The sequence below is a fragment of the Acinetobacter sp. SWAC5 genome, assembly GCF_003419885.1.
Lineage (GTDB): Bacteria > Pseudomonadota > Gammaproteobacteria > Pseudomonadales > Moraxellaceae > Acinetobacter > Acinetobacter cumulans.
This window is the reverse complement of record NZ_QUWR01000008.1, coordinates 115343-157285: the sequence shown is the minus strand read 5'-3', so window position 1 is coordinate 157285 and position 41943 is coordinate 115343. Positions and strand designations below refer to the sequence as shown.

Annotated in this window: 35 protein-coding genes, 4 tRNA genes and 1 riboswitch (1 of these 40 running past the window's edge); of the genes, 17 read left to right on the top strand and 22 right to left on the bottom strand. The window is 41.4% G+C overall.

Annotated features, from left to right (window positions below; all coding sequences use genetic code 11):
• The first annotated feature begins 540 nt into the window (after positions 1-540).
• Genes DYI81_RS07995 through DYI81_RS07985 form a run of 3 tightly spaced genes read left to right on the top strand, consistent with a single transcriptional unit; the run spans position 541 to position 2704 of the window.
• Complete coding sequence (locus tag DYI81_RS07995; RefSeq protein ID WP_227865856.1) at positions 541-996, top strand: YfiR family protein; 456 nt, start codon at positions 541-543, stop codon at positions 994-996.
• Entirely contained in the window at positions 993-2222 is a 1230-nt protein-coding gene (locus DYI81_RS07990) for a sensor domain-containing diguanylate cyclase (RefSeq protein WP_117007231.1), read from the top strand. The genes DYI81_RS07995 and DYI81_RS07990 overlap by 4 nt, the downstream gene beginning before the upstream one ends.
• 2 nt (positions 2223-2224) lie before the next feature.
• Positions 2225-2704 (top strand): OmpA family protein, encoded by a 480-nt coding sequence (locus tag DYI81_RS07985; protein ID WP_106986243.1) that lies wholly within the window; start codon positions 2225-2227, stop codon positions 2702-2704.
• A 120-nt stretch (positions 2705-2824) separates the two neighbouring features.
• Here DYI81_RS07985 and DYI81_RS07980 read toward each other — a convergent pair.
• The 8 genes from DYI81_RS07980 to secA all read right to left on the bottom strand — a co-directional run bounded on the left by DYI81_RS07980 (position 2825) and on the right by secA (position 9194).
• Positions 2825-2901, bottom strand: a tRNA-Pro gene (locus DYI81_RS07980).
• A 17-nt stretch (positions 2902-2918) separates the two neighbouring features.
• A tRNA-His gene (locus DYI81_RS07975) sits at positions 2919-2994 on the bottom strand.
• A 39-nt stretch (positions 2995-3033) separates the two neighbouring features.
• Positions 3034-3110 (bottom strand) — tRNA-Arg (locus tag DYI81_RS07970).
• A 34-nt stretch (positions 3111-3144) separates the two neighbouring features.
• Positions 3145-3221: transfer RNA gene (locus DYI81_RS07965), tRNA-Pro, on the bottom strand.
• Positions 3222-3388: 167 nt separating this feature from the next.
• Positions 3389-4456 (bottom strand): quinolinate synthase NadA, encoded by a 1068-nt coding sequence (nadA, locus tag DYI81_RS07960; protein WP_106986273.1) that lies wholly within the window; start codon positions 4454-4456, stop codon positions 3389-3391.
• A 146-nt stretch (positions 4457-4602) separates the two neighbouring features.
• A complete protein-coding gene (gene argJ / locus DYI81_RS07955) occupies positions 4603-5823 on the bottom strand; it encodes a bifunctional glutamate N-acetyltransferase/amino-acid acetyltransferase ArgJ (RefSeq protein WP_106986244.1) in 1221 nt (406 codons plus the stop codon).
• Between the two features lie 151 nt (positions 5824-5974).
• A complete protein-coding gene (locus DYI81_RS07950) occupies positions 5975-6331 on the bottom strand; it encodes a hypothetical protein (protein ID WP_106986245.1) in 357 nt (118 codons plus the stop codon).
• Between the two features lie 139 nt (positions 6332-6470).
• Positions 6471-9194 carry a preprotein translocase subunit SecA gene (gene secA / locus DYI81_RS07945; RefSeq protein WP_117007230.1) on the bottom strand — a complete coding sequence of 908 codons (2724 nt, stop codon included), beginning with the start codon at positions 9192-9194 and terminating at the stop codon, positions 6471-6473.
• 337 nt (positions 9195-9531) lie between these two features.
• On the opposite strand from secA, the gene DYI81_RS07940 reads away from it, so the two are divergent.
• From DYI81_RS07940 to DYI81_RS07930, 3 genes are all read left to right on the top strand, one after another.
• Positions 9532-10167 carry a peroxiredoxin gene (locus DYI81_RS07940; RefSeq protein ID WP_106986247.1) on the top strand — a complete coding sequence of 212 codons (636 nt, stop codon included), beginning with the start codon at positions 9532-9534 and terminating at the stop codon, positions 10165-10167.
• A gap of 203 nt (positions 10168-10370) precedes the next feature.
• Positions 10371-11189, top strand: coding sequence for an MBL fold metallo-hydrolase (locus tag DYI81_RS07935; protein WP_106986248.1), 819 nt, complete (start codon positions 10371-10373; stop codon positions 11187-11189).
• A complete protein-coding gene (locus tag DYI81_RS07930) occupies positions 11186-11770 on the top strand; it encodes a dual specificity protein phosphatase family protein (RefSeq protein WP_106986249.1) in 585 nt (194 codons plus the stop codon). The genes DYI81_RS07935 and DYI81_RS07930 overlap by 4 nt, the downstream gene beginning before the upstream one ends.
• Positions 11771-11832: 62 nt before the next feature.
• Here the strand turns inward: DYI81_RS07930 and DYI81_RS07925 are convergent, their stop codons facing one another.
• The 4 genes from DYI81_RS07925 to trpA are packed head-to-tail and all read right to left on the bottom strand — an operon-like array spanning position 11833 to position 15813.
• Complete coding sequence (locus DYI81_RS07925; protein WP_117007229.1) at positions 11833-12837, bottom strand: SPOR domain-containing protein; 1005 nt, start codon at positions 12835-12837, stop codon at positions 11833-11835.
• On the bottom strand, positions 12834-14120 hold the full coding sequence (folC, locus tag DYI81_RS07920) for a bifunctional tetrahydrofolate synthase/dihydrofolate synthase (protein ID WP_106986251.1): 1287 nt from the start codon (positions 14118-14120) through the stop codon (positions 12834-12836). The genes DYI81_RS07925 and folC overlap by 4 nt, the downstream gene beginning before the upstream one ends.
• Positions 14117-15013, bottom strand: a complete 897-nt coding sequence (accD, locus tag DYI81_RS07915) for an acetyl-CoA carboxylase, carboxyltransferase subunit beta (protein ID WP_106986252.1) — start codon at positions 15011-15013, stop codon at positions 14117-14119. Before accD ends, folC begins: the two co-directional genes overlap by 4 nt.
• A complete protein-coding gene (gene trpA / locus DYI81_RS07910; protein ID WP_106986253.1) occupies positions 15010-15813 on the bottom strand; it encodes a tryptophan synthase subunit alpha in 804 nt (267 codons plus the stop codon). Before trpA ends, accD begins: the two co-directional genes overlap by 4 nt.
• A 359-nt stretch (positions 15814-16172) precedes the next feature.
• Between trpA and DYI81_RS07905 the strand changes: the two genes are divergently transcribed.
• Positions 16173-17519 carry a Na+/H+ antiporter NhaC family protein gene (locus DYI81_RS07905; protein WP_106986254.1) on the top strand — a complete coding sequence of 449 codons (1347 nt, stop codon included), beginning with the start codon at positions 16173-16175 and terminating at the stop codon, positions 17517-17519.
• Between the two features lie 41 nt (positions 17520-17560).
• On the opposite strand, the gene DYI81_RS07900 is transcribed toward DYI81_RS07905, so the two are convergent.
• The gene (locus DYI81_RS07900; RefSeq protein WP_117007228.1) at positions 17561-18601 is read right to left on the bottom strand and encodes an AraC family transcriptional regulator; all 1041 of its coding nucleotides are present in this window, start codon (positions 18599-18601) and stop codon (positions 17561-17563) included.
• A 147-nt stretch (positions 18602-18748) separates the two neighbouring features.
• On the opposite strand from DYI81_RS07900, the gene DYI81_RS07895 reads away from it, so the two are divergent.
• A complete protein-coding gene (locus DYI81_RS07895) occupies positions 18749-19618 on the top strand; it encodes a metal-dependent hydrolase (protein ID WP_117007227.1) in 870 nt (289 codons plus the stop codon).
• 89 nt (positions 19619-19707) lie between these two features.
• Here DYI81_RS07895 and DYI81_RS07890 read toward each other — a convergent pair whose 3' ends face one another.
• From DYI81_RS07890 to DYI81_RS07865, 6 genes are all read right to left on the bottom strand, one after another.
• Positions 19708-20700 carry a DUF2804 domain-containing protein gene (locus DYI81_RS07890; protein ID WP_117007226.1) on the bottom strand — a complete coding sequence of 331 codons (993 nt, stop codon included), beginning with the start codon at positions 20698-20700 and terminating at the stop codon, positions 19708-19710.
• A 166-nt stretch (positions 20701-20866) separates the two neighbouring features.
• On the bottom strand, positions 20867-21379 hold the full coding sequence (locus DYI81_RS07885) for a DUF1543 domain-containing protein (protein ID WP_117007234.1): 513 nt from the start codon (positions 21377-21379) through the stop codon (positions 20867-20869).
• Positions 21380-21396: 17 nt separating this feature from the next.
• Positions 21397-22122, bottom strand: a complete 726-nt coding sequence (locus tag DYI81_RS07880; protein ID WP_117007225.1) for a type II CAAX endopeptidase family protein — start codon at positions 22120-22122, stop codon at positions 21397-21399.
• Between the two features lie 216 nt (positions 22123-22338).
• Positions 22339-23565 (bottom strand): tryptophan synthase subunit beta, encoded by a 1227-nt coding sequence (gene trpB / locus DYI81_RS07875; RefSeq protein ID WP_117007224.1) that lies wholly within the window; start codon positions 23563-23565, stop codon positions 22339-22341.
• Positions 23549-24190, bottom strand: a complete 642-nt coding sequence (locus DYI81_RS07870) for a phosphoribosylanthranilate isomerase (protein WP_117007223.1) — start codon at positions 24188-24190, stop codon at positions 23549-23551. The genes trpB and DYI81_RS07870 overlap by 17 nt, the downstream gene beginning before the upstream one ends.
• 165 nt (positions 24191-24355) lie before the next feature.
• Positions 24356-26176 carry a TonB-dependent receptor gene (locus DYI81_RS07865; RefSeq protein ID WP_117007222.1) on the bottom strand — a complete coding sequence of 607 codons (1821 nt, stop codon included), beginning with the start codon at positions 26174-26176 and terminating at the stop codon, positions 24356-24358.
• Between the two features lie 128 nt (positions 26177-26304).
• Positions 26305-26461, bottom strand: a riboswitch (cobalamin riboswitch).
• A gap of 235 nt (positions 26462-26696) precedes the next feature.
• On the opposite strand from DYI81_RS07865, the gene DYI81_RS07860 reads away from it, so the two are divergent.
• From DYI81_RS07860 to DYI81_RS07830, 7 genes are all read left to right on the top strand, one after another.
• A complete protein-coding gene (locus DYI81_RS07860; protein ID WP_117007221.1) occupies positions 26697-28544 on the top strand; it encodes a TonB-dependent receptor in 1848 nt (615 codons plus the stop codon).
• 45 nt (positions 28545-28589) lie between these two features.
• The gene (locus DYI81_RS07855; protein ID WP_117007220.1) at positions 28590-29168 is read left to right on the top strand and encodes a cob(I)yrinic acid a,c-diamide adenosyltransferase; all 579 of its coding nucleotides are present in this window, start codon (positions 28590-28592) and stop codon (positions 29166-29168) included.
• 367 nt (positions 29169-29535) lie between these two features.
• Complete coding sequence (locus tag DYI81_RS07850; RefSeq protein ID WP_117007219.1) at positions 29536-30255, top strand: glycerophosphodiester phosphodiesterase; 720 nt, start codon at positions 29536-29538, stop codon at positions 30253-30255.
• 342 nt (positions 30256-30597) lie between these two features.
• The gene (locus DYI81_RS07845) at positions 30598-31764 is read left to right on the top strand and encodes an acyl-CoA desaturase (protein WP_106986263.1); all 1167 of its coding nucleotides are present in this window, start codon (positions 30598-30600) and stop codon (positions 31762-31764) included.
• A gap of 137 nt (positions 31765-31901) precedes the next feature.
• On the top strand, positions 31902-33347 hold the full coding sequence (locus DYI81_RS07840) for a protein adenylyltransferase SelO family protein (protein WP_117007218.1): 1446 nt from the start codon (positions 31902-31904) through the stop codon (positions 33345-33347).
• Between the two features lie 87 nt (positions 33348-33434).
• Complete coding sequence (locus tag DYI81_RS07835; RefSeq protein WP_117007217.1) at positions 33435-33803, top strand: MmcQ/YjbR family DNA-binding protein; 369 nt, start codon at positions 33435-33437, stop codon at positions 33801-33803.
• A 95-nt stretch (positions 33804-33898) separates the two neighbouring features.
• On the top strand, positions 33899-35818 hold the full coding sequence (locus DYI81_RS07830) for an acyltransferase family protein (protein WP_117007216.1): 1920 nt from the start codon (positions 33899-33901) through the stop codon (positions 35816-35818).
• A 183-nt stretch (positions 35819-36001) separates the two neighbouring features.
• Here DYI81_RS07830 and DYI81_RS07825 read toward each other — a convergent pair whose 3' ends face one another.
• The 3 genes from DYI81_RS07825 to baeS form a co-directional block, all read right to left on the bottom strand.
• Entirely contained in the window at positions 36002-37357 is a 1356-nt protein-coding gene (locus DYI81_RS07825) for an amino acid permease (RefSeq protein ID WP_117007215.1), read from the bottom strand.
• 133 nt (positions 37358-37490) lie between these two features.
• Positions 37491-38177 carry a response regulator gene (locus DYI81_RS07820; RefSeq protein ID WP_106986268.1) on the bottom strand — a complete coding sequence of 229 codons (687 nt, stop codon included), beginning with the start codon at positions 38175-38177 and terminating at the stop codon, positions 37491-37493.
• Between the two features lie 17 nt (positions 38178-38194).
• Positions 38195-39868: a sensor histidine kinase efflux regulator BaeS gene (gene baeS / locus DYI81_RS07815; protein ID WP_117007214.1), complete on the bottom strand. Its 1674-nt coding sequence runs from the start codon at positions 39866-39868 to the stop codon at positions 38195-38197.
• Positions 39869-40003: 135 nt separating this feature from the next.
• On the opposite strand from baeS, the gene DYI81_RS07810 reads away from it, so the two are divergent.
• Entirely contained in the window at positions 40004-40636 is a 633-nt protein-coding gene (locus tag DYI81_RS07810) for a hypothetical protein (RefSeq protein ID WP_117007213.1), read from the top strand.
• 441 nt (positions 40637-41077) lie between these two features.
• On the top strand, positions 41078-41943 hold the 5' end (the start) of the coding sequence (locus DYI81_RS07805; RefSeq protein WP_106986271.1) for an acyl-CoA dehydrogenase C-terminal domain-containing protein. The gene runs 937 nt beyond the window's last position; only the first 866 of its 1803 coding nucleotides appear in the window; the start codon lies at positions 41078-41080; its stop codon lies off the right edge, out of view.

The window sequence follows — 41943 nt, the reverse complement described above, 5'->3', positions numbered from 1 at the left end:
CAATTACTGACAAATATTTGCTCAAATAAACTTCGAGAAATTTCTACCAATTATCAATGAAAATATATTCGATTGATCAACCAGTAAAAATCCACACAAGTTGTTCTTCATAATCTCTTAATGATCTTCTTGTTGGTTCGTCACCAGCAAGCTAGGTCGGCTATATTACACTAAATTTATTTAGTGTCAACAAGTAATTCAAATTATTTTAAACTTATCAAATAAAACCAAACTCAATCAATTCAATCAAGTCTTTGTTTTATCAGAAGTTTTAATCTTCATCACCGCCGATGGATGTGCATTCTACAGCATTTCACATACGTTGCAACCCTATTTTTTATTTTTTTCCATTTATTTTTAAAAAATCCTACCAGGTGTCTTCTTTTTAAACACATTTAGCATTTTCTGTATTATTATTAGACGTATTACACAGTTTTTTATTTGTTTAAGAATAAATCGCCATTTATATAAACTCTCAAAAATATACACAATATGGTTTTTAGCAGAAATAAAACAGGATTTTTGATCTGCGGTCTTTTATTGAGTAGCTCACTATATGCCGCACCTGTATCAGATATCTACCACACATCTTTAGCCATTTTAAGCTACGCCAAGTGGCCTACAAACACGCCTGAAATTTGTGTGGTCAACAATAACCCCTTTGCGCAACAGCTGAAAAACAACCTACCAGCCGATAGCCCATATAAAGTGAGCAATAAACACAGCTCAGAATTACGCTCATCCAATTGCACAGTATTATTTTTTAGCAATCTCAGTGACAAAGAAGAGCAAAATATTTTAAATACAGCAGTAAACTACCCAGCCCTCTCGATTAGTAGTAATAATTTAAACTGTGAAACGGGTAGTGCTTTTTGTCTTTATAAGAAAAATCAAAGCTATGCATTTAAAGTTAATATGGAAAGCTTAACGCAATCCAAAATTCATATTGACCCGCGGGTATTAATGCTCGCAAAACCAGCGGAGTCAAACCCATGAAACAACTGTATAATCCAATTACATTACATCAGCTGTTTACACGCTCTCAGCTGACTATTTTTATTTTAACTTTTGGTATTTGCTCAGCTATTTTACTGGCAATTTCTACTTACACCATGAATGCCTATGCCAAAAATAGTTTAAGCATTTTATCAAATGCCATTAATGAGCGCGTCCAACCCGCTGTGGTCTTTCAAGACCAAAGTACAATGGGGCAAATTTTACAAGAGTACACTCAGCAATACCCGATTCGTTCTATTGATATATTTTCTACGCAAAAAAAAATTTTAGCGCATACAGAGCAGCAACCGATTAGCGCTTGGTCAAGCCAAAACTTACTTGACCTGCTGTTTTATCGCGACCCCATTACCCTCCCTATTCGACACAACAACAAAACTTATGGCCAATTATTGGTGTACGGAAACTCTGCAGACTTGGTGAGTTTCTTTCACAAAATACTGCTCGGGCTATTTCTTGGTTTTTTAATTTTATTGGCTGCTGTTTTTTGGTCTGTCAGCTCTGTCTATCAATACCTTATGCATTCCATTCGTGACATTGTGGAATCATCGCAAACCATTAGTCTTAAAAAGAATTATACCATGCGTGTTTCAAATTCTGACATTCAAGAACTGCAAGCCCTCAGCACGGCATTTAATGGTTTACTCTGTGAAATAGAGCAATCCAATCAAAGTTTAATGTCTGAAAATAATAAACTATTACACCAATCTCGACACGATCCACTCACACAACTTCCAAATCGGCATTTTTTTTATGAAACACTCTTTCAATATTATGAAGATAATAGTGTGCGCAATGCAGCCGTACTGTTTATAGATTTAAATGACTTTAAACAGGTGAATGATCAATTTGGCCATTTAGCAGGCGATGCTGTGCTTCGCGCTTCATCATATTGTGTACGTAAAGTTTTGCCAGAAAATGCTTTTTTCTCTCGACTTGGTGGCGATGAATTTGCTGTCATTATCCCAGACATTATAGACAGTGACGAAATACAACAACTTTGCCAAAAAATACATGCTTGCTACACAGCAACCTATATGTTCGAGCAACAGCATATATTTTTAGATGCCAGTATTGGCGTTGCGCTCACCCAACTCTCTAAATCACCAGAAGATTTAATCAGCGACGCAGATCAAGCCATGTACGATGCAAAAAATTTTGCTGAGAAATGGCATATCTCCCTTCAATCCAAAAGTAAACAGGCCTAAATATGTACAAAAAAATTTTCAGCGCCCTACTCATAATTATTTTTAGCACAACCCTTACTGCCTGCATGAATTTAGGTCACCTAAATTACAAACAAGCCCGCATGTTAAAAAAAGAAGGTTTTGTATTAAATGATGAAGGCTGGACTCTTGCGCTTCCTGAACGCCTCTTATTTAATTTTGATGATTACCGTATTCAGAATCATCAAAAAGAAAAACTGACCGAGCTCTCACATCAATTACAAAAATATGATTTAGAAAAGCTCAAATTCACTGGTCATACGGATAATGTTGGTCAGGCCAACTATAATTATCAACTCTCTCAAAAAAGAGCCCAAAGTGTTGCGGATGTATTTTTTGCAGAGGGCTTTAAACCACAAAATGTGCAAATTATTGGTCGTGGCTCAGATCAACCGATTGCAAGCAATGACAGTGAAGAAAATCGTGCCAAAAACCGTCGCGTAAATGTCATTATCATTCCATAAACCTGAAACAAAAAAAGCCTCAAAATATTGAGGCTTTTTATTTCACTAAAATTCACTAAATTTTAGGCATAAAAAAACCGCTTAACGCGGTATCTTTATTTCGACCACTTATTTTAAAAGTGGTCGGAGCAGTAGGATTCGAACCTACGACCCCCTGGTCCCAAACCAGGTGCACTACCAGGCTGTGCTATGCTCCGATTTCAACTACTAGAGTTGGGGTGAATGACGGGATTCGAACCCGCGACAACTGGAATCACAATCCAGGGCTCTACCAACTGAGCTACATCCACCATTACAACATTTGGTTCTTAATACATCAAGCGACCAAATGGCGCGCCTGACAGGATTCGAACCTGTGACCATCCGCTTAGAAGGCGGATGCTCTATCCAACTGAGCTACAAGCGCTTAACTGATGTAAACATCATTTGCCTTGAGGAATTGGTCGGAGCAGTAGGATTCGAACCTACGACCCCCTGGTCCCAAACCAGGTGCACTACCAGGCTGTGCTATGCTCCGATTCATCTCAGCTTTCGAACCGTTCAACTTATCTTTCGATGTATCGTTCGGTACGGTGTGCATTCTAGGCTTGACGCCCGAAGACGTCAACACCTATCTTCAAAAAAATACCAAAAAATGCTTCAAGCGTTTATTTATCAAGCATAATTGATATTTTTTAAGCATTTTTAGCGTTTTAGTGATGCACTAAAGTTCAACATTCGATCAAGGGGTAATTTCGCTCGTTCAGCCAAAGCAGCATCGACGAATATTTCTTGATCATTTTTTTCTAAAACTTGCAAAATACCATCTAATTCGTTCATTGCCATCCATGGACAATGTGCACAAGAGCGACAAGTCGCCCCCTCTCCAGCCGTTGGTGCTTCAATTAAGGTCTTATTTGGCACTGCTTGTTGCATTTTGTAGAAGATACCGCGATCTGTTGCCACAATTAATTGTTCATTTGGCAATGTTTGCGCCGCTTTAATCAATTGTGAAGTACTTCCTACAGCATCAGCAATATCTACAACTGATTCTGGCGACTCTGGATGTACCAAAACTGCGGCATTTGGGTAGAGTGCTTTCATGTTTGCTATGCCACGCGAGCGGAACTCTTCATGCACAATACATGCGCCATCCCACAGCAACATTTCTGCGCCTGTTTTCTTTTGAATATAGCGCCCTAAATGCTGATCTGGTGCCCAAATGATTTTCTCACCCAAACTGTCGAGATGTTCAATAATTTCTACGGCACAGCTTGAAGTTACCACCCAGTCAGCACGCGCTTTAACAGCAGCCGAGGTGTTGGCATACACCACCACCGTATGATCGGGGTGTGCATCGCAGAATTGGCTAAACTCATCTACAGGGCAACCCAAATCGAGGGAGCAAGTGGCTTCCAGTGTTGGCATGAGCACGGTTTTTTCTGGCGAAAGAATTTTTGCAGTTTCCCCCATAAATTTAACACCAGCCACAACCAAGGTAGATGCCTCATGATCACGTCCAAAACGCGCCATTTCTAATGAGTCAGAAACACAACCACCCGTAAGCTCTGCAAGCTCTTGTACTTCAGGATCGCAATAATAATGTGCCACCAGTACAGCATCACGCTTTTTAAGCGCCTCTTTAATCTGCTCGAACTTTGCTAATTTGGCTTGCTCTGACAGTACGTGTTCTTTTGGCTCACCCAAACGGTCTAAATGCGCTTGCACAATCGATTTTGCTTCGTTGGCAATTAAATTTGTCGCATCATTCATCATAAGGTCTACTCTATCCATAATGCTCATTTAACAATGAGCTCACCTATATGGCTGTTCAAATGGCTGTATGTGCTTTTTGACCAGTCATTAAAAACTTAGCTTTATAAAAAAGCCTCCAATGGAGGCTTTTTAAAATCACTATTTTAAGAACGATAATCTGCGTTGATCTTCACATAGTCATACGACAGATCACAGGTATATACCGTGTCCTTCGCATCACCACGGCCTAAATCAACACGGATGGTAATTTCTGTTTTTTGCATTTCAGTGGCACCAGCTTCTTCTGTGTAATCTGCAGCTGCACCGCCATCTTTACAAATCTGAACATCGCCCAACCAAACTTGAATATTTTCAACATTTAAGTTTGGTACGCCTGCATAACCAATGGCTGCCAAAATACGCCCCCAGTTTGGATCTGAGGCAAAGATTGCTGTTTTCACTAATGGTGAATGCGCAATGCTATAAGCTACATCACAGCATTCTTGTGTATTGGCACCACCTTCGACAGCAACCGTAATAAATTTAGTTGCACCTTCACCATCACGAATAATGAGCTGTGCAAGACGTTTCATAACGCGTGTAAGCACATCTGCAACCGCTGTATAACGTGGATCAGTTGTAGCGCTAATTTCTTGACCACCCGCCTGCCCTGTTGCTACAAAAATACATGAGTCATTGGTCGAGGTATCACCATCTACCGTAATACGGTTAAAGGATACATTGACAGCTTCTGATAATAATTGTTGTACCAATTTACGGCTGATCGGTGCATCTGTTGCTACATAGCCTAGCATTGTCGCCATATTGGGACGAATCATGCCAGCACCTTTAGAAATACCTGTCATGGTATAGGTGATGCCATCCAATACGAACTGCTCAGAAGCACCTTTAGGCGTGGTATCTGTGGTCATAATGCCTGTAGCCGCATCTAACCATGCATCTTCTTCCAAGCTATCTAACGCAGGCTGTAAACCTTCGACCAAACGTTCAATTGGCAGTTGCTCACCAATGACACCCGTAGAAAAAGGCAGAACCTCTGCTGCTGAAACACCCGCCAATGACGCAAGTTTTGCACACGTTGCTTCTGCATTGGCCATACCTGTTGGGCCTGTGCCAGCATTAGCATTACCTGTATTAATTACCAAGTAGCGTGGATTTCCCACCTTTAAGTGAGCTTTAGAGATATGTACTGGCGCCGCACAGAATGCATTTTGTGTAAATACACCCGCCACATTTGAACCTTCGGCAAATTCAAAAATAACCAGGTCACGTCGGTTCTGATAGCGGACATACGCTTCAGCTGAACCAATTTTTACACCTTTCACCACATGCATCTGTGGCATAGATACGTCACCAACTGCCATTTTTAAACGCCTAATTCAATTTATGAAAAAAGACAGCTTAGAACAAAATTGAGTAAAAATCGAGTAGATGCCTAGTTTTAGGCTATTTTTATTCTGTAGTGATAGACAATAAAAAACCAGCCGATTGGCTGGTTCTTAAAATGATCGAAAATCAATTACGTGCAAGCTGTGCTGCTTCATTTAATAATGATTTTTTTGCATTTTGCTGACTTGCTGAAGACAGTGCAGGATTCTCTGCCACAATACGATCCGCATTTGCTGCATTGGCTGCTGTTACAGCTGCTGTTTGCATTACGATCGGACGATTTGGATTATCGAATGTATAACGAATACCTGTACGTGGGCTAGTTACTGTCACTTTACCATCTGTACCCACTTGTACTTCTGCCGTTGTCGCGCCAAGTGCTTGTTGAACTTTTGCAGGCGTTGTCGTTTGAACTGAATCTGCATACGCAAATGCTGGAACTGCCAAAATAGCAATCATGAGAGGCTGTAATAATTTTTTCATTGTCTGTTCCACAATTTCTTAAGGGACTGTGCAACTAAATACCATCTAATGGCTTAGGCTGCAAACACTATTCATCAACTCTAAATCTATACTACAAAAATAATCAGAACCCGTAGGTTCTGATTATTTTATGTATCACTTAAATTTTACCGTGACACTGTTTGTATTTTAGACCTGAGCCACATGGACAAGGTGAATTGCGGCTTTCTGGTGCTACAACCTCATCACCAACAGGTGTGAATTGCGCATCTACGACATCAGTGCTTACACCGTCATCCAACAAGCTATCAAACTCAGCATGAGATAGATTCAATTGCATTGCTTCAGCTTGTGCTTGCTTTTGAGCCTCCATTTCTGCAAGTTCTTCTGCAGTTGGAACATGTACGCGAGATAGATCTGTCACAACATCAGATTTAATTACCGCTAGCATGTTTACAAATAAGTTAAAGGCTTCTTTTTTGTATTCTTGCTCAGGGTTCTTTTGTGCATAACCACGTAAATGAATACCTTGACGTAGGTAGTCCATGGCAGCCAAATGCTCTTTCCAGTGAAGGTCTAAAGCATTCAACACAAAATGACGCTCCAACATCGCTGCTGATTCTTCACCCATTTGCGCACGACGTGTTTTATAACGTGACAAAACTTCGTCGGTAATACGTCGCGCTAAGCCTTCTTCGTCTAAGCGACGATCATCTTCAAGCCATTGGGTAATTGGCAAATCGATACCAAGGTCTTCACGCAATGCGCTTTCAAGGCCTTGAATGTCCCACTGATCGTGAATTGATTCAGGTGGTACATAAATTTCAATCACACCTTTCATCACATCAGAAATCATCCCTTCGATGTTTTCTTCTAATGATGCTTCAGTTAAAACTTCATCACGTTGAGTGTAAATAATTTTACGTTGTTCGTTATTTACATCATCGTATTTCAATAAGTTTTTACGAATGTCAAAGTTACGTGCTTCTACTTTGCGCTGTGCATTTTCAATCGAACGTGACACCATTTTATGTTCAATGGCTTCATCTTCTTTCAAGCCCATTGCACGCATCATCCCCACTACACGATCACCTGCGAAAATACGCATAAGGTCATCTTCAAGGGATAGATAGAAACGCGACACACCTGGATCACCTTGACGGCCAGCACGACCACGAAGCTGGTTATCAATACGGCGTGATTCATGACGTTCTGAACCAATAATGTGTAAACCACCAGATGCTAAAACAGCATCATGGTTTGCTTCCCACTCGCTTTTTAAGCGTTTTTCATCTTCAGCAGTTGGCGCTTCAATTTTTGCAAGTAAAGCTTTCCAGTTACCACCCAACAGAATGTCTGTACCACGACCTGCCATGTTGGTTGCAATCGTTACTGCACGTGGTGAGCCTGCTTGCGCAATAATATCTGCTTCACGCTCATGCTGTTTTGCATTGAGTACTTCGTGGGCAATACCTGCTTCACGTAGTTTGTCAGATAAAATTTCAGAGGCTTCAATAGTCGCTGTACCAATCAAAATTGGCGCTACGCCTGCTTCATGAATTCGTTGAATTTCTTGAATAATCGCGCTGTATTTACCGTTACGATTTAAATAAATTAAATCGTTTTCATCTTTACGCACCATAGGACGATGCGTTGGAATAAGCACTACGTCTAGGCCATAAATTTCTTTCATTTCGGCAGCTTCGGTATCTGCAGTACCGGTCATACCTGAAAGTTTTTTATACAGACGGAAATAGTTTTGGAAAGTTGTGGTTGCCAAGGTTTGGTTTTCTGGTTGGATTTCCAAGCCTTCTTTGGCTTCAACGGCTTGGTGCAAACCTTCTGACCAACGGCGACCAGGCATTGTACGACCTGTGTTTTCATCCACGATGATAATTTCACCATCATGAATAATATATTGCACATTTCGTTGATATAAATAATGCGCACGGATAGCCGCCGATACATGATGAACCAAGTTCAAATTCGCAGATGAATATAGACTTTCACCTTCGGCCAATAAGCCCATTTGAATTAATTCTTGCTCAACTGTTTCATAACCAACTTCTGTCATTTCGACAGTACGTTGCTTTTCATCAATCCAGAAGTGACCACCATCTGCGACCTTTTCTTCTTTTTGCGCATGCAACTTCGGTGGAATGCTGTTGATCGCGGCATACAGCTGCGAAGAATCTTCACTTTGACCAGAGATAATTAATGGCGTACGCGCCTCATCGATTAAGATCGAATCGACCTCATCGATAATGGCATAAGTTAAGCCACGTTGTTTTTTCTCTGGGAATGAGAACACCATATTGTCACGAAGATAGTCGAAACCAAATTCGTTGTTTGTACCGTAAGTAATATCTGCACGATATGCCAAACCCTTTTCAGTAGGGTCTTGCATTGAGTAAATAATGCCAATACTTAAGCCTAAAAACTCAAATAATGGACGGTTTAACTCAGCATCACGTTGTGCTAAATAATCGTTCACTGTAATCACGTGAACGCCTTCACCACTTAAAGCATTCAGATAACAAGCAAGCGTACCCATGAGTGTTTTACCCTCACCCGTACGCATTTCAGCAATTTTACCCTCATGAAGGGTAATACCACCGATTATCTGTACATCATAGTGACGCATGCCCATTACACGCTTTGCCGCTTCACGACAAACTGCAAATGCTTCTGGCATTAATTTATCTAGGCTTTCACCATTTTTATAACGTTGTTTGAATTCTTCAGTTTTTGCAGATAAGTCCGCATCGCTAAGGGCTGATATCGTCGGCTCGAGCGCGTTAACTTTTTCTACGATCTTGCGCATGCGTTTGAGTTCACGCTCATTTTTGGTACCGAAGATTCCTCCGATCAGACTTGCCAACATGAATAGACTCTCTAAATCTTGCTTGTCAAATGAATAAGTTTTCTTAGTCGTTATTATGGTGCTAGAAATTTGAAGTACAAGGGCTTTGCACAAAAACCTCATAAAATTTCTATGAACCTAATGTGGCCCAATAAAGCTTAGATTTGCTAATGTAACAAATTTTAAACAGGCTAAAAAGTACGTGCATACAGAGATTTATTCAAATCGGCCAAATACAGCATGCATTCTTTATCTTTTAATTTCATAAAGAAATAAAAAAACACTATTTTTCATTATAAAAAAAATCGCTCATAGTCGTTCCCAGACACCAATATAAATAATCATTCGAGGCACGACCATGAGTTTACGTTTAGGCGATATCGCTCCTGACTTCACACAAGATTCAAGCGAAGGTCAGATTAATTTTTATAATTTTCTTGGGTATAGCTGGGGGATTCTTTTTTCACACCCAGCAGATTACACACCCGTATGTACAACTGAGTTAGGTTTTACGGCAAAGTTAAAAGATGAATTTAGCAAACGTGGTGTAAAAGCTATTGCCTTATCGGTGGATGATGTTGAATCACACAAAGGCTGGATTAATGATATTAATGAAACTCAAAATACCTCGGTGAATTTTCCGATTATTGCCGATCAAGACCGCAAGGTCTCAACGCTATATGATTTCATTCATCCAAATGCCAGCGAAACCTTAACGGTACGCTCATTGGTGATTATCGATCCAAATAAAAAAGTCCGCTTAATTATTACTTATCCTGCATCTACAGGCCGTAATTTCCATGAGATTTTACGTGTTGTCGACTCATTACAATTGACTGACAATCATAAAGTAGCAACACCTGCAAACTGGCAACATGGTGAAGATGTGGTGATTGTACCGTCATTAAAAGATGAAGCAGAAATCAAGCAACGTTTCCCTAAAGGCTATAAAGCAGTAACACCTTATTTACGTTTAACTCCACAACCAGAGTAAATGTACCCCCCCACAATTTATATTCCCAACTATAGCTTTACATTTTTACGAGCCATGTAGCGCTAGAATCAACAGCCTATCTTCGGATGGGCTTTTTTTATATTTAGAGATTGATTAAGTTTGCACAACAACTACGCCCAAGTGGCAAGCTTATGTGTAAAATCAGCATCAATAAATCAGCATAATCTAAATATAAAATCGCCATGATCCATAATATTCATCATTTACACTGTGGCACAATGTGCCCAGTCTGCGGCCCACTTTTTGGCCAGTCCAGCCTATTAGCGCATGTGGTCTGCCATTGCCTATTACTGGAAACAGACCAAGGCCTTGTTTTGGTCGATACAGGCTTAGGTATTCAAGATTATTTACATCCAAAGCAACGACTCGGTCGTATAACCACACACATTGGGCGTATTGAAACAAATTTAGAACTCTCTGCCATCGCACAAGTGCAAAAGTTGGGCTTTAAACCCAGCGATGTAAAACATATCTTGGTATCTCATTTAGATTTTGACCATGCTGGTGGTATTTCAGACTTCCCCGCTGCAACCGTGCATGTACTTTCGAGTGAATACAATGCCACGCAAAATTTAAAAGACTTTAAAAATCGCGCACGCTATAAACCACAGCAATTTAAACAACATCGCTATTGGAATTTTATTGAGCCATTAAATGGTGAAGCTTGGTTTAATTTAAATCGCGTACAAGGTTTCAACTTATTTCAAGATGAAATCTTACTCATTCCTCTGCCTGGGCATAGTGCCGGACATTGTGGAATTGCTATTCGCCATAAGGATGGCTGGTTATTCTTTTGTGGCGATGCTTACTACTCACACCTTGAACTCGATGGCCAGCACAAGCTCCACACCCTGAATCAATTAGAACGTGTATTTGCGTATGACAACGTACAACGCATACATAACCTCAAAAACATCCAACACCTTGCGCAACATGAAAACAGTATTGAGCTCATTTGTGCACATGACCCAATTGAGTTAGCAAGGTATATCGCTGTATGAAAAAATACAGCCGTACAATCCTTATGCTCACACTGTCAATAAGCTTTACAGGATGCATGAGTTCCCCTAGCTGGACTGAACAACAGCGCCCAAAACAATGGGCAACTGTCATTGATCGGAAGATAAATTTATATCAAGTCAGCCCTTGGCTGTATCGTAGTGAACAACCGTCTAGTGCTCTCCTTACTGCACTTCAACGCAATCAAATTCACACCATTATTAATTTAAGAGCGCGCGATGCAGATACGCAGCCGTTTGCACAGCAAAATCTGGCATTGGTGCACATCCCTATTCATACATGGTCAATTTCTAGAAATGACTTACTTCAAGTGATGAAACAACTACAAGCTGCTCAAGCACGGCATCAAAATGTACTGATTCATTGCTATCACGGTTCAGACCGCACAGGTGCGAGCATTGCAATGTATCGGATTATTTTTGAAGGATGGTCTGAAGCAGATGCCTTAGCAGAAATGAAACATGGCGGTTTTGGCTTCCATCCTATTTGGATCAATATCGAGGCTTTATTTAGACCTGAAAATATAAAATGGATTCGTGAGCAACTCGCGAATCCATCTTAAATTTGTGGGTCATTTCCTGTGATTTGGCCGATTCAATGGGCCGAAGACAGTCAATGCAAAGCTTAACGTTTGTCGAGTGGCACCCACTCAATCACCCAAGCAGACTTCATGCCCAAGCTGGCATCAGAAGTAATTTTTTTACGTGCAGCATCAGCTGAATCACGGTCTTTGGCTGGGCCAACCATAATCCGCACACCCTTAGAGGTTGGACTTTTAGTCACTCTAAAACCTTTAGCTTTCAGTTTTGCCGCAAGAGCATCTGCATTGGCTTCATTGGCAGCCAAAGCCACTTGTACCATCCATTGCTTATCGCCATTTTCCAGCAAATCACGGGCTTTTTCAGCTTCAGCCTTTTTCTTTGCCTCTGCTTCTTTACGCTTGGCTTCAGCTTCTTTTTTCTCAGCATCAGCCTTACGCTTTGCATCAGCCTCTTTCTTTTCTGCATCAGCTTTATGCTTAGCTTCGGCTTCTTTCTTCTCTGCTTCGGCTTTACGTTTAGCTTCAGCTTCTTTTTTCGCAGTTTCTGCTTTGTGCTTTTCAGCAGCTTGGCGCTTTTCTTCAGCAGCTTTTTGGGTCGCAGTTGCTTTGGCTTGATCAGCCTGCTGTTGTGACTTCTGCTGATCTAGCTTTTTTTGCGCTGCCAACTTTTCCTCAGCTAAACGCTTTTGTTTAGCTTGATCATCTTCAACCAACTCAGGTGGAATATTATCTGAGCTTTGTTGTGCTGTGCGACGTGCATTTAAAGCTGCATATTCTTCTGCAGCTTTACGCGCCGCATCAGCTTCGGCCTGTTGTTGCATTGCTAAAAATTCAGCCGCGCGTGCTTCCTGCTCTGCAACTGATTTTTCACGTGCACGTTTTTGTTCTTCAAGCAAACGCTTTTCTGTCGCAACATCGACGGTTAAGCCTGCATCATTACTGATTTTATTTTGTTCGGCACTGGCAGTTTCAGGGGCAACGTTACGATTTTGATGTATTTCGTCCTGCCCTTTTAGCAGTAGAGCGGCCAGTAATACGCCACCCCCTAATAAAACAGCGCCACCCATCCAGCGTTGTTTGTTATTCATTGACATTCTTCCAAATACTCCCAGACCGCTTCCAAGGTATGAAAAGAACCACATACCATAATCAGCTGATTATTTTTTGTTTCATCCAGCGCTGATTGAAAAGCTGTTTTTATGCTGTCGAAATGCTGTACATCTAATCCCTGCAACGCATCGTCTAGCTGTTCGATGTCTGCTGCACGAGCTACAGTTAATGGTGCAATCTTCCACATTAAAACAGAGTTTTTCAATAGGTTAGCGACAGATTTTATATCTTTATCCGCTAACATTGAAAAAACACTGATGACTTCAGTGTACTGTTTATTGTATTGCATGAATTTTCGCAATTGATTTAACAAAAATTCAACGCCGTGTGGATTATGTCCCGCATCAAAAATGACAGTTTTACCTGCAATTTCACGAACTTCAAATCGTCCCTGTAATTGCGCATTTTGTATGCCCGTGGCCAAAGCTTCTTGAGTGACATTTAAACCACTTAACAAAACTGCAGCCACCGCAGTTGAAATATTTTCTAAGGCCAAACGACCTACAGGTAAATTTAAAGTGGTACCTGCGGAAGCAAAAGACCACGTTTGACCATCTAAATTATCTTGATAGAAATAATCACGATTCACTGCATATAGCGACGCTTGACAGTGCTCGGCTTTATCTTGAATGGCTTGTGGGAGTTGTTGTTGGCCACCAAAAATTACTGGAATATTTGGACGAATAATGCCTGCTTTTTCAAATGCAATTTTTTCAATCGTATCGCCTAGCCAATCAGTATGATCTAGGCCAATGTTGGTAATAACAGCAACATCAGGTTCAATGACATTAACGACATCAAGACGACCACCTAAGCCGACCTCAAGTACCCATACATCACAACTTTGAGCTTTAAAAATAACAAAAGCGGCCAGTGTCGTCGCTTCAAAAAAAGATAAAGTTAAATCACATGCACGACGTGCTTGATCGACGGCAACAAAAGCATCAATCAGGGACTGATCATCAACCTCTTTGCCTTGAAGCTTAATGCGTTCATTAAAACGGTAAATATGAGGTGATTGGTAAAGACCAACTTTATACCCTTGCGCATTTAAAATGGCCGCTAGAGTTGTCGTGGTTGAGCCTTTACCGTTGGTTCCTGCAACGGTTAATACTTTTGCATTGGGGCGGGTAACACCCAAATACTCAGCTACAGGAATGACCCGCTCTAGGCCTAAATCAATCCCTGTAACATGAACATGGCCCCAATAATCGAGCCATGTGTTTAAAGAATCTGTTGCAAGAGGTGCTGGTGTGTTCAAGGCAAATTCATCAGTTTCGCGACAATACGGTAAACTGTATCACGTAATGCGTGACGGTGAACAATTTGATCGATTACACCATGATCAAGCAAGTATTCTGCACGTTGGAACGGTTCTTCCAATTTTTCACGGACTGTTTGCTCAATCACGCGCTTACCAGCAAAGCCAATCATGGCTTTTGGTTCAGCCAAGTGAACATCGCCGAGCATCGCTAAAGATGCAGTTACACCACCGTAAACTGGATGTGTTAATACCACTAAGTATGGCAAACCAGCATCTTTCATTTTTTGGATGGCTGCAGAGGTACGCGCCATTTGCATAAGCGACAACATGCCTTCTTGCATACGCGCACCGCCAGAAGCCGCGAAGCAGACTAAGGGTTGATTCAACTCAATAGCACGTTCTGCCGCTTGCACAAAACGATCACCAACCACTGTACCCATTGAACCGCCCATAAAGTCGAATTCAAAAGCACATGCCAACAATGGAATACCTTTAAGTAAACCTTGCATGACAACCAACGCTTCTGTTTCGCCAGTTTTTTTCTGAGCTTCTGCCATACGCTCTGGATATGGCTTACTGTCTACAAAACCAAGTGGGTCTTTTGCCGCAAATTCTTGGCCTAATTCTGCTTGTACTTGATCAAAAAACCAGTTCAAACGATCACGTGCTTTCATGCGCAAATGTTCATCACATTGCGGACAAACATAAGCATTAAATGACATTGCAGTACGTGTTACTAAGGCATGACACTCAGGACATTCGATCGTTGGCTCAGTAAAAGTCGCTTTTAATGTCTGTTGCTCATCTGGCACATGAATGCCAGGTACACCACGATCTGTCCACGGCGTAGCCGGGCTTAACGTTTTCCCTGTTTTGAGGTCTTGACTCATACTAACTCATCGAGCGCTGCTCGAAGCTCCTTCACTTTATTCACCGTTGCAATTACGGCTTGTTCTGGCGCTAAGCTGGCAAATTGCTTTACAAAAGCACTACCGACAATCACAGCATCAGCTACTGCACCCATGGCTTTCGCAGAGGTCGCATCACTAATACCGAAACCAACACCCACTGGTACATCAGTGGCAGCTTTGATTTTCTGAATACGGTTTGCAGCTTCAGACACATCTAAAGTTGCAGCACCTGTTACCCCTTTCAACGATACATAGTAAACAAAGCCACTGGCTTGTTTTACCACGTGCTGAATACGCTCATCAGTTGAAGTTGGTGCAAGCAAGAAAATTTGATCCATATCGTATTTTTTCAATACTTCGTCCAAATCTTTTGCTTCTTCTGGCGGCAAATCGACCAAAAGAATACCGTCCACACCACAGTCATGTGCATAAGCCACAAATTTTTCATAGCCAATCACTTCAACTGGATTTAAGTAGCCCATCAAAACTACAGGTGTTTCTGTATCATTTTGACGGAATTCTTTGACCATGTTGAGTGCATCAAGCGTATTTGTGCCACCTGCTAAAGCGCGCTCTGCAGCTAAAGCGATAACAGGGCCATCTGCCATAGGGTCAGAAAAAGGAAGTCCCAATTCAATCACATCTACGCCGGCATCGACCATTTGATGAAGCAACGGTACAGTTACATGCGGATGAGGATCACCTGCCATAACATAAGAAACCAAAGCTTTGCGCTGTTGAGATTTAAGCGCTCCGAATCGTGCAGCTAGACGTGACATAGAGATATACTTTCCTTGAATGGTTCAAAACTGTTTTGGCTTTGCAGAAATACAAGACTCCGCATTGTAACGCTATTTTTCACCCCTTGAATAGGGTGGCAAACGTTATGCTTGCATTTCTAACTTTCGCGCAAATATCCAGAAAAGCCTGAAAGCATCATTTACGGTTATTTCGTTTTTTTTCACAATGATCAAAGATGCCTAATTTTAGGAAATTAAAAAATCTTATGATTTTAGATAAACTTAATTTTATTGCTAAAAAAACGATATAAATAACAGGCTTAGCATTTACATTTAAATTTTCTGAAATTGCAAAACCTGCTCTATACTAGTTGCATTGTTTATTTTTTTTATCTCCTATGACCACCCTCTCCTCAGGAAAAGTGCAGGCCCGTGCCATTGCACTGCTTCCTCTTATTGTTTTTTTGACCGTATTTTTAGGAAGTGGTATTTACCACACACTCATTGGTACTGAGTTTGCTTTTTATCAAATCAAAGCGCCAGTTGCTGCATTTCCAGCAATTTTGGTGGCCATTTTACTCTACCGAGGCAAACTCAATGCCAGTATTGATGAATTTTTAAAAGGTGCCAGCCACCCCAACTTAATTTTGATGTTTATGGTGTTTATGTTGGCAGGGGCTTTTGCAAGCGTCAGCAGTAGCATTGGCAGTGTAGAAGCCTCAGTACAATTTGGTTTATCTATTATTCCACCAAGCTTCATCTTACCTATGCTGTTTGTGATTTCAGCATTTATTGCTACAGCGATGGGCACATCTATGGGCACGATTGCTGCCTGTGCACCAATTGCATTTGGTTTTACCCATGCAACTGACATTCCTATCGTTTACGCAATTGGTGCCGTGGTTGGTGGCGCCATGTTTGGTGACAATTTATCGATGATTTCGGACACAACGATTGCAGCAACCAGTAGCCAAAATGTACAGTTGCGTGACAAATTCCGTGTCAATGTTTGGATTGCTGTTCCTGCATCTATTGTCAGCCTAATCATTTATATGCTCTTAAGTGGTGGCGTTCAAACCATTAGCGTGAAAGCCTATAATCCTTGGTTAATGCTTCCGTATGTCGCCGTATTTATTTTGGCTTTTAGTCGTTTGCATGTATTGGCTGTATTAAGTATTGGCGTGATTTTATCGGGCGTGATGGGGCTGTTATTAAAATCAGATTTTAACTTTTTGGCTTTCAACAATGCCATTTATGATGGTTTTATTGGCATGTTTGAAGTGGCTTTGCTTTCTATGTTCTTGGGTGGTTTATCTGCCATTATGCAGCGCGAAGGTGGTCTGGAGTGGCTCATTCAGCGCATTTACAGTATGACCCGTTTACTCAAAGTCGGACGACAACGCGCGGGCGAAATTGGGATTAGCTTCTTGGTGGTTTTTTCTAACTTCTTTGTGGCTAATAATACAGTTGCCATTATTCTTTCAGGAGATATGGCGCGTGAAGTTGCCAAAGAGTACGGCGTAGACCCCAAACGCGCTGCTGCCTTAATGGATATTTTCTCTTGTGTTGTACAAGGTCTTATTCCATACGGCGCTCAATTACTCCTTGCCTGCTCTATTGTAAAAATTTCACCGATTGAGTTAATCAGCTCAATTTACTACTGCTGGATATTGGCTATATTTGCCATTGTGGCAATCATCTGTCGTTATCCTCGACTTAAAGATGCCAAAACCCAAACATCATAAAACTTTAAAAAATATTTTCAGCGGTCTTTAAAGGCCGCTTTTTATTGCTCATCAGCCTCTAACTTTAATGCTTTACGGCGTTGTAACAAGGTTTGGCCTGTATAACTTTTATAAGCACGTGCCAATGCAGACTGGTCTGAATAACCCAACTGTAAAGCAATATCCAATAAGCTTAAGGGCTGTAACAGCAGTTGTTCAATACGCTTCAAACGCTCTATTTCCAACACTTTTTTAAATGAACTCTCTTCCTCAGCAAGATGGCGTTGCAAGGTCCGTACTGAGGTATATAGCTCATCGGCCATCTGTTCTATTTTGGGCGCTTGTGCATATTGTTTTAAATGCTGCGCAATATGTTGATGTAACTGTTGCACAATATTTTCTAGCTTGGGTTTAGAGGCTATTGCTTCTTCAGCCTGCTTCAGCAGTAATTGCATCAGTGACGGGTCTGCAAGCTCTGACTTTAGATCCAAACTGGCCGTGTTTAATACAAAGGCATACTGAGGGTGTTCAAATTCAATTTTACAGGCAAAGAATTTTTCATAATGAAAACGAGCCATTTGCTGTGCATGCGCAAATTTCATACATTTTAGCACCAAAGAACTTGGAAATATTTGCTTGGCCAAATGTGCCATACAGGCCGTGGTCAGCTCGTTGACCAAAGCGTATTTAGCGTCATGCAGAGGCCAAGTTAAATAAAATTCATCTCCTATCGAAGACAATTGCATGGGTGTCACTTCTGCACCGTCAATCACCAAGCGACTAAATTTCATAATGTATTGCAAGGCTTCTGCCACGCTATTAGAACGGGTTGCCATATAGCCCAACACCCCAAAATGCTCAGGCCGTATGAGCTCCGCCATTTCAAAAACTAAATTTGGGCAGTTTAGTTCCTGCTGTGTTGCCTGCATGACCAAATTAAAAAAAGTGTATGGTGACTGAGAATCAATCGGCAGGCTTAATAAATGATCTATCTGTGATACATACGGCGTGATGCTTTGTAAGCAATGATAATCTAGCCCGCGTTTGAGCAAATACATATTCCATAACTGATAATAACCATTTGGTATGTGTAATTCATTCATGACATCACGCTCTATTTTTATTCTGTCTTTTTGACATTCTAAATTTTCACTTTGGCGTTAAATGTATAAAAATTGGCAAGTACTGTCAAAACTTTGTGCTTTTTATTCGACATACTGCAAACATCAAAGGCTATAACAGTAAAAAATATGAATGCGATAGTCCAAGTGCATCCAGTAGTACGCACAAAATTAAATTTTAAACTCGAGGAAATTCCACGCTTTTGGTTTGGTGGCGACCCTTTCCTTACGCGAATGTTTGATGCGCTTAGCCTCACCTTTCCAGACGGTGAGCGTTATTTTATTGAATCTGTGCGTTTGTTCCGCGATCAAATTCAAGACGAAGACTTAAAACTCCGTGTGGCTGATTTTATCCGTCAAGAAGCACAGCATGGCATGGCACATGACAAAATGAACCAGCTGATGAAACAGCAAGGCATGCCTGTTGATGCTTTCATTAAACGCTTAAATAAAATTTTTAAGTTTGAATTGAGCCAGCGCTCTGCCGAATACAATATTGCAATGACTGCTTCTGCGGAGCATTTGACAGCGCTCATGGCAGAAACTTTTTGTAGCCGAAAGGAAGTCCTACAAGAAGCACATCCTTATGTTCGAGCCTTGTTTATTTGGCATGCGATTGAAGAAATGGAACACCGTGATGTCGCATTTGATGTGATGAAAGATGTGGCAAATGTCGATGAAGGCTTGCGTAAGTTTACCTTAGTCTGGAACAGTGCCTTAATGACAGGTTTTACACTTTACCGCGCCAATGTGATGTTAAAACATGACGGCTTCAGCTTCACTGAACGTCTGAAATTAAATGCCAAAGGTTTACCTTGGTTCTTTGGCAAAAAAGGCACATTAACGCGAATGAGCAAGCCTTATCGTGATTGGTTTAAGAAAGATTTTCACCCAAGCCAACATCCTATCGTCGATAACTACAATTTATGGCTTAAGACCTTTGAAGAAACTCAAGATCCTATTCAAGCTGCTGAAGCTTTTTGGCAAGCTGCTAAATAGCAATCACACGATCTAGGATCAAAAGTTAAAGCCGTATCATGCTCGCGATACGGCTTTTTTGTGCAGGCTTAAATATTTAATACAGCCTATTACCATTTGGCATAATGGCGCTCTAACAAGCCATATTCATTGAGCAAAATCACCTCTTGATCTTTATGCCGAATTGATCCGCTGATTTTGGCCTGCCACTGACTAAACTGGCTCCCCACCAAACGTAGATTGAGGTTTTCATAACGTCGCCAACTGGTATGTACCGTTAAATCTAAAGCACCATCTAAAGAGCGGATATGCCATAGGTCATCTGACTGTTGCTCAAATAAAATATCGCTGAGTTCGTACAGTACTCCATTGACCCACAAACAGTTTTCATTGCCAAAGCTTTCATTGACACCTGAAGCTAAATTCAGACCAATACGATTTTTCTCGGTATCCCAAAAATTACATGACAACCAAAACCATGCTGTTTCCGGTCTTAAAAATCCGCACGTATCATCCAATGAAGCAAAGGTACGATCATTAAACTGTACGATTTGCCCACGCTTATTTTTAAAAAAACCTTCACAACCTAAAGTGGTGAGTTTTTGTGTATAAGTCCAGCCATTAATGCCTGTAGGCGTACATAAGCTAAGTGGATCTGTCCCTGCACAAAAAATACGTGCGCTTAATTGCAATTCACCATATTTACTTACACGGATGTAGCGCACACCATTGGCATGTTCAATATCCACTTGCATTTCAGATTTTATAAAATGACTTTGATTAAATAGCGGTTGCTCATCAACTTTTGTTTGCATTGACAAGATATTGATCGCATTCCAATCCATCACTTCATTATGGATATGATCGTATACATACACAAAAGCATGCCCCGCCCAACCAATATCAGCGATAGCCAGACCAATCGTATAGTGCTGATGTTGAATGCTACAAAATTTAAATTTCTTATATTTAAGTTGCTTACGCCACCCGTTTAATACTTTTCCATACGGGGTTCGATACTCATAACGCTGAATATCAATTTGATTTGGCAAAGAACTAAAGCGCCCATAATGGGGCTGTCCATTGGCTTGTATTAAATCCATTTATGCCTATCCTTTGCATAATTGATTTGAAAAATCCTGTTCTTATTATGCGGATTAATCAGTCGCTGAACAGTCTATTCAGCAAAATACTGCATATCTTCACAAAAATAAATACCTGATGTGACAAGCCTATTCAGCACGCTATATTACAGGTCTAAGCTTAGACTCAATTTAGCTGGATATAGCAATTCTCCCACTGTTGCGGGGCAAAATCAGCTTTCATTAACTCGATATAACGCCCGTGTATGCAGTCCACCTTAATACAATCGTCAACCTCTAACACACGGTCCGTATGCTGTTTTTGCCAATGGGCTGCAAAATACTGTTTACCCTGTTGTTTCGCTTCGGCCTCCGTGATCGCTGGCACCAATACATAGCGGTGTAGCTCACCAAATTCTGCTGCATCATAACCACCCAAGTTAATCAACCACAGCTTGAGTGAAGTCGCATGTGGCGCAGCATTAGTCAATTGAAGTTGATACGGTATGCCTTCTGACATCACACCACTGACTTTCATCCATGCATCAATATGTAGGCCCTTTTGTTCACCAAACCATGCTTCGCGCAGCTGTGGATAGCAGTCTTCAAATTGATTGCCGATAGCAAAAACCACATCATGTACTTCTGTATTTGCACGTGCATGACGGCCACCCAACATCACCATAAATAAGCTCAACACAGCTTTCTCCATAAATTTTAAATAGAACCAAAAGCTTGTAGCATTTTAAATACAATCACCCCGCCCAAGGATAATACTGCATTATTCATAAAATGGATCAGTAATACATGCCAAATATTACGCGTCCAAAGATAGATTAAGTTTAGAAACAAGCCTGCCATCATAAAGCTTATTGTCGCAATCAGATTGCCATCAAAATTATGATAATGAATTAACCCGAACACAATTGAGTTAAACAAGACTAAAACCACACGCCACAGCCACGGCTGTACGAACAGCTTTTGCAGCAAGGTATAGCGGAAAATAATATCTTCCAGCAATGCGGTAAATAATGGCCCAAGACTGATGATCAATAAGCTAAAAAAGGCAATCGAATTGGGATCAATAGATGCTTTTTCTTCACCGCTTGCTCCCAATGGCAACAGGCTACGTGTGAGAGAAATCACCACTTGCAATAACACCGCGCCAGCAATGACCAACAGACTTGAGCGCCAAAAGGCCTGTTTATACTTTTGCCAGTGCGTATACAGCATCGTCTTATAGAGCCAACATACAGCTATAAATAAAATGCCACGAAAAATCGAATCGCCCAAAGCAACTTGAACCGATGCACCGAACAATTGATCCAAGACAAAGCTATTTAGCAAAATTAAAGGAATAATGAGTACCGCAAAAGTATCCCGTGCATTCCAAATGATTTTTTGAGGAAAGGATTCAGCACGAACCAAGTGTGTAAATGTCATTATTATTGAGTCTTTCAACGCTATAAATTTCAGCAATATTGTGACTTATCTCACTCTTTAACTTTGCTTGTTTTTTGTAGGCCTTTTTAGACTTACATTTAAGGTCATAAAAAAATCGCGCAAAATGACTTCTGCGCGATTTTTTTAATCCTCCCAACCCTCCTTTAACAAAGGAGGGCTTTTCCCCTCTTTATTAAAGAGGGGGTGGGGGAGATTTTACATCTCAACCATTTCCACGCCATCAATGCGGGCAACTGTCATTAAGTCTTTATCGCCACGGCCTGATACAGTCGCAATGATAATTTGGTCTTTATCCATCGTCGGTGCAAGTTTCGTGACATAAGCCATCGCATGTGAACTTTCTAACGCAGGGATAATACCTTCAATATGTGTTAAGTCGCGGAAGCCTTGTAGCGCTTCAGTGTCATTGATTGGCACATAGTTCACACGGTGCATATCTTTCAAGAAACTGTGTTCTGGGCCTACACCTGGGTAGTCCAAACCTGCAGAAATTGAATGTGTTTCAATGATTTGACCTTGATCATCTGACATCAGATAAGTACGGTTACCGTGAAGTACACCAACATGACCTGCATTGAGTGGTGCAGAGTGCTTGCCTGTTTCAATGCCATAGCCTGCAGCTTCGACACCGTACATTTTCACGTCTTCATCATTTAAGAATGGATAGAACAAGCCCATCGCATTTGAGCCGCCGCCCACACATGCAACTAAAGCATCTGGTAAACGGCCTGCTTGTTCCTGAATTTGTTTACGCGCTTCACGACCAATGATTGATTGGAAATCACGAACCAATTGTGGATATGGGTGTGGACCTGCAACTGTACCAATCACGTAATAAGTTGAATCAACATTGGTGACCCAATCACGCATCGCTTCGTTCATGGCATCTTTCAATGTTTTTGAACCGCTTTCCACAGGTACAACCGTTGCGCCAAGTAAACGCATACGGTATACGTTCATGGCTTGACGTTTAACATCTTCTGCGCCCATGAACACCACGCATTCAAGGCCTAAACGCGCTGCAATCGTTGCAGTTGCTACACCGTGCTGACCTGCGCCTGTTTCGGCAATAATACGTTTTTTACCTGAAAGCTTAGCCAGTAAAGCCTGACCAATGGTGTTATTCACTTTATGTGAACCTGTATGGTTCAGGTCTTCACGTTTTAAGTAAATTTGCGCACCACCCAACTCTTTCGACCATCGCTCAGCATAATACAAAGGACTTGGACGACCGACGTAATACGCCAAGTCACGGTCGAATTCTGCCAAAAACTGTGCATCATCTTTCATGCGGAAATAGAGTTTTTCTAAGTCCTCAAGTGCTGCCATAAGAGTTTCTGACACAAAACGCCCGCCATGAATACCAAAATGCCCTTGTGCGTCTGGGAATTGGGTATAGTCGATTTTATTTTGCTGATCCACGAAGGACTCCTTGCATAAAGCGTTCTATGAGTTGTTGGTCTTTAATACCTTTACTTGATTCTACACCACCGCTCACATCTACGGCATAAGCGCCTGTGGTTTGAATCGCATCTTCAATATTGTCAGGCTTTAAACCGCCCGCCAAAATTAAAGGAATATCGAGTTTTGGGAACTGTGCCCAGTCAAAGCTATGCCCTGTACCGCCTTTCAGCTCAGGATGCCATGCATCCAATAGTACGGCGCTTGCCCCTGCCTGCTGAAAAGCTTGGATTTCTGCAATCACATCCAGTTCAGGTTTCATCTGAATGGCTTTATACCAGCGGCGCCCAACAGTTTGTGCAATCGTTTTGCACTGTTCAGGACTTTCATCGCCATGAAATTGCAGTATGTCTACAGGTGAAATTTTTAAAATATCCTGTATCTCTGCAGCCGATGCATTCACAAATAAACCCACGGTCTGCACATACGGCGGCACATGCTGAATCAGCTCAGCAGCTTGCGCTGCCGTTACACTGCGCGGGCTTGGCGCAAAGAATACAAATCCTATCGCATCTGCGCCAGCTTGGACGACAGATTGAATATCTTGAATACGTGTAATTCCGCAGATTTTGGCACGGGTTCGCATGTTGTTTTGGCTCTGACTCCGCCCTATTCATAGCCTATCTATGAATATGAAGGCGAATCATTGTAATGCAATTTTCATGAATTGCGTGGATTTTCAGCATGCATTCATGGCAAAAAAAAGCCCTGACGGATCAAGGCTTTTTAAATTTATATTTCAAACTCAAACTTATTTCATTGCATAACGCAGAGTTACCCAAGCCGTACGGCCTTCTTGACGGTAGTAATAGTCATCAAATGAGTCATACACGGTGTAATATTCTTTATCAAACATATTCGCAAGTTTGGCTTGTACAGAAAATTCAGGTGTCGCTTGATAAGTTAAACGCACATCTGCTGTCGCAAAACTGCCAAAGCTTGTTGTATTGGCAGCGTCTTTATAACGCTGGTCTTCTGCGTGTACAGAGCCACCTAGCGTCCATTTATCCATCGTATAATCCGCAGACACATTCAACAACTGGCCTGCACGGCCTGCAATTTGGTTGCCCTTTGTTGCGCCCGAGTTATATTCAGGCTCTTGATAGGTATAGTTTAAGTTCCACGTGAAGTTGTCCAGTGACTGCCCGAACTCAGCTTCTACCCCTTTAATTTTTGCTTTTGCAATATTGGTTCCGCCTGAAATCATATTATCAATTTCATTATGGAAGGCAGAAACAGACCAGTTCAACCATTGCGACCCTTTGAATCCAATTTCAATGTTTTCAGACTCTTCAGGGACTAGGTTTGGATTTGACCAGCCCGGATAATATAAGTCATTGAATGTCGGCGAGCGGAAAGCAGTACCGTATGAAACATAAGTGCTGTAGTTGTCATTAAATGAATAACCAACAGCAGCATTGCCTGTAGTGTGATCACCAAACTGTTCATTATCATCTAGGCGAATGGCAGCTTGCAGGTTCACTCGACCAAAATCTCCAAGATATTGTGCATAGTAACCGACATTATCACGCTCTTTTTCATCGTAATTGGTGGTGCTATCTACTTGATCATTTAAGTAATCCACACCCACCAATAGTGTGTTATTTGCATTGAAAGATAATGTGTTTAACCAGCTGATGCTGTCTTTTGTGGTATCAAATACACCAGTCGATTTATCCGCACTAAAGGTTTCGTATTTATCTTCTGAACGGCCAAATTTCAGCTGTGTTTTCCAAAGATCCACTGGTGAATAGGTAAAGCCTACGCCATACACATTTTGCTCAACCTTGTTATAAGGATTTACATTGTATGGACTGTCGTAATTTGTTTCACCATTTACATAGAGAACATTAAAGTCAGCTGCAAATTGATCATTAAACTGATGACCCGCTTTAATTGAAGCAGAATAGTTTTCATAACCATCTTTATCTGTTTCAGTCGGCAAAGTTGTGACATCCATGCCTTGTGTTTTTAAGCCCGCCAAACTCAGTGTCGCCCAAGAATTATCTTGACGAATATTCACACCGACATTGGCATCATAGGTTTCATGTGAACCATACTTAAGCGAAGCAAATGGTTTTACGCCATTTTGCGTACCTTTACGGGTAAAGATTTGAATCACACCGCCCACTGCTTCTGAACCATATAAGCTTGAACGCGGGCCTTTCACTACTTCGACACGTTCAATTTGGTCAATCGGCAAATGCTCAAATGAAGTTTGACCTGATGTTGCCGAGCCAAGCTTTTGACCATCCACCAACACCAATACCGCCGTAGAGCCAGTACCACGAATGGAAATACTGGTTGGCTGGCCTAGGCCGCCAGAGTTGGTATAGGTCACACCTGGTACGGTACGTAGCAATTCTTGCAAAGACGTAAATTGCTTACGTTCAATTTCTTCACGGTTAATGACGGTAACTGCCGCCAAAGTTTTTTGTGAGTCTTGCTCTACAATATTGGCAACCGTGTTGGTAATGACTGGAAGCTGATGAACTTGGTCGGCTGCCATCGCAGCAGAAAGTGGAGATAAAACAAAAAGCGACCCGAGTAGAGTCTTAGAGAAAGAATGCATGCTGTATTCCCCGATCGCACCGCCCGTGCGAATTAAAAGTTGGATAACGCGAGGCGGTTTTGGGGTAAGACAAGGCTTGCCATTTTTCAGACAGAAGCATGCAATCCCGCTATAACGCCCGCCGCATTATGAATAGGTCTGCATCAGGCCGGTCTCCGGACTTACGTTATGAATAACGATTCACCGTTGCGGGGGCAGTGTCAGATAACAACAGCTCTATACTGCTGGACTGACTTCCCAGTTTCACTTCTTAATTAAGGAAGCACCTGAAGCATGGGCAGATTAGTTTCTGCCCCACAGCAAGTCAAGCTGTATATGCAGCTATCTTAAAATGCCCGATAGATTTGATTGTTCGATAAATCGGAGTTCTCTATACTTAAGCCATTCACAACAGTTGGCATGGGAAGTTTTGTAACACTGCCCCCGCAACGGTGCGCAAGCCATGCCTTGCCAGTCCGATACCTGCCCACTGTGTTCTATCACTCAATCATTTACGTGGGGTAAATGCATGGAGCTTTGTATGCCTTTTCCTTTTCAGCCGACTGCGCTTGCAGCTGGCATATCTGCCCTTTGTCTTTTTAACTCCCCAATGTCTGTTGCAGCAGATTCCATTGCACAACCTCAATTAGATACCATTGTCGTCACAGCAACACGTTCTGCAGAAAAATTAGAAAATGTGCCTGCGCGTATATCTATTATTGAACCTGCAACCATAGCGCAATCCCCTATTTCCCAAATGAGTGATTTACTGCGTAACGATGCATCTATCAATATGGTGCAAAACGGCGGTTTAGGACAAGTTGCTTCGATTTTTGTGCGTGGCACAGAATCCGACCATACCTTAGTACTGCGCGATGGCGTGCGTTTGAACTCGGCAACATCAGGCATGGCGCCATTACAGTTTTTAGATACTACCGATATTCAGCAAATTGAAGTGTTAAAAGGCCCTGCCTCTGTGTTGTATGGCTCAGATGCGATTGGCGGTGTGGTACAAATTATTTCCAAGACACCAACGGAAAATACAGTCTTTGCCAGTACGGAAGTAGGTGAACACAAAACCTATAAAAGTATTATTGGCGCAGATGCCGCAAAAAATGGCTATTACGCACAGATTCGAGGGCAACGCTTAGAATCAGATGCCACCAAAGTTTTTGACCTAGATGAACTGAGCAAAGCAAGCTATGACCAAAAAGGCTGGAGTGCAAAAGTCGGATCAAAACAAGAAAATCATGCATTTTCATTGGACTATAGTCATAACGATGGTCGTAGCTTTTATGTCAGTTGTAGCAATGAAGATAAAGACTATAACTGCTTGAACTACAGCAATGTCGCGCAAGATTTTAACAATGAAATGATCAACCTACGTGGTGAAGTGCGTCTATTACCTGCTTTAGAACTGCACGCCCGCCTTTCTCAATTTAAAGATGAGCTAGATCAGGTCACAACCACCGACTTCACCCACAATAAAACCCAAGAAGCGGAAATCTATTCAAAACTTGAGCTGACGCCAAAGCAAACGCTTTTAAGCGGGATCACACACCGCAAAATCAGCGGTGATATTGTGTCTTATGGCACGGCCTATCAAGATGATAACCGCAGCACAGGTTATTACTTACAGCATCAATATCATCAAGATGGTCTTAATACACAGCTCGGAATTCGCCTAGAAGACGATGCAAAATATGGTAGCCATACCATTGGTCAAGCTGCAATTCGTCTGCAAGCACTGCCTTTAACCAGCGTGTATGCCAATATTGGAACTGCATTTAAGTCACCAACCTTAGACGAACGCTATAACAGCTGGTCAGGTAATCCAAACTTAAAGCCCGAAGAAAGCATTTCTTATGAAATTGGCGTCGATCAAAAACTGAATCATGGGCTAAGTACAGGCCTATCCTTGTACCACACCAAAGTCGATCATTTGATTGTGAACGGCCCAAATTACACCTTAGAAAACCTTAATACAGCGGTGTATAAAGGTGTGGAAACCTATCTGCAATGGCAAAATGGCGGATGGTCAAGCAAACTCAGCTATCATTATGTGAAAGCGCAAGATGATGAGAAAAAACAAGATTTACAGCGTCGACCACGTCAGAACTTAAGCTTGACTACAGGTTGGAGCAATGACATGTATGGCATGAATGCAACCTTAAATGCTAAGTCAGATGCCGTGGATTATCAGGCACGCAATCCTGGATATGCCACCATTGATATGAGCGCTTTTTGGAATATCAATCCCAACCTCAAAGTCTTTACCAATTTACAAAATATTGGTGATGTCGAATACAAAACCTCATCGTATGGTTCAGGTTTGTATTATATGAATGGTGGGCGTTTAGCCTCTATCGGTGTCACTGTTAAATATTAATGCACATCACTTTATTCAACTTTTTATCAAAAATGGACAATTAAAATGGGCCACCGTTTAAGTAAAATTTATACCCGCACTGGCGACTCAGGCACGACAGGTTTAGGTGACGGATCACGTGTAGCAAAGGATGATTTACGCATTGAAGCCTTAGGCGATGTCGATGAACTCAATTCAAGTATTGGTATTCTGCGTTCGCATATTGCCCTCAGCAACATTGAAGACAAAGCGGCTTGGGATAAATCTCTTAGTCTAATTCAGCATTGGTTATTCGATTTGGGCGGTGAAGTCTGCATTCCAAACTTCAACTTGGTACAGCCTGTATCTATTGAGTTTTTGGAAAATGACATTGACCGAATGAATGAAGCATTGCCGATGCTAAAAGACTTTATTTTGCCATCTGGAACATTGGTGTGCAGCTTTGCTCATCAAGCACGTAGCGTTTGCCGACGTGCAGAACGCCGTTTAATGGCTGTACATAACCGTGACCAAAACATTCAAGCGCCGTCATTGCAGCTTTTGAACCGACTTTCAGACTGGTTATTTGTCGCATCACGTACATTACAACGTGCAGAAGGCGGTTCTGAAGTGCTTTGGCAAAAGAACATTAACGACACGATTTAAATTCAGATCATTCTAAACCGTTTGATCTGCTTTAAAAAATGCGTCTTATACAATGTCTAATTCGTGACAGGCGGCATGAATGCCGCCGTTGGGTAAAGGTTTCAGGGACGAACCTTTTACCCAACTCAAGATTTTTGTTACTTTTCATCTCTGAAAAGTAAGGCAACGCCTACACAAAGAAAATCAACCACTGCTGAACTTCAAGGCTGTGACCACACCTTAAAATCTCTTACTTGAAAATACGCCAAATACCTCATTAGCCCTGAAAAATTACGGGGGAAACTTCTACTGTTCGAATCTTGACGTGACCCACTTTTAGTTCTAATTTCTGTAGCGTTACAAACACCTAAATAACAGAAAAAAGATCATGCAAATCATCGGACACCGTGGCGCCCGTGGCGAAGCCCCAGAAAATACCCTTGCAGGCTTCCAATACATCCATGACCTCGGCATACGCGCTGTCGAATTTGATGTCCGCCAACTCAAAGACCGTGAGTTAGTCGTCATGCATGATGATAATTTCCTTCGCACCACAGGCATAGACCAACAGCTGTATGCATGTTCAAGCCTAGAACTCGAACCTTATAACCAAGCGCATATTTGGCTGGACTGGCCCAAACAAATCACTCCAACTTTAAAGCAAAGCCTGAACATCATGCAGGACTTTGAGCACTTAGAGGTTGAAGTCAAAGCAGTCGAGACAGCAGAACAGGCCAACGCCTTAATTAGCGAATTGCAAAAACAGCTGCAAGGCTTTGAGCACAATGCGGTGATCACCAGTTTCGACTTAAAAATTCATCAAGCTTTACAGCAGCAGAATTCAACCTTTAAACGCGGTTTGCTCATTGAAGAAGATATCGGCCTTTTAGCCATCGAACAGGCATTGCAATTGGGCTGCTGTCAAATCGGCTGGATGAATCAGCTGGCGAACGATGAAATCCTGCTGGCTACACAGCAAGCTGATTTAAAAATCAGTGTCTGGACAGTGAATGATGTCGAACGTGCCAAACATTTGCAAAAAATGGGCGTTAATGGGCTGATTACAGACTTTCCAAAACTAATGCTACAGCATTTAGATATCGCCTGAATCAACATAAATATACTGTTCTATGATGCAGTTAACAGCCTCAAAAGCATTAAAAAATCCGACTAAAACACTGTGGAAATAATGACCGAAGGTCCACTAATTTCGCTATGCGTTTTGCACATTTCAGGGCAATATAAAACCGCATCTAAGCCAGCAACAGCAACGGATTGGAAATAAATTAAATCGCGGTTTTATTCTGTTACTGTTTTGCACAATACAGTTGTGCAATAATGCTGTGAGCATGAGAAAGCTCATGCTAATATGCAGTTCTATTAATCCATAATCCATTTATGGTTTTTGTATTCTGATATACCTCCCAAGGTTCTAGGAGTTAAGCTGGCGATGACCGCTCCCCAACCCAAAGCACCAATCAACTGGATTGCCGTTTTCGCACTGTTGTTTTTGCCGCTTGTGGCAATTATTGCAATCCCGTTATATGCATACCACCATGATTTTAGCGCGGCAGCCTGGATCAGCATGTTTGTGCTGCTTGGCTTCAGTAGCTTGGGGATCACGGCGGGTTATCACCGCTTATGGGCGCACCGCGCTTATGAAGCGACTTTGCCAATGCAAATTGTCCTGATGATCATGGGCACATTTGCAGTACAAAACAGTATTTTGTTTTGGGCTTCTGGCCACCGTACCCATCACCGTCATGTTGATGATGTCGATCACGACCCGTACTCAATTAACCGCGGTTTTTGGTTCGCGCATATTGGCTGGATGCTTCGTGACTATAAGTCAGGCGGCGCCAACTATAAAAATGCACCGGATTTATTAAACAATAAATTGGTCATGTTCCAAGACAAATACTATGTGCCTTTAGTCATTGCAGTTCATGCCGGTATTTTATTGCCGATCGGCTGGGCTGTTGGCGACATGTGGGGCGTATTGCTGCTTGGCGGCCTAGTACGTTTGATTCTGAGCCATCATGTAACATTCTTTATTAACTCACTGTGCCACATGTGGGGTTCTCGTCCATATACAGACGAAAATACTGCACGTGACAACTTCATCCTTGCGATTGCAACTTGGGGTGAGGGTTACCATAACTACCACCACATTTTCCAATACGACTACCGTAACGGTGTGAAATGGTGGCAGTATGATCCTACAAAATGGTTAATTTGGACGTGTTCTAAATTAGGTCTTGCTAAAAATTTACGTCGTATTCCAAGCTTTAACATCAAGAAAGCTGAACTTGCGATGAAGTTTAAATATGCAGAACAAGATCTTGCAGTTTATGGCCTAAATGTAAATGATGACGTAGCTCAAGTAAAAAGCAAAATTGCACTTGAATATGAAGCATTTACCAATACGCTAAACGATTGGGCTAAGCTGAAAGAACAAGAAATTCAAGCGAAAAAGACTGCAGTCGCTGAAAAAATTCACCAAATGGATGACAAGCTAAAACTTGAATTCCAGCAAGTTGAACAGCGCCTTTCACAGCACCGTGAAACAGTTACAACGCTCATGCGCAACATTAAAAAGAAAGCAGTTTCAGAATAAACTGAAGCGCTGCAGATAAAGCCCCGTCATGGGGCTTTATTTTTTGCGCTGCATAATAAATACCGTAACATCTGGCTCTGCCATCACTGCCTTCACTTTGCTATAGTTTCAGCACAGCTACTTTTTCCAAGACAACTATGCAGTTTAACCCGCGCTATAACACGCTCCCTTCCCGCCTATATCACCATCAGCAGCCAAGCCCGCTCAAAGGCGCTAAGGCTGGCCATTTTAATGCAGCTTTGGCCGCACAGCTACAATGGTCAGAAGATGATATTCAGCACTGGGTTGAAATCTGCAGCGGTCAAAAAACTTTTGCCGAATTTGAACCTTTGGCGATGGTTTATGCGGGCCATCAATTTGGGCAATGGGCAGGACAATTAGGTGATGGTCGCGGTTTGCTGATTGCGCAAATTGTAGATAAAGATGGGCAAACCATTGACCTGCATTTAAAAGGCGCTGGTTCTACGCCTTACTCACGGATGGGTGACGGCCGTGCAGTACTGCGCTCAACCATTCGTGAATATTTGGCAGGACATGCGCTTAACAGCTTAGGCGTTGCATCAAGCAATGCAGTTGGTTTTACCAGCTCTGAGCAAGGCGTACAGCGTGAAAAATTAGAATTAGGCGCAATGGTGCTGCGTACCTCAGACTGTCATATTCGTTTGGGGCATTTTGAATGGATCAATCAATATCAGGGGGATTTACTGCCTGAATTCACGCAAAAATGTATTGAATGGCATTACCCTGAATGCTTAGAGGCAGAGCAGCCGATTTTGGCTTTTGCCACCCAAGTCATTCAACGTACCGCCGTAATGATTGCGAAATGGCAACTGGTCGGCTTTGCACATGGCGTAATGAATACCGATAACCTCAATATTACAGGTTCGACTCTGGACTTTGGCCCTTATGGTTTCTTAGAGCGCTTCCGTCCAAATTGGGTCAACAATCATTCGGACTACCAAGGCCGTTATACCTACCAGCAGCAGCCGAGTATTGGTCATTGGAATTTATGGCAATGGCTGAACAACTTAGTACCACTCTGCCCTGCGGACTATGACAAAAAACAGTGGAAGGAAGATCTAGCCAAGTGCTTAGAACATTTTGAACTGACCTTCTTGGAGCATTATAAAATGGGCTTAGCTCAGAAAATGGGTTTGCCAAGTTTCCACACAGACAGCTTTGATTGCGCAATGGCATTCTTGCGTATTTTGCAGACCGAACAGCTCGACTACACGCAAAGCTTTATCCGTCTGCAAGAAAAACAATATGAAACCATTAAAGATGACTGCCTTGACCGCCGTGCTTTTGAAGCTTTCCTGACGCAATATGAAAGTATTCGTGAACATCAGGACACCCATGCTTTAGATGCTGAAATGGCACAAGCTAACCCGCAATACATTTTGCGCAATCATATGGCGCAAAAGGCGATTGAGCTTGCTGAACGTAATGATTTTTCAGAAGTTGAGCGTTTGTTTAACTTGCTCAGCCAACCCTTTAGCAAACAGCCTGAACTTGAGCAAGCAGCAGATTTAGGGCCATTGCCAAGTGATGTACCTGAAGTTATGGTCAGCTGTTCTTCTTAAAATTTATCCACACATTCAAGCTTGAATCAGCTCAAAATTGTGGATAATTTAAACATTATCCACAATTACAATTAGAACCGACTGCTTATGCATTTACATCAAATGGCTGCCCATACCGCCCTAAAACTGCCAGAAGTGACAGTGACTCAGCCTTTCGGTGACGGCTGTGACGTGTATAAGGTCATGGACAAGGTTTTTATGCTCAGTTTTCATTTAGAAGGCAAAGCAGCGATCAACTTAAAGGTGCTGCCAGACAATGGCAGCATGCTGAGAGATATTTATCCCTTTATTTGTGCAGGCTGGCATATGAATAAGCAGCACTGGATTTCTGTATTTACAGATGAAGCGTTGGAAGATGAATTGCTGCAAGATTTGGTGCTGAATTCTTATGAATTGGTGGTCTCAAAGCTAAAAAAAGCTAAGCAACAGCGAATTGAGCTCTTACGTCTGCTATAGCATGATTTTTAATTTTAAAAAAATAGAAATTTCAATCGATCAATCTCTAATTAAAGTTAGAATCACCCCAAATTAAATGATTAGCTATTTTATTTATGCAATTCAGACACGATATCAATGGATTACGAGCCATAGCTGTATTGGCCGTTGTACTTTTTCACTTTAATCCACAATGGCTAACTGGTGGTTTTGCTGGTGTAGATGTCTTCTTTGTCATTTCTGGCTTTTTGATGACAGCCATTATTTTTAATGGCATTGAAAAAAACACATTTAACCTATTTAAATTTTATACCGCACGTGCAAACCGAATTATTCCTGTTTTAGCCACGATGACTATCTTTTTAGCCATATTTGGCTGGTTCTATTTAGCCCCGGTTGATTATAAAGATTTAGGGCGACAAATCGAAAAAAGCTCTTTCTTTATCTCCAATCTTCTTTTTTCAAAAGGTGGGGGCTATTTTGATACTGCTGAGCATACTAAATGGTTGTTACATACATGGTCTTTGTCTGTTGAGTGGCAATTTTATATATTTTTTCCACTTATCATTTTGATGCTTAAAAAATATTTAAACCTTCATAATTTAAAACGTGTAGTGCTTGGGCTGTTTTTAGTCAGCTTTATTTATTGTATATATGCAACCTATAAAGACAGCAAAACTGCCTATTTTTTACTGACTAGCCGTGCATGGGAAATGCTCATAGGTGGTTTAGCATTCCTCTATCCTTGGTCATTAAACACCAAAAAGTCACAGCTTATGACCCAATGCTTAGGGCTCGTGCTAATTCTAGCATCGTATATCTTTATCTCTAAAGATACGCTTTGGCCGGGTTATATGGCGCTAATTCCCGTCCTTGGTGCGTATTTAATTATTGTGAGTCAGTACCAACAGAATATTTTCATTAACAATCCTGTTTTTAGTCATATTGGTAAATGGTCTTACTCAATTTATGTTTGGCACTGGCCCTTGGTTGTATTGGGTTTCTACCTTGGTCTCGAAAATTGGTGGATATACGGAATACCGCTGTCAATTTTATGTGGTTTCTTAAGTTATCACGCTATTGAAAAGATTCATTTCCCACGCTATTCATCGTGGAAAGAAATTTATAAAGTAAAAGCAATTTATCTCGCTTTATTCCTTTTAGGCTTTGGACATTTTCTTAAATCAAATGATGGTGTAGATTCACGACTTCCAGAAGCAGCTAAAATAGCGAATGAAGAAATCAATAACACCAATCCTTATGATTGCGACCAACAAGAGTTACATGAATGTATCATAGGAAATCCAGCTAAAATTCAAGCTATTGTTGTTGGAGATAGCCATGCTGATGCATTGACCACTTCTGTAGCAACAAGTTTTAATTTGAAAGCAGAAGGTATCATTTCATTTGCAACTGCTGCTTGCCCATTTATTCCCAATATGCAATTTTACAAAGATAAAAGTCCTTGCCCAGAAATCAACCAACAACGTTTAAACTTAATTGCATCCAAAAAATATGAAAATATTCCAATGGTGTTCATTGCCAGATATCCAAGCTACTTAATTGGAGAAAATGACCCGGATCACATGGACGCGAGAGGCTCTAAACCTTCTGTTTATTTTGATGATAATCCAAATATCACTCAAAAGAATCGAATGATTTCATTTCAAAAAAATCTCACTGAAGTTTTATGTCAAACCTCTAAGACTAACCCTGTATATATCGTGCAACCGATTCCAGAAGTGGGTTTCAATTTACCGCAAAGAATTATTAAGAATGTATTCTACAAGCGCAATGAAAAAATATTTATTTCACACGATGCCTACTTAAAAAGATCAGGAGAAATTCGCAAAATTATTCAGGAAAGTGCAGCGCAATGTCAGGCCAAGGTCTTAGACCCTGCATTACTTTTATGTAAAGGAAATGAATGTATTTCTGAATATAAAGGACGCCCGATTTATCGTGATGGTAATCATTTAAGTGAATATGGGAATAAGCTTTTAGTTCCAATGTTTAAACAAGCCTTCAATCCATAAAATATAAAAGCAGACCTAAATGGCTTTAATTTTTTAAAGTCATTTAGGTAAATTTACAAACTAAAATTTAAAATCTATTTGCTTCTAAAGGCAATTTCTTAAAACGCTTTCAACATCGTTGTTAAACAACTTTACTTTAAAAATTGGATACTTTAAAAGGCTCTTCCCTAAGCCTTTATTGCATTAAACCTTCTTTGTTTGCATCACTTTAAACAGCACAAATAGCAGTAAAATCCATAGTGGCTGCATCAGTACCGACAGCATAAAGCCCTGATTCCACATGATGTATAAAATCATCAGCATGAACGCTAAAACAAAATAGTTGGTGAATGGTGCAAATAAGGCTGGAAATTTAGTCTGTATACCCTGTTGCTGCATTGCTTTTCTAAATTTCAAATGAATCAAGCTGATCAGCATCCAATTCAGCACCGCAGCGCTCACCACTATATAAATCAAATAGCTTAACGCTTTTTCAGGCAAGAAATAATTCAGCAACACACAACCAAAAATCAGCAATGCAGAAAATAAAACTGCAGCCATCGGCGTACCGTGCTTATTCACTTGCTTAAAGACTTTAGGTGCATTGCCCTGTTCTGCCAAGCCTAACAGCATACGACTATTGGCATACATCCCGCTGTTACAGACCGAAACTGATGCCGTCAAAATAATAAAATTCAACAAATGTGCCGCCCAATCAATCCCCATCTGATTAAAGATCATCACAAATGGGCTATGATCCAAACCACCAAGTTTTAACTGATTCCAAGGCACCAGCGACAGCAAGACCGCCAAAGAGCAGATATAAAACAAGAACACGCGGATCACGGTTTGATTTACCGCTTTCGGGATGTTTTGATCGGGGTTTTCAGTTTCAGCGGCCGCCATGCTAATCAGCTCAATGCCACCAAAGGCAAACATCATAAAGGCCAACATATAAAATAAGCCTTCAAAACCATGCGGGAAAAAGCCCCCATGTGCCCACAAATTACTGATTGAAGCGGTTGAATCTGCACCTGCGGTAAGCAGCAAATACACACCAAAAATAATCATGGCAACAATGGCTATAACTTTAATCATCGACAGCCAAAATTCAGATTCTGCATACAATTTGACATTGGCTAAATTGGCAAGGGTAATGACCGCAAAAAATACCAGTACCGAAACCCATGCTGGCACATGTGGCCACCAATAATTCACATATTTACCAATGGCCGTCAGTTCAGTCATCACCACTAAAATATACAAAATCCAGTAGTTCCAGCCTGTTAAAAATCCTGCAAAATTACCCCAATATTTAAAGGCAAAATAACTGAATGAACCTGTTACTGGCTCTTGTACAATCATTTCACCCAGCTGGCGCATAATTAAAAAGGCAATCAAACCGCCAATCAAATAACCTAAAATGATCGATGGCCCAGCCGATTCAATAATATGCGCAGAACCTAAAAATAGGCCTGTACCAATTGCACCGCCCATTGCAATCAGCTGAATATGGCGGTTCTTCAATCGGCGCTGCAGTTGAGGCATTTGGCTGCTCACAACACGTTCTCATCTGATAAAAAAGTAGATTGTAAATCTTTTTAGCCAGGTTATGCGCTATTGTGGCTTACTCATCCCAATAAAAAAGGCGAACACATTTACATGGATTCGCCTTTAGATTGTCTAAATATAATTAATCTTCAGGATATTCAAAACGATAACCAACACCGTATACCGCCTGAATCCACTCATGGCGATTGCCCGTTTCGGCTGCCTCAGAAATTTTACGGCGTAGGTTTTTAATGTGGCTGTCAATTACACGGTCAGCAACATCAAAGCTGTCTGGGTTAATGTGATCTAGCAACTGCGCACGCGAATACACTTGCCCCACATGCTCCAAAAATAGTTCCAGTAATCGAAACTCTGTTGGTGTGAGGTTTAATGACTTTTGCTGATACCAAACACGTTGCTGGCCTTTGTCCATACGGAATAAATCGTTGCTTTCTGGCTCAGCTTTACGCTCTAGACGACGTAATACTGCTTGTACACGTGCAACCAATTCTTTCGGGCTAAAAGGCTTACAAACATAGTCATCTGCACCCATATTTAAGCCCAACACACGGTCAATTTCTTCAGTACGGGCAGTGACCATAATAATTGGCAGATCTGACTGCTCACGCACTTTACGACAAATGGTCAGACCATCCATACGCGGCACCATCAAATCTAAAATCATTAGACTAGGCTTACGCTGTGTAAAACTCTCATAGGCCTCTTGGCCATCATGAAACATGCTCACTTCAAAGCCTGCTGCTTCTAAATAATCACGCACCAGTTGTGCAAGTTCTACTTCATCTTCAACCAGCATAATATGCTTCATAAATGCTTATTTTCCTTTTAAGAGTTCACTTGTTTTGGGAAGCTTAACTTGCAACGTAATCCACCCAATGGTGAATGATCAAAACTTAGCTCACCACCCATTGCTTGCGCAATTTTGCCAGATAATGCCAAACCTAAACCTGTTCCACCAGTACTGCGTGTGCGCGAATCGTCTACACGATAGAAGCGTTGCCCTAAATTAGCCAACTGCTCATCGCTGAGCCCTAATGGACTATCGTCAACGTACACCATCCAATAGGCATCATTTTGTTCAGTATGAATTCGAATCTCACCACCCGCTTCAGTATAACGAATACTGTTACCCAGTAAGTTCACCATAATTTGTTTAAAACGGTCTATATCCAATTGTAAATCAGCACCCTCACCCTGTGCACTCACTGTTAAGTGTGCCTGCTCAAACTTCGGCTTAAAGTTTTCAACTTCTTGCACAATCACCTGCCACGGATTCACATTGGCCATATAGCATTTCAATTGCATCGCTTCAGCTTGTGCTAAATCTGCCAAATCTTGGGTCAGTTTTTTCAAACTGCTCACCTGATTGAGCATTGAGGCAAAATGCTCAGGCGTTGGCTTACGTATGCCATCCTGCATGGCTTCAATTTGCGCTTGGAGTACAGCCAGCGGGGTTTTCAGTTCATGTGAAGTATCGGCCACCCATTGACGACGCGATGTTTCATGTTGATCTAAAATCATCGCCAACTGATTTAACTCATTTGATAAATCGCCTAATTCATCATTACGATTGACAGTAATTTGATGCTGATAATGGCCTTTGGTTAATTCACGTGTTCCATTTAATAAGCGCTGAATCGGCTTTTTAAAATAGGTCGCTAGTAATAATGAAGCAATTAAACTGGCCAATAAGGTTAAACCATACACCAAAATCAAATAACGTTTTTGCTTACTAAAAAAGTTAATACTAATCGCATCATCTTGATCAAGTACGGGTTTTAAACCCAAATAACCAACGACCTGATTTTTCACCATAATCGGACGATAGGAAATATTTGCATCTGTTGGTTCGCCCACAACAAATTGGTGTTTTGCATCATATAAAGATAAACGTGAGCTCAAGCCCAAACGATCTGGCATTTGAATAAATTGCTTTTTGCCATCGGGTTGTGATTTTGAAGAGTCTGCCTGTTCCGATGCTTTTGCATCCTTCTGATCTTTGGGTCTAAATACATTTTGATTTGAACTTAAAGGAAATTTTAAGCCATCAAATGGGCGAAATTCCGAAGGTAAATTACGTTCAATAAAATCTAATTCGGCAAGATCCGCCTTATGTTTTTCAATATCCGATGGATTTAAAGTCGGGGTGGCTGCGACCAAGGTATGTTCTTTAAAATAGCGTTGTTGTAACGCAATATCATACTGACGACGCAACCACCAATTTGATAATCGGTCATAATCATCAGGTCCAGCATTACCTTCTATTTGTAATATTTGCGCCTGAATTGCATTGCCCCAGTCCTGATACACATCATAGACATCGGACAAATTATGGATCAGTAAATCCAGTTTCTGCATTTCAACATCTGCAACATAATTGGTAAAATTACGTTGCATATTCCAATGAAGCACGCCCAAACTCACCGTTGTGATCACTAAAGTGGTCAACAGCACAGTCAGAAATAAACGTAAAGCAATGGGCACACGACGGATATTCAAAATAGAGTCTCTATTTTTTCTTCTATATTTATTATTGTAACGAACACTGGTCTAAAAAACTCTTCATTGTTTCTTCATCATTATTATTTAATCTTTAAGCATCAAATATTCAATATATGCAGTGGGGCGAAACCAATGAACAACATGACAAAACTCGCGTTAATCGGTGCAAGTGTTATCAGTATGGGTACATTAACAGCCTGCCAATCAACCACTGCAAATCAAGCCAATGATCATCAACGTATGATGAAAGAACATCATGGTGATTCAGCGCGCAAAATGTCGCCAGAACAACGCGAGCAAATGAAAGAAATGCGTGCTGAACAACGCCAAGTGTTTAAAGAAATTAAGCAGGCCTGCGATAACAAAGCATCGGGGACTGCCGTTCAAGTCAAAGCTGGCGACAAAGTTATTGATGGTACCTGCACGGTTCAATTTAAAGCGGATCGTCAAGCGCTTAAGCAAGAATTTAAACAAGCACGTGCAGAACAAAAGCCAATGCGTGGCGAACACCGCCCAATGCGTGGTGATATGAATGGCCCAATGCACATGCGTTCTGCTGAGCCACTCACTGATGCCAAACGCGCTGAATTGGTTAAACAATTTGATCAACGTTTAGCAGAGCGTCAAGCACATCAACAAGCCATTGCTCAAGCTTGCCAAGCTAAAGCTAATGGTACAGCGGTACAAATTAAATCTGGCGAACGTACAATTGCGGGTAAATGTGAAGTCCGCTTTATCCCTAATGCGCCCCTTAAAACCGCTTAAGCTGACACAAAAGATCCGATAGACTAGAAATAGTCACATGAGGCGCTCTATTGAGCGCCTTTTTTATGCACAGTATTTCACTTTTCATGACTCCATTTAGCCTCAGCATGTACTCATTACCTTCAGCCCTTTGATACAAGAACTTAATCATCGTTAAGCAACTGTTTTAAATAGCGCTTTATGAGGCGACATAACTTTTTACGTTTTTGACTATTCTGCTCATCAATATTGAAGCAAAACTGTATACACTCTACACACTTAGGATTTTCAAGATCAGATTCTTTGACTTTACAGTCACTAAGAAATGCCCTGGAAATGCTTGTACCTTACAATAAGATGTTGCACGATTGACCCATTGCAAAAACATGTGTCATTGAAGACACGATTAACCTTTATTTAGGATTATTAACGCTGGTAGAAACCAGTATTGAGGAAAACGATATGCCACAATACAAAGCGCCTTTACGTGATATGCAATTCGTTCTGCATGAATTATTAAATGCTGAAGAACATTATGCGAAACTTCCTGCGTTTTCTGACACCGTAAGCCGTGAATTGGTTGACCAATATTTAGAAGCCGCTGCAGATTTCTGTGAAAACGAACTATCTCCTTTAAACCAAGTCGGCGACCGTGAAGGCTGTACTTGGAATGATGGCGTTGTAACAACTCCAACTGGCTTTAAAGAAGCGTATCAAAAATACATCGAACTAGGCTTCCCTTCTCTTTCTGCAGATGAAGAGTTTGGCGGTCAAGCATTACCAAACTCTTTAGGTATTTCTATCTCTGAAATGGTCGGTACTGCGAACTGGGCTTGGGGTATGTACCCTGGTCTTTCTCATGGTGCTGTACGTACTTTAGAGCACCATGGTTCTGCAGAACAAAAAGCAGCTTACCTTCCAAACCTAGTATCAGGTGTTTGGACGGGCACAATGTGCTTAACAGAATCTCATGCAGGTTCTGACCTTGGTATTATCCGTACTAAAGCTGAACCACAAGCAGACGGTAGCTATGCAATTTCTGGCGAGAAGATCTTTATCTCTGCTGGTGAACACGACATGGCTGAGAACATCGTCCACATCGTTCTTGCACGTCTTCCTGGCGCACCTAAAGGTACAAAAGGTATTTCTTTATTCATCGTACCTAAGTTCAACTTAACTGCAGATGGTTCTGTAGGCGAGCGTAACGGCGTACGTTGTGGTTCAATCGAACACAAAATGGGTATCCATGGTAACTCTACATGCGTGATCAACTTTGACAACGCAAAAGGTTTCCTCATTGGACCAGAAAACCGTGGCCTAAACTGCAT

What these genes read in the sequence shown, in the direction of transcription:
- DYI81_RS07990 (WP_117007231.1), top strand. Translation starts at nt 993, where the DNA reads ATGAAACAACTGTATAATCCAATTACATTACATCAGCTGTTTACACGC.
- DYI81_RS07985 (WP_106986243.1), top strand. Translation starts at nt 2,225, where the DNA reads ATGTACAAAAAAATTTTCAGCGCCCTACTCATAATTATTTTTAGCACA.
- nadA (WP_106986273.1), bottom strand. Translation starts at nt 4,456, where the DNA reads ATGAATGATGCGACAAATTTAATTGCCAACGAAGCAAAATCGATTGTG.
- argJ (WP_106986244.1), bottom strand. Translation starts at nt 5,823, where the DNA reads ATGGCAGTTGGTGACGTATCTATGCCACAGATGCATGTGGTGAAAGGT.
- DYI81_RS07950 (WP_106986245.1), bottom strand. Translation starts at nt 6,331, where the DNA reads ATGAAAAAATTATTACAGCCTCTCATGATTGCTATTTTGGCAGTTCCA.
- secA (WP_117007230.1), bottom strand. Translation starts at nt 9,194, where the DNA reads ATGTTGGCAAGTCTGATCGGAGGAATCTTCGGTACCAAAAATGAGCGT.
- DYI81_RS07940 (WP_106986247.1), top strand. Translation starts at nt 9,532, where the DNA reads ATGAGTTTACGTTTAGGCGATATCGCTCCTGACTTCACACAAGATTCA.
- DYI81_RS07935 (WP_106986248.1), top strand. Translation starts at nt 10,371, where the DNA reads ATGATCCATAATATTCATCATTTACACTGTGGCACAATGTGCCCAGTC.
- DYI81_RS07930 (WP_106986249.1), top strand. Translation starts at nt 11,186, where the DNA reads ATGAAAAAATACAGCCGTACAATCCTTATGCTCACACTGTCAATAAGC.
- DYI81_RS07925 (WP_117007229.1), bottom strand. Translation starts at nt 12,837, where the DNA reads ATGAATAACAAACAACGCTGGATGGGTGGCGCTGTTTTATTAGGGGGT.
- accD (WP_106986252.1), bottom strand. Translation starts at nt 15,013, where the DNA reads ATGAGTCAAGACCTCAAAACAGGGAAAACGTTAAGCCCGGCTACGCCG.
- trpA (WP_106986253.1), bottom strand. Translation starts at nt 15,813, where the DNA reads ATGTCACGTCTAGCTGCACGATTCGGAGCGCTTAAATCTCAACAGCGC.
- DYI81_RS07905 (WP_106986254.1), top strand. Translation starts at nt 16,173, where the DNA reads ATGACCACCCTCTCCTCAGGAAAAGTGCAGGCCCGTGCCATTGCACTG.
- DYI81_RS07900 (WP_117007228.1), bottom strand. Translation starts at nt 18,601, where the DNA reads ATGAATGAATTACACATACCAAATGGTTATTATCAGTTATGGAATATG.
- DYI81_RS07895 (WP_117007227.1), top strand. Translation starts at nt 18,749, where the DNA reads ATGAATGCGATAGTCCAAGTGCATCCAGTAGTACGCACAAAATTAAAT.
- DYI81_RS07890 (WP_117007226.1), bottom strand. Translation starts at nt 20,700, where the DNA reads ATGGATTTAATACAAGCCAATGGACAGCCCCATTATGGGCGCTTTAGT.
- DYI81_RS07880 (WP_117007225.1), bottom strand. Translation starts at nt 22,122, where the DNA reads ATGACATTTACACACTTGGTTCGTGCTGAATCCTTTCCTCAAAAAATC.
- DYI81_RS07870 (WP_117007223.1), bottom strand. Translation starts at nt 24,190, where the DNA reads ATGCGAACCCGTGCCAAAATCTGCGGAATTACACGTATTCAAGATATT.
- DYI81_RS07865 (WP_117007222.1), bottom strand. Translation starts at nt 26,176, where the DNA reads ATGCATTCTTTCTCTAAGACTCTACTCGGGTCGCTTTTTGTTTTATCT.
- DYI81_RS07860 (WP_117007221.1), top strand. Translation starts at nt 26,697, where the DNA reads ATGCCTTTTCCTTTTCAGCCGACTGCGCTTGCAGCTGGCATATCTGCC.
- DYI81_RS07855 (WP_117007220.1), top strand. Translation starts at nt 28,590, where the DNA reads ATGGGCCACCGTTTAAGTAAAATTTATACCCGCACTGGCGACTCAGGC.
- DYI81_RS07850 (WP_117007219.1), top strand. Translation starts at nt 29,536, where the DNA reads ATGCAAATCATCGGACACCGTGGCGCCCGTGGCGAAGCCCCAGAAAAT.
- DYI81_RS07845 (WP_106986263.1), top strand. Translation starts at nt 30,598, where the DNA reads ATGACCGCTCCCCAACCCAAAGCACCAATCAACTGGATTGCCGTTTTC.
- DYI81_RS07840 (WP_117007218.1), top strand. Translation starts at nt 31,902, where the DNA reads ATGCAGTTTAACCCGCGCTATAACACGCTCCCTTCCCGCCTATATCAC.
- DYI81_RS07835 (WP_117007217.1), top strand. Translation starts at nt 33,435, where the DNA reads ATGCATTTACATCAAATGGCTGCCCATACCGCCCTAAAACTGCCAGAA.
- DYI81_RS07830 (WP_117007216.1), top strand. Translation starts at nt 33,899, where the DNA reads ATGCAATTCAGACACGATATCAATGGATTACGAGCCATAGCTGTATTG.
- DYI81_RS07820 (WP_106986268.1), bottom strand. Translation starts at nt 38,177, where the DNA reads ATGAAGCATATTATGCTGGTTGAAGATGAAGTAGAACTTGCACAACTG.
- DYI81_RS07810 (WP_117007213.1), top strand. Translation starts at nt 40,004, where the DNA reads ATGAACAACATGACAAAACTCGCGTTAATCGGTGCAAGTGTTATCAGT.